The sequence below is a fragment of the Spirillospora sp. NPDC049024 genome, from assembly GCF_040649235.1.
Taxonomy (GTDB): domain Bacteria; phylum Actinomycetota; class Actinomycetes; order Streptosporangiales; family Streptosporangiaceae; genus Spirillospora.
The window spans coordinates 1-55,005 of sequence record NZ_JBEZFD010000033.1 but is presented as its reverse complement, the minus strand read 5'-3'; the positions used below and the strand labels follow the sequence as shown (position 1 = coordinate 55,005).

Here is a 55,005-nt window from a genome sequence, read left to right as displayed (position 1 = left end):
TAGCACATGGAAGTGCACCGACACCATCAACACCGCGGTGTGGAATATCAAGGCACAGCTCTGTGCGGTTAGGTCGGCGAGCAGGACCGGCGTCCAGACTGCAGTGATCGTGCGCAACAACGGCGGGGGCGCCGTCACCACAGCAGCGTACGCAGAACTCTGGGATTATCAGACGGTCGGCCCGTTGGGGAGGTGGAAGTGCAGCCCATCGGGAGTGGCCAGGAATTCATGGTCGGTGTGCTTCGGAAAAACAATCATTCACTCGAAGCCGGTGTTTGCGTCGAATGGATATGTCACCACCGCGGGCAGAACGATCTACTTCCCTAAGGTCACGCCAGATGTCTGAGCATGTGCTCTACACCTTTCTGCCGATGGTCGCGTGATGCGGGGCGGGCTCTGATCGATCTGGCGGTCGCGGTGGTGTATGCGCCGTTGCTGTCGGGTGCCGCTGCGGTGGCCGCCGGCGTCGGGGTGAACATGGCTACCGGCGCGGGCGCGAGCCGAGCCGCACGCGGCGTTGGCGGAACTGGATGGGCCTCAGCGGCCACGCCAACATCCGTTCCCTGGCGATCTACACCAACGTCACGGCCGAAGCGGTCGGCGCCGCCCTCGCCAAGCAAGACCCCGCCCGCCGGCACCGCTGACCGCACTCGCCACGTCAGTGCAGGTCAGGGATATCCGTTGGTTTCTCGGCGTGTACTGACGGACCCCTTCGGCGGTACGGCCCTCGCGGGCCGAATGACGCTAGTGATTCGACATCAGAAGCGCTAACGGGCGTCTTCGGAATCGGCGGCGGAGAGGGTCGCGGCCCACTCCGCGGACCACCGGACGAGCGGGCGCAGCGCGCGGCGGGCGCCGTGGCCCAGCTCGGTGAGGGCGTAGGTGGTGTCCGGAAGCTGCTCGACGAGGGAGGCGTCGAGCAGCTCGGTCAGCCGCTGCCGCAGCACGCTGGAGGACATGTTGTCGCAGCGCTCCTGCAACGCACGGAACCCGACCGGCCCGTGTTGCAGTTCCCATACGATCCGCAGGTTCCACCTGCGGCCGAACAGGTCGAGGGCGGCCATCAGCGGCCGGCCGGTGCTCGACCCTCGGACCGCGCGTCCCGGCCTGGGTGCCGCCATCCCTCGTACCGTCCCCTCTTGCTGCTTCGTTATCCGACACACTATCGTGTACCCGTCGATTCGATTTCCGAAGCACTGAGGAAGGCTTCGTCCGGGACGAGAACCGGCAGCCGCGGGTGGCAGAGCCGAACCAGGCCGTATCGGCACGTCCTGGCAAACGCCCCGTGCTCCGTCGCCGGGATCGAGCAATCTGAGCGTCAATTCGAAGTCGGACATGTCCGGCCGAACGCAGGAGGTCTCCATGGCCAAGGGCTACTGGGTCAGTGTCTACCGCGCCATTTCCGACCCCGAGAAGCTGGCTGCCTACGACAAGCTGGCCGGTCCGGCCGTCCGAGCCGGCGGCGGGCGGCTCCTGTCCCGTGGCAGCCGAGTCGTCGCCCACGAAGCCGGAAACACGCAACGCGTCATTCTGATCGAGTTCGACGGCTTCGAACAGGCCGTCGCGGCATACGAGAGCGAGGCCTACCAGAAGGCGCTGGTGGTCCTCTCCGACAGCGTCGAGCGCGACTTCCGCATCATCGAAGGCATCGACTGACCGACGGGACCAGCCATCGCTGAGCACCCGTCGGTGTCGATGTCGTGGATCACCGATGGGCTACGCCACCGGCGGTGCGGTCATCACCCACTCTCCGGCGCAGGACGGCACCGGCTTGGGCGGGCCGGTACGCTCCGGGACGCGTTCGGCCGACCGTCGCGGCCAAGCGGGGCCATCGGCGGGCGCCGCTTGCGGTTGCCGGTTCGTTGAGCATCAGTTGAGCGTCAGAGGTGGGCAGATGTCCTGGCCGGATGTCACGGTGGTCGATGCGTGCGTGCGGCGCGACGCCCGGGGCGGCAGCCCCACGGCCGTCACCGACGACGACCCGGCGGCGACGGACGCGGACCGGCGTGCGGTCGCTGCTGCGGCCGGCACCTCGCACGCGGCGTTCCTCGGCCCGGGGCGGACGCCGGACGGTGGCCGACCGGTCCGGTTCTTCACCGCCACCGCCGAACTGTCCGGCTGCGGCCACGGCACCGTTGCCGCGCAGGCCGTCCGGTTGAGCCGCACCGCGCTGGGCGAACTGAACGACCGCCAGCACACCGGCGGGCGCACGTTCGACACCGTCGCGATCCGCCGCCCCGCCGGCATCGAAGTGTGGTTCGACCAGGGCCTCGTCGCGCTGCGTCACCCGGCGCCGGACGAGCGCGCCGCGATCGTCGCCGCGCTCGGGCTCACCGCGGACGATCCGCATCCGACCGACGCGCCACGGATCGCCGCGCCCGGCGCCCCACGCATGCTGGTACCGGTCCGCGACCGGTCGGCGCTGCTCGGAGTCCGCCCACACCTCGGCAGGCTGGCAGCGGAGTGCCGCCGGTACGGGCTGCTCGGCTGCTTCGTGTACGTACCGCCGGTGGGCGACCGACCGGGCGCGGCGCGGATGTTCGCGCCGGCGATCGGTGTCGACGAGGACGTCGCCAACGCCAACAGCACCGGCTGCCTGGCCGCCCACCTGCTCGACACGACAGGGGCGCAGACGGTCGCGATCGAGGTGGAGCAGGGTGACACCCTCGGTCGACCGGCCAGCGTGCTCGCTTCGGCCCGACGCGGGCCGGCGGGCATCACGACCCGGGTCGGCGGGTTGGCGGTGGTCCGCGACGGACACTGAGGCGACGACTAGACGTTCCTCCTCTGCGGACCGCGCATGGGGCTGGGGCTGTCCGCTGCGGTCAGGCGTTGGCAGCCGGTGGCGGGCGTCACCGGGACGCGGTGCTGAGGGCGCGGGGTCTTCGTTTCGTGACGGAGCGGGAACCGAGGCCGGGCGCCGCCGCCTCAGCGCATCTCCTCCCACATGGTGCGGGTCATCTCGTACTCGACCTCGCCGAGGTGCGCGTCCGGTAGCGGCTCGTCGAACTGCGGGTGGTACGTGCGCACGTACCGCATGCCGATGGCCCGCATCACTCCTATGGATCCGGCGTTGGCGGCCATGGTCTGCGCGATCACACGGCTCTGCCCGATCGTGTCGAAGGCGTGCCGCAGAAGGGCGCGGGACGCTTCACCGGCCAGGCCCTGCCGCCAGTACCGGCGGACGAGCCGGTACCCCAGATCGCAGACGGTGGGATCGTCGGGCTGATCGGGACCATGCGCAGGCGGCAGCATCATGAGCCCGACGAACTCACCTTCCCGCCCTCCATCGGAGAGGTGGGCCGTCCAGAGGCCCAGCCCGTCCACCTTGCCTGCCATGGCCATCCGCCGCTGATGAGTTGCGACCACCTCGTCCCTGGTCGGCGTCCTCGCGTCGAGATAACGCAGCACCTCGAGGTCGGAGTCGAGGTGGACCTCCAGGTCGAGATGCCGATCGGCCAGCGGTACCAGCAGCAGGCGCTCGGTGCGCAAGATCGGTTGAGGCACGGGGCAACCGTTCCACGCCGGCTTCGGGGAAGCGATCGCTTTTCTCCCCGGTCCGTTAGCGCGGATTTTCGTTCCGACGCTCGTCAACCCCCGTCAGGGGGCGCGGGTGGGGTGAAGGAGCGGATGGCGCGGGTGGCTCGGGCGGCGATGGCGGCCAGGTGGTCGGCGAGTTCGGGCGGGTCCAGCAGGGTGTAGTCGAGGGGCAGCAGGGTCACGCGGTAGGCGAGGAAGCGCATCGAGTCCGAGCGGGTGTGCAGCAGGCAGGTGCGGTCGTCGGCGGGTTCCAGGACGCCCTGCCAGGCGGTGACGTGCTCGGCGGCCTGCTCGATGGGGGCGTGCAGGAGCAGCCGGGCGCGGATCGTCCCCGATCCGCCGGCCAGGGCGTCCATGGCCCAGGAGGCGGCGTCGGCGCCGCCGGGCAGGTCGCGTTCGGGGCCGCGCATGCCGGTGCGGTGCGGGTCGGTGATGCGGTCGGCGCGGAAGGTGCGCCAGGCGGCGCGGTCCTCGTCGTGGGCGACCAGGTACCAGCGGCGGCTCGCGGTGACCAGGCGGTGCGGCTGGGCCAGGCGGCGGGTGCTGCGGCCGTCGGCGGCGGTGTAGGTGAAGCGGGTCTTCTCGCGGGTGAGGCAGGCGGCGGCGAGCAGGGCCAGGACGGCGGGGTCGGCGGCGGGCGGGGCGCCGTCCTGCGGGGGGAGGGGCACGGCGGCCTCGGTGAGGGCGGCGACGCGGTGCCGCAGGCGGTGGGGCAGGACCTGCTCGAGCTTGGCCAGGGCGCGCAGCGAGGTGTCCTCGATGCCGGTGACGGCGCCCGCGGCGGCGGTCCGCAGGCCGATCGCGATGGCGGTCGCCTCGTCGTCGTCCAGCAGCAGCGGGGGCATCGCGGCGCCGGCGGTGAGCCGGTAGCCGCCGGTGCTGCCGTGGGTGGCGTGGACGGGGTAGCCGAGTTCGCGCAGGCGGTCGACGTCGCGGCGGATGGTGCGGGCGGTGACGCCGAGGCGCTCGGCCAGTTCGGTGCCCGACCATTCGCGGGGGGTCTGCAAGAGGGACAGCAGCTGGAGCAGCCGCCCGGAGGGATCGCGCATGTCCTCCATCCTGCCGCGCCTATAGGACGTTGGGTGACCTAATGGCCCTCTAGCGTCGGAGGCGTCGGGGCCGGACCGTCCGGTCCCCGGTGATCGGAGGCACGACATGCTGCGCGGATTCGCCACCATCAGCTACTGGGCGGACGACATGGAGGCGGCCAAGGACTGGTACGCCGAGCTGCTGGGGATCGCGCCGTACTTCCGGGTCGCGGGCCCGGACGGCGGCACCGCCTACTACGAGTTCCGGGTGGGCGACTACGAGCACGAGCTGGGGCTGGTCGACGCCCGGTTCCGTCCGGGAGGGCCGGCGGCGGGCCCGGGCGGGGCGGTCATGTACTGGCAGGTGGACGAGCTGGAGGCGGCGGTGGAGCGGCTGCTGGCGATGGGCGCGCGGGAGCACGAGAAGATCACCGAGCGGGGCGAGGGGACGGGGTTCGCGACCGCGTCGGTGGTCGACCCGTTCGGCAACGTCCTGGGCGTGATGTCCAACCCGCACTACCTGGAGGTGCTGGGCCGGGCGGCGCCGCGCTGACCCGCCCCGCCGGGCGGCCCGCCGGGGCGTCCGGCGGGCCGCGCGGGGTCAGGCGCCCTGGAGGTACTCGCGCAGGTGGCGGGCCGTGAGGGTGTCGGCGCCGGCGACCAGGTCGGCGGGCGTGCCGGTGAACACGACGCGTCCGCCGTCGTGGCCGGCGCCGGGGCCGAGGTCGATGATCCAGTCGGCGTGGGCCATGACGGCCTGGTGGTGCTCGATGACGATGACGGTGTTGCCGGCGTCGACGAGGCGGTCCAGCAGGGCCAGGAGCTGGTCGACGTCGGCGAGGTGCAGGCCGGTGGTGGGCTCGTCCAGGACGTAGGTGGCGGCCTTCTCGGCCATGTGGATGGCGAGCTTGAGGCGCTGGCGCTCCCCGCCGGACAGGGTGGTGAGGGGCTGCCCGAGCCCGAGGTAGCCGAGGCCGACGTCGGCGAGGCGGTCCAGGACGGCGCGGGCCTGCCCGGCGGTGAAGAACTCGCGGGCCTCGGCGACGCGCATGGCCAGGACCTGGCTGATGTCCTTGCCCCGCAGGGTGTAGGTGAGGACCTCGGCGGTGTAGCGGCGCCCCTCGCACTCCTCGCACACCGAGGCGACGCCGGCCATCATCGCCAGGTCGGTGTAGACCAGCCCGATGCCCTTGCAGGCGGGGCAGGCGCCTTCGGAGTTGGCGCTGAACAGGGCGGGCTTGACGCCGTTGGCCTTGGCGAACGCGGTGCGGACGTGGTCCAGCAGCCCGGTGTAGGTGGCGGGGTTGCTGCGGCGGGACCCGCGGATGGGGGACTGGTCGACCACGACGACGCCGTCGCGGCCGGGCAGGGACCCGTGGATGAGGGAGCTCTTGCCGGATCCGGCGACGCCGGTGACGACGGTGAGGACGCCGAGGGGGATCTCGGTGTCGACGTTCTTGAGGTTGTGCAGGTCCGCGCCCTTGACGGCCAGGTGCCCCGAGGGCTGGCGGACCTTGTCGCGCAGCCGGGCGCGGTGGTCCAGGTGGCGTCCGGTGAGGGTGTCGGAGGCGCGGAGCCCGGCCAGGTCGCCGGTGTAGCAGACGCGGCCGCCGTCGGCGCCGGCGCCGGGGCCGAGGTCGACGACGTGGTCGGCGATCGCGATGGTCTCGGGCTTGTGCTCGACGACCAGGACGGTGTTGCCCTTGTCGCGCAGGCGCAGCAGCAGGTCGTTCATGCGGGCGATGTCGTGGGGGTGCAGGCCCGCGGTGGGCTCGTCGAAGACGTAGGTGATGTCGCTGAGGCTGGAGCCGAGGTGGCGGACCATCTTGACGCGCTGGGCCTCGCCGCCGGACAGGGTGGTGGACTCGCGGTCCAGGCTGAGGTAGCCGAGGCCGATCTCGACCAGGGAGTCCAGGGTGCCCTGCAGGGTGGCCAGCACCGGCGCGACCGACGGCGCGCCGATCCCGCGGACGAAGTCGGCCAGGTCGCTGATCTGCATGGCGGCGCAGTCGGCGATGTTGAGCCCGTCGATGCGGCTGGCGAGGGCGGCGGGGTTGAGGCGGGTTCCGCCGCAGGCGGCGCACGCGCTGAAGGCGACGGCGCGCTCGACGAACGCGCGGATGTGGGGCTGCAGGGACTCGGTGTCCTTGTCCAGGTAGAGCCGCTTGACCTTGACCAGCAGGCCCTCGTAGGTGGTGTTGACGCCGCTGCTCTTGATCTTCGTGGGCGCCTTGTGGAGCAGGTCGTCCCACTGGGCTGGGGTGTAGTCGCGCAGCTTGGCGTCCGGGTCGAACAGCCCCGAGTCGGCGATCACCTTCCAGTACCAGGACCCGACGCCGAAGTTCGGGACGGTGATGGCGCCTTCGTTGAGGGACAGGTCGCGGTCGACGAGCCGGTCCAGGTCGACGCGGGAGGCGCGGCCGAGCCCCTCGCAGTCGGGGCACATGCCCTCGGCGTTGTTGAAGCTGAACGCCGAGGAGGTGCCGGCGTGCGGTTCGCCGAGCCGGCTGAAGACGATCCGCAGCATGGTGTGGGCGTCGGTGGCGGTCCCGACGGTGGAGCGGGAGTTGGCGCCCATCCGCTCCTGGTCGACGACGATCGCGGCGCTGAGGTTGCGCAGCGCGTCCACGTCGGGGCGGCCGACGCTCGGCATGAACCCCTGCACGAACGCGGTGTAGGTCTCGTTGATCAGCCGCCGCGACTCGGCGGCGATGGTGCCGAACACCAGGGACGACTTGCCCGACCCGGACACGCCGGTGAACACGGTCAGGCGGCGCTTGGGGATGTCGAGGCTGACGTCGGCGAGGTTGTTCTCCCGTGCGCCGCGGACCTCGATGACGTCGTGGGCGTCGGCGGCCCGGAGCGCGCCGGCGTGCGGCTCGGGCTGCGCGGTCGTCGGCTGGAGCGGCATGGGGGCTTCCTCACTCGCTTGATATCTTAGAGCGTAAAGAGATCCTGGATCCGGATCAGTTTATGGCATAAGGAGATGCACGTTGGTCGTCTTCGCCGGGCAGGGCGACCCGCGCCGCTCGATGGACCTGCTGTGGCGCGGCGCGGAGCCGTCCCGGAGGGGGCCGGGGCCGCGGCCGGGGCTGAGCGTGGAGGTGATCGTGGACGCCGCGATCGCCGTCGCCGACGCCGAGGGGATGGCGGCGCTGTCGATGCGCGCGGTCGGCGAGCGCCTGGGCCGCACGGCGATGGCCCTGTACACCTACGTGCCGGGCAAGGCCGAGCTGGTGGACCTGATGTACGACCGCGCGCTGGCCGGGCTGCCGGGCGGCTACGACGCCTCGGACGGCTGGCGGGCGGCGCTGGTGCGCTGGGCGGAGGACTCCTGGGAGTTCTACCTGCGGCACCCGTGGATGCTCCAGGTGTCGCAGGCGCGCCCGGTGCTCGGACCGAACGAGTACCGGGCGCTGGAGGCGCTGCTGGGCGTGCTGGCCCGCACCGGGCTGCCGGCGCGGCGGGTGCGGCGCGCGGTGTCGGCGCTGTCGAGCGTGGTGCGCGGCGCGGCGCAGACCCTCGCCGAGTCGCGGCAGGCGGTGCGCGACACGGGGGTGTCGGAGGAGCGGTGGTGGTACGGCCGCGCCGGGGCCCTGGAGGACCTGGCGCCCGGGTTCACCGAGCGCTTCCCGCTGGTGGCGTGGCTGGACGCCGAGGGCGGCCTCGCCGTGGACGAGGACGTCCCGTACCTGGAGCGGGCGGCGCGGGAGTCGTTCGAGGGCGGCCTGGCCCTGGTCCTGGACGGCATCGCCGCCGCCGTCGACGCCGAGGGGGGCGGCACTGCGGGGGGCGGCACTGCGGGGGGCGGCGCCGCGGGCGGGTGAGGCGGGTCAGCCGAAGATCGCGACGGGGTCGCCGGTGAGCCAGACGTTGTCGATGACGACGCGGCGCATCACCCAGCCGGGCCCGTCGCCGGCGCGGACCAGGTCGACGTCGTAGAGGTTCTTCAGCAGGGCGTGCACGGAGCGGTCGGCGACGAGCAGGTGCTGGGCCTCCACCAGCGCGGTCAGCCGGGCGGCGTCGCCGTCGAGCTCGACGCGGGGGTTGGTGACCTGGTGGGTGGTGGCGACGCGCCCCTCGAACATGCCGAGGATCGTGTCGACGATCGTGTCGCGCCCGGCCATCGGCGGCGGCTCGGCGCCCCACGCGGAGGCGGCCGGGCGGAAGTCCAGCACGGCGTCGGGGGCGAACGCGGAGGCGAACAGCGCGCGGTCCCTGAGGTCCTGGCCGAGCCCGAACCGGTACAGCGCGTCGGTGACCTCGAGGCGGTCGCGCAGGTCGGCGGCTCCGGCGTCGGCGGTCAGGGCGTGCGAACGGGTGACGTACACGGTTCCTCCCATGCGGGTCGGGTGGTGGTGGCGCGTCCAGCCTTCCGGCGGCCGCCGTGGCGATCAACGCCGCATCGTGCAACCATCGTGAAACCACACTTAACGATCGGGGGTGCGGCGGTGCTGGAGCGGCACGAGATCGAGGCGCTGCTGGTGCTGTCGGAGGAGCTGCACTTCGGCCGGACGGCCGAGCGGCTCGGGGTGTCCACGGCGCGGGTCAGCCAGACGATCCGGGGGCTGGAGCGCCGTGTCGGGACGCGGCTGTTCGACCGGACGTCCCGGCGGGTGGAGCCGACCCCGGCGGGCCGGCGGCTGGCCGGGGAGATCGGCCCGGCGTGGGAGCGGATCGGCGCCGCGGTGCGGCGGGCCGTCGAGGAGGGCCGCGGGGTCACCGGGACGCTGACGGCCGCGTTCACCGACGCCGCGGCGGGGCAGCTGCTGGCCGGCGCGGCCGAGCTGCTGCGCTCGCGCGAACCGGGCTGCCGGGTGGTGCTGCGGGAGGCGCGGCCGGGGCAGGCCGCGGCGTGGCTTCGCGACGGCGAGGCCGAGGTGTGCCTGGCGGAGTTCCCGCTGGAGGGCCCGGGCGTGGTGGCCGGGCCGGTGCTGCTGCGGGAGGCGCGGATGCTGGCCGTCCCGTCCGGGCACCCGTTCGCGCGGCGCGCCGCGGTGCCGCGGGCCGACCTGGCCCGGGCGGGCGTGCTGGACGCGCCGCCCGGCGCGACGACGGCGGAGCTGCTCACGCTCGTCGGCGCGGGCGAGGGGGTGCTGTGCGTGGGCGCCCACACCCGCCGCTACCACGCGCGGCCCGACGTCGCCTACGTGCCGCTCGACGGGGCGCCGCCGCTGGAGTGGGGGCTGGCGTGGCGCGCCGGCGCCGAGACGGCGCGGGTCCGCGCGTTCACCCGCGCGGCCCTGGACCTGCTCGACTCCGGCGGGGCATGACCCGGTGCGACGGACCCGGCGCGTCCGGTCTGGGCAGGGGCGACCGGACCGCGGGCCGGCGTCCGGCGCGGCGCGGGGTGTGAGGTGCGTCTCTCGTGAAGTCCGGAACGTCACATCGGGGCCCGCAGGGGGCCTCCTATAGGTATGGAGACCTTCGCGATTCAGCCGCGCGACACGACCTGCCACACCCTCCTGTACGCCTCCCACCACGCGTTCCGCCGGGATCTGGACCGGCTCGCGGCGGCCGCGGCGGCGGGCAAGGGACGGGCGGCCCACGTGCGCGCGGGCTGGGAGAACCTCAAGGAGCAGATCCGGCTGCACCAGGAGCTGCAGGACCGGTGGCTGTGGCCGCGGGTGGAGCGCGTGGTCGCCCGCCGGGCGGAGCGGGCGGTGCTGGAGGAGATGCGCGCCGACCACGCCCGCCTGGCCCCGCTGGTCGCCCGGGTCGACGCGGCGATGGGCGCGGCGGGGGAGGGCGGCGACCTGCGCGCCGCGGTGCGCGAGCTGCGCGAGGCGCTGGAGCGGCACCTGCGGCACGAGGAGACCAGCGCGCTGCCGCTGGCGGAGTCGGTGCTGGCCGAGGCGGAGTGGCAGGAGCTCGCCGCCGAGTCCCGGGGGCGCTGCGAGGCGGGCACGCCGATGTTCGTCCCGTGGGTGGTGGACGGGATCGGGCCGGTGGAGCGCAGCCGGTTCCTGACGTCGCTGCCCAAGCCGCTGCGGGAGCTGAACCGGGTGATGTGGGAGCCCCGCTACCGCAAGCGCCGCCTCTGGAGCATCTGACCCCGCCGCCGGGCCCCGGCCCAGGGGTTCGTGGGGCGGGTGTCAGAAGCGCGCGGTGAGCAGGGCCAGGACGGCGACGCCCGCGGTGAGCCAGGCGGCGTAGTCGCCGACGTCGCCCGAGTGCAGCGCGTGCAGGCGGCGCGTGGCGGCACCGGCGGCGCGTCCCGGGGCGGCGCGCGCGGCGGCCGGCGCGCGGGTCCGGGCGGTGCGGCGGACCCCGGCGGCGGCGACGGCCGCGGCGAGCAGCAGGGTGACGGCCGCCCCGGCGAGGCCGGGGGCGGTCCAGGGCTCGGCGGGCGGGCCGTGCGGGTGGGTGAGCCGGCCGTCCAGGACGAGCCCGGCGTAGGCGCCGCGGTCGGCGAACACCTCGGCGGCGCCGGCGACGGGACCGCCGGGCACCAGCCCGGTCAGCAGCCCGCCGGCCAGCAACGCGATGGCGGGGGCGAGCATGACCCAGGGGATGGAGCCGAGGGTGACGGGCGTCTCGGGCCCCTCGCGCTCGCTCTGGCCGGTGGGTTCGTCCTGTTCCGCGGAGCCGTCCCGGGCGTCGGGTTCGCCGGGGTCGCTGGGCAGCGGCCTGCCGCGCCACACCACGAGCCAGACCCGCAGGACGGCGCCGGCGGTGAGGGCGGAGGCGGCGATGGACAGGGGCGTGAACCACCACCAGCCGCGCTCCAGGGCGGCGTGCTCGGTGACCGAGTGCCCGGCGAACAGCCCGGACGGGGGCAGCCCGGCCAGGCACAGCGCGCCGACGAGGAAGGCGGCGCCGGTGACGCGCATGCCGCGTCCGCGGCCGCGCAGCTCGCGGGCGTCGACGCTCTGGTGCCGGTTCAGCAGCGCCCCGGCGGCCAGGAACAGCGCGCCCTTCACCCCGGCGTGCCCGGCCAGGTAGTAGGCGGTGCCCGCCAGCGCACCGGGGGTGCCGGCGGCGACGCCGACCAGCAGCAGCCCGGCGTGGCTGATGGTGGAGTAGGCCAGCAGCCGCTTGATGTGGTGCTGCAGGACGCACATGACGGCGCCCAGCAGCGCGGCCGCGGCGCCGAGGACGGCGACGGCGCGCAGCGGGACCAGGCCGGCGAACACCGCCCAGTAGGTCCGCGCGACCCCGTACACGCCGAGTTCGACCATGATTCCGGAGAACAGGACGCAGACGGGGGTGGGGGCGACGGCGTGGGCGTCGGCGAGCCAGAAGTGGAAGGGCACGGCGGCGGCCTTGACGAGGTAGCCGGTGCAGATGAGCACGAACGCGGCGGTGACCAGGGCGCCCGGGCGGCCGCGGTCGCCGCCGGCGGCGGCGAGGCTCTCTCCGATGGCGGCCAGGCCGAGCTGCCCGGTGCGGCCGTAGACCAGGGCGATGCCGGCGAGGGTGAGGTAGGCGCCGAGGGACTGGACGACGCCGAAGTTGAGGGCGCCGTGGACGGTGGAGGGCTCCTCCGAGCGGTAGCCGGTGAGCGCGAACGCCACGACGCTCATCAGCTCGAAGAACACGAACGCGTCGAACAGGTCGCCGGTGTAGACGAACGCGCACATGGAGGCCAGGAACAGCAGGATGAGCGCGTGGAAGATCGCCTGGATCTCGGTGAAGTACCGCCAGGAGAACGCCAGCGCGGCCAGGGTGAGGGCGGCGGCGGTGCAGGCGAGCGCGGCGGCGAGGGGGTCGGCGGCCAGGGGGATGCCGACGCCGGTGGTCGGGCCCCAGCCGCCGAGCCAGGTGACCTGCGGGTGGTGGGGGGCGCGGGCGAGGGTGAGCGCGGTCAGGGCGGTGACGGCGGCGGCGGTGGCCAGGGCGGCGGTGTCGACGGCCAGGCGCGGCAGCCACCGTCCGGTGGCGGCGAGCAGGGCCGCGACCAGGACGGGCAGCGCGACGGTGGCCTGGAGGATCACGTTTCGAGGGAGCGCAGGGCGCGGGGGTCCAGGGTGCCGCGCCGTTTGGCGACCTGGACGGCCAGGGCGAGCAGCAGGGCGGTGACGGTGGCGCCGACGACGATGTCGGTGAGGGTCATGGCCTGCACGACGGGGTCGGTGACGGGCCCGCCGGCGGGGGGCGGCGGGCGGTCGGAGAACACCGGGGCGGTGGCGCCGGACCGGTAGCCGACGGCCAGCAGCAGCACGTAGGTGCCGGACTGGGTGACCGACAGGCACACCACGGCGTGCACGAGGTCGCGGCTGGTGACGATGCCGTAGAGGCCGGCGAGGATGATCCACCCGGCGGTGAGGTAGGGCAGGGTGCTCACGAGGTCTCCCGCGGGTCGCCGGCCGCGCGGTGCTCGCGGACCAGGAGGGCCTGTTCGAAGAACTTGCCGAGCAGCAGGACCATGGCGCAGCCGACCTCGGTCCCGACGGCGGTGTTGAGGGCGGGGATCCGGTCGGCGGGCGGGGCTCCGGCGGCGGCCAGGGCCAGCAGGGCGAACGCGGCGGCGGCGACGGCCTCGGCGGACTCGAACACCGGGATGGGCCGCAGCCGCTGCAGGGCGGGGTAGTCGCCGGCCAGGTAGAGCAGGTGGACGGCGGTGCCGAGGATGACGCCGCCCTGGAACCCGCCGCCGGGGGACTGGGCGCCGTGCGCGACGATGTAGACGCCGATGAGCAGGGTGAAGGGCAGCAGGAGGGATCCGACGACGCGCAGCGCGTCGGAGACCTCGGCGGGCCCGTGCCGCACGGAGGCGCCGTCGCGCTCCTCCTCGGTGCGCACGACGCGCAGCAGCGCCACGGCGGCGACCGCGGCCGACAGCAGGATGAGCTCCTCGCCGAGGGTGTCGAAGGCGCGCTGGTCGAAGTTGACGGAGGAGACGGTGTTGGAGGTGCCCTGCCGCACGGCCTGGTGGACGGCGCGGTCGGCGTAGGGGTGCACGGGGCCGCCGAAGCCGGGCAGGCCGAGCGCGCCGGCGGTGAACAGGGCGGCGGTCCCGGCGGCTCCGGCGGCGAACAGGGGGACGCGGACGCGGGGCCTCACCGGCGCGCCTCCCGCCCGGCGCCGCCCGCGCCTTTTCCGCCGCTCTCGCCCTGTCCTTTGCCGCCCTGTCCTTTGCCGCCCTGTCCTTTGCCGCCCTGTCCTTTACCGTCCTTTCCGTCGCCGTCCTTTCCGGGTCCGGTGCCGCCGGTGGGCGGTTCGTCGCCGGTGTCGCGGTGGCGGCGGGTGGCGTGCAGGGCCAGCACCACCAGCAGCGGCACCAGGACGGTCCCGACGCCGATCTGGGACATCGCGACGTCGGGCGCCTGGAGGATGAGGAACAGCAGGCCGAGGACCATCCCGTAGCCCGACAGCACGATCGCCTGCCGGACGGTGTCGCGGGTCAGCACGACGGCGGTGGCCATGAGCGCGGCCAGGGCGAGGGCGGCGGCGATGAGGGCGTCGGCGAGCGGCCCGGACAGCGCGTCCAGCGCCACCGCGGCATGGGCCGCCACGGGCGGGGGCGGGGTCGCGGGTGTCACGGCGGGCTCACTCCGATCGGCCGGCGGCGCGCTCGACGGCCTGCCCGGCGGTGGCGACCGTGGCGGGGCCGGTCGCGGCGAGCAGGACGGCGATGACGGCGAGCTTGGCGACGTCGTGCCACGACGACCAGGGCCGCAGCGCCAGCCCCGCGATGAGCAGCGGCGCGGCCAGGACGGTCACGGGCGCGGCGGCGTGCAGGCGCGCGGCGGCCCCGCGGGTGAGGGGCAGCCGCAGCCCGGCGGCGACGGCGACGGCGGCTCCGGCCCAGGTCAGCACGTCGGCGAGCGGGTCGAGACTCATCGGGGGCCTCCTCTCACAGGGTCCGGCTCAGGAAGCGGGCGAACACCAGCGACCCGGCGAACGACAGCAGCGCCAGCACCAGGGCGACGTCGAGGTAGGCGGGCCGGCCGTAGGCGGCGGCCAGCAGCACCAGCGCGAGGGTCGTCAGCGGCCCGGTGGCGATCAGCCCGGCCAGGCGCCCGGCGGGCCGTCCGCGCAGCGTGGCCAGCAGCGCCGGCAGCAGCGCGCCGGCCATGACGGCCAGGGCGGGCACCGCGGTGCCGGCGACGTCGGCTTTCATGACGGTCCTCCCTCGCGCGGTCCCGCCTCGTCCGGCCCGTCGCCGCGCGGCGAGGCGGCCCCGGCGCCGCCGGGGTCGGGGTCGTCGACGAGCCCGGCGCGGCGCAGGCTCCGCTCGAACGGGGTCGGGCCGGCCAGGCGGTGCACCCGCAGCAGCCCGCGGTCGGGGTCGACGCCGCCGACGTAGCTGCCGGGGGAGGCCGACACCAGCAGGGTCGCGGCGCCGCGGGCGGCCGGGCCGGGCGCCACGGCCAGCGGCGTCCAGCGCCCGCCGGACGCGCCGCGCAGGGTGACGCGGGCGGTGTCGGAGACGACCTGGGCGGGCAGCCGCGCGAGGGGCGGCATTAGCAGGGCGGGCGTGACACGGCCGTCCGCAGGGCCGCGGGCGGCCCCGGACGGGCGGTCGGCGCCCGCGGAGAGCATGTCGCGGCGCGCGGCGACCGCGGCGGCGGCGCACGCGGCCGCCGCGAGCGCCCCGACGGCGATCTCGGTGGGGGGAAATGGTGGACACCAGCGCCAGGTACACCGCCAGCAGCGCCGTCCACCAGGCCAGCGGCTCGGCCGCGCGCCGGGCGGGGCCGGGGCGCGGCGGCGGGGCGGGCGCGCCCGCCGGCTCATCGGGTGGCATGGCCTACGCATACCCGGACCGGCGGTTCCAATCGCCGGAGCCCGGGGTCCGCGCCCCCGGGCGGCGCGTGCCCGCCGGGTGACCGGCATGTTTGCGGTGCCCCGGTGGGGTACGCCGCGTACAGGCCGAATGCCCGTTTCCGCGCCGGTGAGGTGCGGCGGGCGCCGCGCGCCGGCCGCACTCCGGCGCGCAAAGGAGATTCCCCCTGATGGAAGGACGGAAGATGGACACCCCCTCGGTTCCGGGCGACGGGTCCGGACCAGTGAGCAAGAACGCCAGCAGGGCGGCGGGCACGGCCGAGGCCGCCGCCACGGGAGCCAAGGGCACCGCCCAGGGCGCGAAGAACAGCGCGAAGAACGGCGCCAAGGGCACCGCGCAGGGCGCGAAGGACACCGCGCAGGGAGCGGCGAAGACCGCCGGGACGGGTGTCGCGCGGGCCGGCGGCCAGGTGGCGGCGCTGCCCGGCCGCGTGGCGGGGCTGGCCAAGCTCGTCACGCTCGGCCGGTTCCTGCGGGCGGTGCCGGTGGCCGGGGCCGCCGTCGCCGGGATCGTCGTGGGGCGCATCACCGCCCGCAAACGCTGACCGGCCGCCGGCCGGCCGGTAGGCCGCCCGAAGACGCGAAAGCCCCCGCGGAAGACCCTTCCGCGGGGGCTTTCGCGCGCCCCGGAGGGGACCCGGCCGTCGTTTCGGCGCCCTCCGCGGCCTTGACCAACCGATGACCGGAACCAAATTGTCCGTTTAGCGAGGCCGAGGCGGGTACACCGGGGTGCATGCTCAACCCCCTAACGGGTGACACCCGAGAAGGAGCGATCACATGACTGGGCCGGTCGCCCAGCAGACTTCGGGCAGCAATGTCGTGCAGCGCGGCGGCTCCGGCAGCGGCCTTGCCGACGTCGTCGACCTGATCCTGGAGAAGGGTCTGGTCATCGACTTGTATGCGCGGGTCTCGCTGGTCGGAATCGAGATCCTCACGATCGACGTCCGGATCGTCGTCGCCAGCGTCGACACCTATCTGCGGTTCGCCGAGGCGGTGAACCGCCTGGACATCGCCCACGACGGCACCTCGCAGGGCCTGCCGGAGTTCGTCGGCGGCATGCAGGAGTCGGGCGCCAAGAAGAAGACCCGCGGCGCGCTGGAAGGGGCGCAGGACCGGCTGAGGGAGACCTTCGGCGGCGACTCCGACGACTCCGAGGACAAGGAGCCCGCGCGGCGCCGTTCATCGCGCAAGAAGGAGGACGAGGAAGAATGAGCACGCCGCAAGCCCCTGGCGGCTCCGAGGCCGGGGACCGCATCCCGCAGTACGTGTACGGGGTGACCCGGTCGGGCGCGGCACTGCCGCCCGACCTGGCCGGGCTGGACGACCGGCCGGTGTCGCTGGTCGAGGACGGCGGCGTGTGCGCCGCGCTCGTCAGCGACCTGCCGGCCGACCGGCCGCTGGGCGAGCGCGCCGACCTGGTGGCGCACCAGCGGGTGCTGAACGCCCTGGTCGACGCCGGGACCGTGGTGCTGCCGTTCCGGTTCGGGGCGGCGCTGGCCGACCGCGGCGCGGTCGAGAAGGAGCTGCTGGCCGACAACTCCGAGCGCCTCGGGCAGGTCCTGGACCAGCTGGAGGGCCGCGTCGAGCTGCGCCTGAAGGCCACCTACGTCGAGGACGCCGTGCTCCGGGAGATCATGCAGAACGACCCGGAGGTCGCCGAGCTGTCGCAGCGCCTGCGGGAGGTGCCGGCCGACGCCGCCGACGCGGTCTACTACGACCGGGTCCGGCTCGGCGAGCTGATCGCGCAGGCGATGCAGCGGCTCCGCGAGAACGACGAGCAGGTCCTGCTGGACGGCGCCACCTCGGCGGCGGAGGCGTTCTCGCGCAAGACCCCGGCGCGGGAGGAGGACGTCCTGGACGCCTCGTTCCTGGTCCGCGCCGACCGCCGCGCCGCGTTCGAGGAGGCCGTGGAGAAGCTGGGGCAGACCCACGGCGACCGCATCCGGCTGCGGCTGATCGGGCCGCTGCCGCCCTACGACTTCGTTCCGGAGGCGTAAAGGACGATGGGATTCTTCACCGGTCTGGTCACGCTGCCGCTGGCGCCCGTGAAGGGCGTGATGTGGCTGGCCGAGACCCTGACCGAGCAGGCCGAGGCGCAGCTGTACGACCCGGGGCGGATCGCCGCGGAGATGCAGCAGGTCGCCGACGAGTCCGCGGCAGGCGAGATCACCGAGGAGGAGGCCGCCGCGCGCGAGGAAGAGCTGATCCGCCGCTTGAACGAGGGCCGCGCCCGCGGCTACCAGCCGGGCGGTTAGGGAGGCCGGTGATGTTGTCCGCGTCCAAGGCGGCCCGGATGGCGGTGGAGCACGTCACCGCGATGACCGGCCGCAGCGCCGAGAGCGTCGTGGGGATGGAGCGCACCGAGGAGGGCTGGCGCGTCACGGTGGAGGTCGTGGAGACGCACCGCATCCCCGACTCCGCCGACATCCTCGCGGTCTACGACACCGAGGTCGACGCGGAGGGTGAGCTGGTGAGCTACCGGCGCACCCGCCGCTATCCCCGCGGGCGCACGGAGAGGAACTGAGCGGCGGCCGGCCCGCGGCGGGGAGGGCCGCGCGAGGCGCGGCGGCCGCGGGCGGGAGCGGCCAGGACCCCGGTGGGGGCTCGTGCCGAGGGCCGAGCCCCCCACCGGCCCCGCGGGCGGTCCGCCCGGCCGGGACGGTCACTGCGGGTTGACGGCGGTGGCCTTGAAGAACGTGTAGTGGAACGTGCCGCCGGGGCCCGCGGCGCGGTGCAGGTCGGCCACCCCGCGGTCGAAGTCGGCCGGGGTGGCCAGCCCCGCCGCGACGGCCTCGTCGCGGACGGACTCGACCATCGCGGTGAAGGTGTCGCGGGTGAAGGCGCGCGCCAGGTCGGGCCGGGCCCCGTCGGCGTAGACGGTGCGGGGCACGACGCCGACCCGCGCGTACCCGGCCTCGGCCAGCAGCGGCCCCAGCCTGCGGCCGAGCAGGGCGTCGCCGCCCGCCGCGGCCTGCAGGACGACCTGGTGGGCGATCGCGGCGCGGGCATGGGCGCTGTCGGGATGGAAGAACGCCGACCCGTGGTCGCCCTCGATCGCGGTGAGGGTCCCGCCGGGCCGCAGCACCCGCCGCAGCCCGGACAGCGCCGCGCGCGGGTCGGGCAGGTGCTCCAGCACGAAGCACACGAACACGTGGTCGAACGCCGCGTCGGGGAACGGCAGGTCCCGCAGGTCGGCGCGCCGCCACTCCACCGCCGCCTCGGGGCAGGACGCGGCGACGCGGGCGCGGGCCTGGTCCAGGGAGGCGCCCGACAGGTCCACGGCGGTCAGGCGGACGCCGGGGGAGCGCGACACCAGGTGCACCGTCTGCGCGCCGACACCGCAGCCGGCCTCCAGCACCCGGCTGCCCGCCGGGTAGGAGGTCCCGTCGTGCAGCAGCGCCGCCAGGGCGTCGGCCTGGTCGCCGAGCCGCCGCGCCTCCCGCCCGGAGTACCCGTGCACATACCGGCCTGACCCGGTCGTCGTCGTGGTTTCCATGCGTCCACCGTGGCCGCACAATGGCCTGATGCACAGGTCCAAAGGCGGCGAACACGACCGGTCCATAACGCGGGGACCGGGGTCGGGGGGAGACGCGCGGGGATCGGACTCGGGGGGATCGGACTTCCTGCAGCTCGACACCGCCGACGCCCCGCCCGGCGGACTGGCGGACTGGCTCGCCGGGCGGCTGCGCGACGCCGTCGCCGACGGCCGCCTGCCCGTGGGGGCCCGCCTGCCCGCCACCCGCGTCCTGGCCGCCGAGCTGCGCGTCTCCCGCGGCGTGGTCACCGAGGCCTACCAGCGCCTCGCCGACGAGGGCCGTGTCGCCGGACGCGGCCGCGCCGGCACGGTCGTCGTCGCGGCCCCCCTCGCCGCCCGCCCCCCGACCGGGCCGGCGGGCACCCCCTCCGCCTCCGCGCCGCGGACGCCCGCGGGCACGCCCTTCCCGAGACGGCCGGGCCCCGACCTGTTCGACGTCCTGCGCGCCCTGCCCGCCCGCACCGACCTGTCACCCGGCCTGCCGGACCTGGCCGCGTTCCCCCGCGCCGCCTGGCACCGCGCCGAACGCACCGTCCTGCGCGACCTGCCCGCCGCCGCCCTCGGCTACGGCGACCCCCGCGGCGCCCCCGCGCTGCGCACCGCCGTCGCCGCCTGGCTCGCCCGCAACCGCGGCATCCGCGCCGACCCCGACGGCATCGTCATCGTGGCCGGCACCACCCAGGCCCTCGGCCTCGCCGCCCGCGTCCTGACCCGCGAGGGCATCGACCGCATCGCCGTCGAGGACCCCGGCTCCCTCGGCGTCCGCCAGCACCTGGCGCACTGGGGGACCGGCACCCCGCCCGTCCCCGTCGACACCGCCGGGATCCGCGTCGACCGCCTGCGCGCCACCGGCGCCCCCGCCGTCCTGCTCACCCCGGCCCACCAGTTCCCCACCGGCGCCGTCCTCGGCGCGGACCGCCGCCGCGACCTCATGCGCTGGGCCGCCGACGGCGGCCTGGTCATCGAGGACGACTACGACGCCGAGCACCGCTACGACCGGCCGCCCGTCCCCGCCCTGCGCTCCATGCTCACCGACCGCGTCTTCTACGTCGGCAGCGTCTCCAAACTCCTCGCGCCCGCGCTGCGGATCGGATGGCTCCTCCCGCCGCCCTCCCACCTGGACGCCGTCGTCGCCGAGAAACGCTTCGCCGACCTCGGCAACGCCGCGCTGCCGCAGCTCGTCCTCGCCGAACTCATGGACTCGGGGGAGATGGAGCGGACCCTGCGGCTGCTGCGGCGCCGCCACCGCCGCCGCCGCGACACCATGATCGAGGCCATCGCCGCGCACCTGCCCACCGCGGCCGTGCACGGCGCCGCCGCCGGACTGCACCTGACCATCACCTTCCCCGGCGAGCCCCCCGGCGCCCTCCACGACGCCGACCTCGCCGCGGCGGCACTGGAACTCGGCGTCAAGGCCCACCCGCTGTCATGGCACGCGCAACGGCCCCACCCGCCCGGCCTCGTCCTCGGATACGCGGCCGTCCCCGCCTCGGCCATCCCCGACGCCGTCGCCGCGCTCGCACGCGCCCTCCGCCGCACCAGAACCGACCCGGCCGAACCCCCGCCCCCGGCGCCCTGACCCCGCCGCCCTGACCCCGCCGCCCTGACCCCGCCGCCCTGACCCCGGCCGCCCGCGGGTCAGCACGCCACCGCGCGATCGGCGAGCAGCTCGGCCTCCCACAGGCCGCGGTAGGCACCCGGCACCGCCGCCAACTCCTCATGCCGGCCCCGCTGCACCACCCGGCCCCGGTCCAGCACCACCACCTCGTCGGCCGCGCCCAGCGCCGCCAGCCGATGCGTCACCAGCAGCAGCGTCCCGCCCCCGGGCGCCTCGAGCAGCTCCCGCACCACCGCGTCCGCCATCGCCGGGTCCAGCCCCTCGGCCGGCTCGTCCAGCACCAGCACCGGCGGGTCGGCCAGCAGCGCCCGCGCCAGCAGCAGCCGCTGCCGCTGCCCGCCCGACAGGCCCCGCCCACCCGCCCCCACCACGGTGTCCCAGCCGTCCGGCAGCGCCCGCACGACCTCGGCGAACCGCGCGCGCTCCGCCGCCGCCCACAACTCCGCCTCACCGGCGTCCGGCCGCGCCAGCAGCACGTTCGCCCGCACCGTCGCGCCGAACACGTGCGCGTCCTGAGCCAGCCCCCGCACCGCGCCCCGCACCTCGTCCGGCGCGTACCGGCCGAGCTCCCGCCCGCCCAGCACCACCGCACCCGACACCAGCGGCACCTCACCGGCCACCGCCGCCAGCAGGGTGCTCTTGCCCGCGCCGCTCGCCCCCACCACCGCGACCCGCCGCCCCCGCTCCACCCGCAGATCCACCCCGTCCAGCGCCACACCCTCCCCGTAGGCGACCCGCACGCCCAGCAGCTCCACCTCCAGCGGCCCCCGCGGCACCACCGCCGGACGCGCCGGGCACGGCGCCGGGGGAGCGGCCAGCACCGCCCCCACCCGCCGCACCGCCGGCAGCACCTCCCGCAACCGCTGCGCCGCACCCGCCAGCGGCAGCACCGACTCCACCGCCACCAGCGCCGTGAGCGCCAGCACCGCCGCGCCCACCTCGTCCACGCCCGCCCGCAGCCCCGCCCACGCCACCGCGGCGACCGCCACGCCCTGCACCGCGAAACCGGCCGCCGCCACCGCCGCCGACACCCGCACCGCCGACCGCTCCGCCCGCTCCAGCCGCCGCGCCGCATCCTCCGCCCGCTCCGCGAACCGGCCGGACGCACCGAACACCGCCAGATCCCGCGCACCCTCCAGCACGTCCAGCGCCCGCACCGCCAGCACCTCGCGCCCGGCCGCCATCCGCGCCGCCGCACGACCCCCCGCCACCGCCGCCGCCACCGGCACCAGCACGCCCGCCACCAGCAGACCCCCGGCCAGCACCACCGCCGCCGCCACATCCACCAGCGCGCACACCGCCACCCCCGCGGCCCCGCACACCACCGACGCCGCCGCCGGCAGCACGCACCGCAGCAGCAGGTCCTGGACGGCGTCCACATCCGACACCATCCGCGTCAGCGCCTCACCGTCCCGCACCCGCCGCGCCCCCGGCCGCGCCGCCGCCAACGCGTCGAACACCCGCCCCCGCAACTCCGCCAGCGCCCGCAGCGCCGCGTCATGCCCCGCGAGCCGCTCCACATACCGCAGCGACCCCTTCGCCAGCGCGAACCCCCGCACCGCCGCGATCGCCAACGACAATGCCGCCAGCTCCGGCCGCTGCGACGCCCGCGCGATCAGCCACGCCGCCGCCGCGATCAACCCCAGCCCGCACAGCTCCGCCGCCGCGCCCGCCGCACCCGCGGCCACCAGCCGCACCGCGTGCGGACGCACCGCGCCCCACACCCCCGACGCGCCCCTCACGCCGCCGCCTCCCCGGCACCCGCGCCCGACGCCCCGCAGACCCGGCCGCCCTCCAACCGCACCACCCGGTCCACCGCCCCCAGCAACGCCGGACGATGCGCCACCACCACCGCCGTCCGCCCCGCCAGCAACCGCACCGCCGCGTCCACCAGCACCCGCTCACTGTGCAGATCCAGCCGCGCCGTCGGCTCGTCCAGCAGCATCACCGGACCCCCCGACAAGTACGCCCGCGCGATCGCCAGCCGCTGCCGCTGCCCGGCCGACAACCCCGCACCGCCCTCACCCAGCACCGTCGCGAACCCCTCCGGCAGACCCCCCACGAAATCCACCGCCGCCGCCCGCGCCGCCTCCTCGACCCGCCCCATCCCGGCCCCCGGATCACCCAACCGGATGTTGTCGGCCACCGACGCCGCGAACAGATGCGGACGCTGCGGCACCCACCCCACACACGCCCGCCACGCCTCCACGTCCAACTCCGCCAGATCCACCCCGTCCACCAGCACCCGACCCGAGTCGGGGGACACCAGCCCGGCCAGCACCAGCAGCAGCGTCGACTTGCCCGCCCCCGACGGCCCCGTCACCGCCACCCGCTCACCCGGCCCCACCCGCAGCGACACCCGGTCCAGCGCCGCCCCGCCCGCCCCCGGATACCGGACGGTCACCTCCTCCAGCACGATCTCCGGCGCCCGCCCGCCCGGCACCGCCCCGCCACCGCGCCGCACACCCCCCGGCGCGTCCAGCACCGCGAACGCCTCCCGCGCCGCCGCGACCCCCTCCGCACTCGCGTGGAAACGCTGCCCCAGCGCCCGCAACGGCAGATACACCTCCGGCGTCAGCACCAGCACCAGCAGCCCCGTCGCCAGCGCCATCTCCCCGCCCAGCAGCCGCAACCCCACCGGCACCGCCACCAGCGCCACCGACAACGCGCACACCAGCTCCAGCACCAGCGACGACAGGAACGCCACCCGCAGCGCCCGCACGCTCGCCCGCCGATGCTCGCCCGCCAGCTCCCGCACCACCACCGACTGATGACCGGTCCGACCGAACGCCCGCAACGTCCCCAGCCCCGCCACCACGTCCCGGAAATGCCCGCCCAGCCGGTGCAGCAGCCCCCACTGCCGCCCCGTCAGCGCCGCCGTCCGCATCCCCACCAGCGCACCGAACACCGGCACCAGCGGAACCGTCACCGCCACCACCAGCGCCGACGCCCAGTCCGCCGCCGCCAGCCGCACCAGCACCACCACCGGCACCGCGCACGCCGCCACCAGCTGCGGCACATAACCGGTGAAGAACGGATCGACCGCGTCCAAGCCCCGGGTCAGCAACGTCACCCGCGCCCCCGCACCGTCCGCCGCCCGCCCCAGCAGCGCCGCCCGCAGACCGCGCTTCACCCGCCCCGCCGCCCCGCCCGCCACCAGCGCCGACGCCCACGCCAGCACCGCCCGCCCGGCCACCGCCCCCGCCAACCACGGCAGCGGCCCCGCGTCCAGACCCGCCACCGCCCGCACCAGCAACTCCGCCTGCACCACCAGCAGGACGCCCTGCCCCGCCGCCAGCACCCCCAGCAGCACCACCGCCCGCCGAGGAACCGACCGCAGCAGACGCCGCTCCACACCCTTCACCACGGCCGCCTCACAGGTACGAGGGCGACCGCACCCGCCCCCGGAACGTCCACCACACCAGCGCCTGCGACGCCACCAGCAGCGGCAGCACCACCGCCGTCACCACCGCCGTCATCGCCAGCCCCGCACCCTCGGCCACGACCTCCGACCACTCCACCTGCACCCCGGCCACCACCGGCGCCCCCGCCATCACCAGCGCCGACAACCCGTACCGCGACGGGACCCGCCCAGCCCGCTCCGCCAGCCCCGCCGGCAGCCGCCACCGCGCGAACCCCGCACCGTGCCAGGCGAACAGCACCGCAAGCGGCAACCCCAGCACGCTCCCCACACCCAGCCCGCCACCGGCCAGCACCGACCCCAGCACCGACCCCCACGCCAGCGCCAGCGCCCAACTCCCCGCCACGACCGCACCGTCCCACAGGCCGCGCCACGCCGCAGAATCCACCCGGCCCCGCAGCCACAACCCCATGTCCCGCACGACCCAGCCGACCAGCAGCACCGAGAACAGCGGATACAACTCCGCCACCAACCCGTGCTCCAGCCCCGGGAACGCACCCGCCACCAGACCCGCCGCCGCGACCAGCCACACCTCGTTGCCCAGGAACAACGGCGCGAACGACGCGATCACCAACCGCCGCTCCCGCTCGTCCCGCCCCAGCCACGGCAGCAGCATCCCCACCCCGACATCGGCACCCGCCAGCACCAGGTACCCGGCCGAGAACACCGCCAGCAACACCACCGCGAGAGAATCCATCACCAGGCTCCTGTCAGAACGTCGGGCTCATCGCCGGCGCGACCGGCTCGACCGGGGGAGAGGCACCCAGCCCCGCCCCCTCCGGCCCCCGCCGCGCGAACCGCGCCAGCAGCCACGCGTTCACCCCGAACAAACCCGCGAACAACACCGAGAACACCGCGAACGACACCGCGACCGACGCCGACCCCACGCCCGGCGACACCGCGTCCCGCGTCTTCAGCACCCCGTACACCATCCACGGCTGCCGCCCCACCTCGCGGAACACCCACCCCGCGATCATCGCCACATACGGCAGCGGCACCGCGGCGATCATCAGCACGTGGAACACCCGCCCCCGCACCAGCCACCGCCCGAACGGGAACTTCACCAACGCCACCACCGCGATCAGCAGCATCAGCATCCACATCGTCATCATCAGCGCCTCACCGACCCCCGACAGCACCGGCGGCCGGTAGTCGTCCGGACCGAACCGCGCCGTGAAGTCCGCCACCGCGGCCGCCGCCTTGCGACCGCCCAGCTTCGTCGGCTGCGCGTACCGGAACTGCGTCCCCCCGAACACCACCACCGGCATCACCGACACCAGCACCGTCAGCAGCCCGATCCGCATCGACCGGCGGAAGAACTCCACCTCCGCCGTCCGCCGCAGCAGATGGAACCCGCTCACCCCCGCCATGAAGAACCCCGCCGTCAGCAGCCCCCCGAACAGCACGTGGAAGAACGCCAGCACCGCCGTCGGGTTCGCCAGCAGCGCCCCCGCGTCGTCCAGGCGCGCCACACCGTCCACCATCACGTAGCCCACCGGACGCTGCAGCCACCCGTTCGCCACCAGCACGAAGTACGCCGACAGGTACGCCGTCAGCGTCACCACCCAGATCAGCGACAGGTGCACCCACCGGTTCAGCCGATCCCACCCGAAGATCCACAACCCCAGGAACGTCGACTCCACGAAGAACGCCACGATCGTCTCCAGCGCCAGCGGCGCCCCGAACACACTCCCCGTCACCCGCGACAGCCCCGACCAGTTCAACCCGAACTGGAACTCCATCACCAACCCGGTGACGATCCCCACCGCATAGTTGATGACGTACAGCTGCCCCCAGAAACGCACCATCCGCGCATGCACCGCACTGCCCGACACCGTCGCCCGCGTCTGCGTCAACGCCACCAGCGTCGCCAACCCCAGCGTCAGCGCCACGAACAGGAAATGCGTACCGGCCGTCAACGCGAACTGCAGCCGCGCCAGATCCAACGACCCCGCACCCATCAGCACCCCAAGAATCGATCCGCAACGACCCCACGATCCTCGGCCCGCACCCGCCCCCCGCGAATCCGGCGAGAGCGTTCAACCGCAATGCGCCTTTCGCGTACCGACCACCCGCCGCCTACGCCTCCGGATGTACACGGCCCCGCCGCGCCGCCAACCCCAGCACTACCGCCACCACCGCATACGGCACCGCGGCCGCACCCATCAGCACCCCCGCCCCGGCCCACCGCGACCCCAGCGCATACCCCGCGTACACCAGAACCGCCACCACCTCCGCCCCGAAACCCGCCACCGACGTCACCGTCGCCCGCGCCCCGTCACCCACCCGCTCCTGCAACCGCGCGTCCGCCGCCGCCATCGCCCACCGGAACACCCCGAACGCCGCCGCCACCAGCACCAGCCCACCCGGCCGGCCACCCCAGCACCCCACCGCCAGGCACACCGCACCCGCCCCCAGCACCGGCGCCAGCCACCGCACACCCCGCCCCGCCGACCAGCCGCCCACCGCGTCACCGACCGTCACCACCAGCACCAGCAACGGCACCGCCGACACCGCCACCCCCGTCGACGCCACCAGCAGCGGCACGTACTCATCCAGCGCCGTCACACCCTCCAGCACCACCACCAGCACCAGCGCCCGCCGCACCGCCGGCTCACCCCGCACCTGCGCCCACCCCTGACGCACCACCGACCCCAGCGACGGCTCCGCCCCCTCACCACCGCCCCCGGACTCCGGCAGGAACCACCCCGCCACCGCACACCCCACGCAAGCCGCCACACTCGCCGCACCCAGCGCCCGAAACCCCCACGCCGCCAGCACCGGCGACGCCACCGCCGACGCCGCGACCACGGCCAGCAGCGACACCGCCTCAGAACGCCCCATCAACCGCGCGTACGCGCCCGGCGCCCCCACCCGCTCCAGCTCCTCGTACACCAGCGCCTGCATCGTCCCCGAACGCAGAGCCGAACCGGCGCCCCACAACACGAACCCCGCCGCGAACACCGGATACGAAGGAAAGAACGCCCACAGACCGAAGCCCGCACCCGCGAGCAGGGGAGAGGCCACCAGCAGCAACCGCCGCGAGAACACGTCCGCCCACACACCGGACGGCAACTCCAGCGCGAACGTCGTGACCGACCAGATCACGAACAACGACGAAACGGCGGCGGGGGAGAGCCCGGCATCGGCGAACAGCACCGCGTACACCGGGTAAAGAAGAACGAAGTCCTCGAGGAACGCGTAGGCGTACAGCCTCCGCGCGAGCCCCGCCTCAGGTGAAGATCAATGTCGTCGGCGCATACCCGCACCCTAACCGCTCTCCTCATTCGGGAGGAGACCCTGATGACCACAATCTGAAGGCGCCCCGCCGTCCCGAGGCTCGGCCCCAACGCAGGGCGTCACGCCTGGGCCTTCTCCGCGGTGGAGCGCGTCGGCCGGGGCGCTGCGGACGCGCGAAGGCGTACGACCGCCAAGTGGTAGAGCAGCGCCAGGGTCGTGACACCGGCCGCCGGCAGTCCCAGCGCGGCGGGCGCCATGGCGAACCACTTCTGGACCAGCCCGCCCAAACCGCCGCCGAGGGCGATCCCGACATAGATGGCCGAGGAATTGAGGCCGAGCAGAACCGGTGCCGCGGCCGGACTGAGGGCGATGAGCCGGTGCTGCTGCGGCACCACGACGACGCCCAGCGCCGCGCCCCAGATCGCGGCCCATGCCAGAGTGGACACGAGCGTGGCGGTCGCCACCGAAGTGAGGCCAAGGGCGATGGCGGCGATGACGAGAGGCCCGGTCAGCACCCGCGCGGGATCGCACCGGTCGACCAGCCGCCCGGCGACGATGTTCCCGGCCAGGACGCCGACTCCCCAGGCCAGCAGGACGACGGAGAGCAGCGATTCGGAGCCGCCAGTGGCATCCTCCAGCGCCGGGCCGATGTAGGTGTAAAGGGTGTAGGCGCCGAGGAACACCAGCGTGGTGACCGCCAGCAGCGCGAGAACCCTGCCCTGCCTGAGCGGACGCAGCCGGTCGCCCAGCGTGGCGGCCGGAAGCCTCACCTCGGGCAGGCCGGCGGCGATTCCCAGAAGCGCGGCAAGGCCGATCCCGGCGACGGCCCACAGCGTGATGCGCCAGTCGGTACGGCCGATCAGCGTGCCGAGGGGGAGGCCCAACGCCGTCGCGAACGTGAGGCCTCCCAACACGAAGGCCAGGGCCCTGCCTCGGCGTTCCGGCGGCGCGACGGCCCCCGCGGTGCTGGAGGCGACGGAATTGATCATCCCGGCCCCGACCGCGGTGACGACGCGAGCGGCCATCACCGCCCCGTAGCCGGTCCCGAGGGCGGTGGCGGCGTTGCCGACCACGAACACGCCCAACGCGATCAGCAGCGCGGACCGCCTGGCCAGTCCACTGGTGAGCGCGCCCATGACGGGCGCCGACACGGCCATCACCAGGGCGAACACCGTCACCAGCTGCCCGGCGGCGGGAGTGGAGACCCGCAGGTCCGCGGCGATGGCCGGGAGCAGGCCGGCGATGACGTAGCTGTCGGTGCCGACGGCGAAGGTCGCCAGAGCCAGCGGGAGGAGTCGTTTCAACACCGGGCGACGCCGCCTTTCCAGAGGGATCCCAGGGAGTACCGAGCGAAACCCTAGGCAATACATGGATGGTTGTCCATGTATCAATGAGTTGGTAGCGTGCCGAGTACGCGGAACACAGGGGGCGGCGATGCGCGAGGTGTCACAGCCGGCGACCGAGGCCATCCGGCTGGTGGACGTTCTGCGAGCGCTGGCCGATCCGGTGCGGCTGGACCTCGTCCTGCGCCTCGACCGGATGGGCGAGGCCTTCTGCAACGCGATCGGCGCCGAGATCGACGTGCATCAGACGACGCTGTCGCACCACTACCGGGTGCTGCGCGAGGCCGGCGTGACATGGACGAAGGTGCAGGGCCGATCCCGGCTGGTAAGGCTGCGCCGAGAGGACCTCGACGCACTGTTCCCCGGCCTGCTCGACTCCGTGCTGAGCGCACACCGCCGAACACGCGAAACCGCACCCGCCGACACTGCCACGTCGCCGTAGCCGCCCCGGCACACCTCGACCACCAGACCGGCGCCCTCGCGCGCGCCGGTGTCGACACCGCGGCACGAACTCATCGTCGCCGATGCCTACGACGGCCTGGCCGCCACCCGCGCATCAGAAATCAACCGGGGGAGAGGCCCACCGGTTCGTCACTCTCCGTAACAGAGTTCGTTCGGCTCACGCGTCCGCGGGGGAGCGGCCGAAGAGCGCCAGCAGACGCGCCTGGTCGTCGGCGCCGTCCGGAACGGCGACCTCCGGCCCCAGCATGCCCGCCTCACGGCCACCCGGCGCCATCTGCTCCGCCGTCGCCAGCGCGGGACCGACCAGATCGGCATCGAAGACGACCGACTGCCCGGTGGCCTGGGCCAGATCCCAGGAGTGCACGAGCAGCTCCAGCGGATACCCCTCCAGCCAATCGCGCAGCGTCATCTCCAGCCCGAGAGCCAGCTGCACCGGCCGCGCCAGAGCCTCGGGGGAGAGCTCGGCCATCATCCGGGACCGCACCCGCCGCCAGGAGCCCAGCGGGTCCGCGCCGGCGACCTCGCGCCAGTCCGGATCGTCCTCGGGCAGCTCGCGCCCGGCGGCCCGCATCTCGACCACCAGCAACCCGGCCGTGACATGCCCGGCCACATCGACCGCGGCCCAGCCCTCGCACGGCGAGGGAGAAAGCCACCGATCCGCGGGCACTCCGGCCAGCACGCCCTCGAAGACGTCCAGCGCACGAACGAACCGGTCCGGCACCATGCACACCACTCCCGCCGATGACCCAGACAACCGACCGAGCCAAGCCTTCACGGCCCTCGCCCACAGATCAAGCCAGATCGATCACCCGCGACGCCCGAGCACCGAGAGAGGGCCCTCGCCGCGCTCTACTTAACATAATGTTCATTATCGACCATCCATCAGCGGGCCTGAGAGAGGGCGTACAGGACGGAATCCGCCGCCTTCATCCACGGTCGACGACGCGCCGCGCCTTGCGCAGACCATCGGCGCGCGGCAGCGAGCCGGGATCCAGCACCTGCACCGGGACGCGCTCGCGGATCGCGCCCCGCAGCGCCTCGGCGACCGCGTCGCCCAGCGCGGCGCGCGCCGGACCGTCGAGCCGTGCACGCGCCTCGACCTGCACCGTCAGCGTGTCCGCATCGCGCGACCGGACGAGACGGTACTCGTCACCGAGGTCGCGCATGCCGCGCACCACAGCCTCCACGGCCGAAGGAAAGATGTTGGCGCCGCGATACCAGATCATGTCGTCGGCCCGGCCCTGGATCGAGCCCACGATGCGCGTCCCCACCGATCCGCACGCGCACGCCGAACCGTCGGACAGCACCCCCAGATCACCGCTGCGGTACCGAAGAAGCGGCTGGGTGTCGCCGACCAGGTTGGTGTACGTCAACTCGCCCAGCTGACCGGGCGGGACCGGTTCGTCGCGATCCGGACGCAGGCATTCGACGAGCACGAAGTCATCCGACAAGTGCAGGTCGACGGAGTACGGGCAGTTGCCGCCCAACGGCATCAACTCGGTCATCCCGAGAGCGTCGACGAGGTTCCCCGCACCGAACCGCTCCAGCAACCGGCGGCTGGTCGCCTCGACCGCGCACCCCGGCTCCCCCCACGCGAAGACGGTCCGGACGCCGCACCGGCTCAGGTCGACCCCCGCGCCCTCGGCGACGTCGGCCAAATGCAGCAGGTAGGACGGGGACCCCGCGACGACCGCGGGCCGCAGTTCGGCGATCGCCTCCACCTTCTGCGGGTCCGGCCGCGTACCGGCCTGGAACACCAGGCCGCCGCGGCGCTGCACCGCGTCGGTGAGGACGGTCGCGCCCATCATGGCGTCCACCGGGGTCGTCAGCACGACGATCTCGCCCGGCCCGGTGAGCGGCGGCTGCCGGGCGACCCAGTCCAGGATCTGCCGCCAGTCCCTGCGGGAGAAGACCCGGCGCAGCGGCTTGCCGGCGGTTCCCGAGGTGGTGAACACCTTCAGCCACTGGGCGGGCGGCGTGCAGGTGTATCCGCCGAACGGCGGGTCGCGCTCCTGGTCGGCGAGCAGGTCGGCCTTGGTGCAGGTGGGCAGCCGGGCGACATCGCGCACGCCGGTGATGTCGTCCGGGCCGATGCCCGCCGCGTCCAGTCTGCGCCGCCAGAAGGGCGCGTTCCGGTGGACGTGGTGGAGCATGGCCCTCAGCCGCTCGCTCTGCAGATCCCGCAGTTCCGCGGGCGACAGCTTCAGCAGCGCGGGGTCGCTGACCGGATACTCGGGCAGTCCGGTCGCCTGGTCGGCGGTCATGGGCGTCTCACCCCCGGCGTCGTCCTCGCGTGGTCTAGGTCATATGGCCCCCTTGCCCGCCCCCGCCCGGGGCGAACCGGTCGGGGCGGGGTGCGGTCGTCCGTCAGAGGTCGATCCAGTAGCGGTCCTCGCCGCGGGCGCGGCCGTCGTGGACGCCGCCGTTGGCGAGGATGACCCGCCGGGACGGTTCGTTGTCGGCGGCGCATGTCAGCAGGACGCGTTCCAGGCCGAGCCGGCGGCTTTCGGCGAGGCCCGCCGCGAGCATCCGCGTGGCGTGGCCTTGGCGCCGCCACGGGAGGACGACGTGGTAGCCGATGTGTCCTCCGGCCTCGGCCAGTTCCGGCGTCAGCCGGTGCCGCAGGATGAGCGTGCCGATGTAGTGCTCGCCCGAGACGTACCAGAACGTCGTCGACGGGACGCCCCAGCGTTCCTGGACGCCGCGCCGGCGCGCCACGAAGGCCTCGAAGTCATGGTGGGCCTCGTCGAGCCAGTCCGCCGGGTCGCCGGTGGCGAGGTGGTCGGCCCTCTCCCCGGCCAGGAACGAGTCGCGCACCGCCGTGGTCGGCGGGGCGAGCCGCGGTGTCATGGTGAGGTCGTTCACCGGACCAGTGTGGTCGGTCGGCGCCTCCGGCGGTACGCCACTCCTCCGCGCGTGCTCTGACCCCTTTTATGACTAAATCAGACAGAATCCAGCTTCTGTCGGGTTTGAGATCTTTCGTCGGTCGGCTCCACGCGGTCATCGGCCCCTGAAGTCGGACGTCGTCATCGGCCACCGCGTCGGGCTCCGCTTCACTCTCCGAACGCGCGGCAGGCTGCGCGAGATCGTGTTCGTCAGGCAAGAGCGAGCGCGGCCGTAAGGAACGCCGATACCCGTTGCGCGATACGCGTGTCTCCGCCAGAACCGTATGACGGGCGTGGCGGGTCGCCCCTCCCCCGCGGATCTCGCCGTCGCCCGTCCGTGGTACCGCGACGACCGCGCGTGTAGGGCGGCCTATGCCGCCCTACACGCCCGCTTCGGCGGATGACTCGGTCCCCGCTGTGTGCGGCGTGTCCCCTGCCGGACGCCGGTGGGCTTCCGTGCTGCTCCGCCCGGTGGGGGCCGTTGGGAGGGACCCGGTCAGGGGATCTGGAAGTCGTTGGAGAGCGCGACGTCGAGTGACATGTCGAGCCGGCGATCCATGAAGCCGAAGGCGGTTTCGATCATCTCGACGGCGATGTCGCGCTGCTCGGGCGTGATCGGCCGGTCCATGAAGGACGGCGCCGCGACCCGCCGGCGTCCGGCCAGGTAGTCCAGGCGCAGCCCGGTGCTCCCCTCGGCCTTCTGCGCCAGGGGCGCGGTGCTGTCGAGCAGGATGTCGGAGGCCTCCGACATCGCGCTGACGAGCCACAGGTTCAGCATCGGGTCGCGGTGCCGGGTGGCGAACTCGGTCATCGCGACGCGGTTGTGGCGGTGCGCGTCCATCGTCCGGCTCAGGTAGTAGAACTCCAGGGTTTCGCTGGCGTTCCAGCCGAGCAACTCGTCGAGGTCGAGCTGCTTCCAGTCGTCGACGAAGAGCGCGTTGCGAGCGGTCAGCTCTTCGCCCCAGACGTTCACGGCGCGCTCCAGTTCGGAGGCCGGCTCGGGGTAGCCGACGGCGTAGCGGTGGAAATCGCGGTAACCCATGACGTCCATGGCCCACATCGGGACGAACCGCTGGAGGACCTGCGTCGCGGAGATCCGCGGGCCGTGGTGACCGAGCCATGTGTGGAACGGGTGCCTGACGCAGCGGGTCCGGCACTCCCGCAGGACCCGCAGCACCGGCGCCTGGGTGGGGTGGACCGGCGCGTCGGAGGCCGCGATGAGCCCTGCCGGTCCGGCCGCCCGGGCGGTGGCGGGGCGGGGCGGGGTGCCCGTCGCCGCGTGCTTCAGCGCGTATTCGTGGATCGCGTCGAGGATCTCCCGGAACACGTCGATCATGACGTCGACCAGTTCGTGGGCGCGCCGGCGGTGCTCCGGGTCCAGTGTGAGCGACTCGAAGACCTCTTCGGCGCCTTCTCCCTCGGCCTCGATGTGGTGCGCGCCGAAGTAGAGCATGGCGAGGCCTGTCCGGTCCGCCAGTCGCGCTGCGACTGCGGAGATGTGCTTGAAGAACAGTTCGCGCGCGCACAGCTCGCCGACCTCGGCGTGCGCGAATCGCAGCAGCGGGTCCCCGCGGTCGGCGGCGGCGATCGACTGGAAGTACATGCAGTGGCCGCGGATCACCTCGTTGGCATCTGCCTGGAAGAGCCACCACAGGGTGTCGGAGGCGTCCCATCCCAGCCTGCGGTCGAGCCCCAGCCGTTTCCAGTCTTCGAGGAACAGCCGTGAGTGGGTCTGGTCCTCGAAGGTGTGGACGTTGATGCCGCGTTCGAGGTCGTCGGCCGCATGGGGGTAGCGCAGGACCCATTTGTTGACGTCGCGGAAGCCCATCGCGACCGTTGCCACGCTCGGCAGGATCATCAGGCGTTCCTTCGGCGGCAACTCGTCGGAGGCCAGCCAGGTGAACAGCGGGTGGTCCTCCAGGGCCGCGACGCGCCGCTCGACGTACGCCAGGACGTCCTTCACGGTGTCACGCTCCTCGCGTTCGGGTGGACCGTGCCGTTCACGCGATGCCGAACTTGTTCGACAGAGCGACGTCGAGCGAGATCTCGAGCTGCTCGTCGGCGGCGTCGTAGACGGTCTCGATCATGTGGGCCGCCGCCTCGCGGGCGGCCGGTTCCAGAGGCCGGTCCTTGAAGTGGGCGGCGGGCGCCGCGGAGGGCGCCGGAGTCTGGTGGGCGATCTCGTGGCGGTCGCCGAGATAGTCCAGGCGGACGTCGGTGGTGGCCTCGGCCTCGTCCGCGAGCGCCTTGGTGCGGCGGAAGAAGGGCTCGCCGCTGGTCTCCAGCGCGTGCATGAGCCACAGTCGCAGCAGCGGGTCGTCGTTGCCGACGGCGAGCTCGGTGAACTTGACGATGTTGCGGCGGTGCACGTCGGTCTGTGGGTCCAGGTAGCAGAACTCGAGGGTGTCGCTGCCGTTCCATCCGAGGATCTCGTCGAGTCCGAGTTGTTTCCAGTCGTTGAGGAAGAGGGTGTTGTGGGTGGTGAGGTCGTCGACCCAGGAGTTGACCGCGCGGTGGAGGTCGCCCGACGGTTCGGCGTAGCGCATGGCGTACCTGTTGAGATCGCGGTACCCCATGATGTCCATGGTCCACATGGGGATGAAGCGCTGGAGGGCCTGGATTGCGGTGACCCGGTCGCCCCGGTTCTCCAGCCAGGAGTAGAAGGGGTGCGCCTCGCTTCGTTTCCGTCGTTCGGTCAGCAGTCTCTGGAGGGGTTCCTGGCTGTGGTGGACGGGGCCGTCGGCGGTGGGGCGCGGACCGGGTACGGCGCCGGCGCCGCTGTCGATCGGTGGTTGGGCGGGCGGGCGGGGCGGGTTGCCGGTGTCGATGTACTTCTGGGCGTAGATGAGCCACATGTCGAGTTGCTCGGAGAAGATGCGGTAGATCGTGTCGGCCAGTTCCAGGGCGCGTCGGCGTCGTGGTTCGTCGAGGTGCTGTTCCTGGAAGATCTCCTCGCAGTCCATGTGGCCTGTTTCGAGGGCCAGGTGGAAGGGCCCCATGTAGGGGAGCTCGGTTCCGGTCTGCTCGGTGAACCGGATCGCGATCTTGGAGGCGTGCTTGAAGAAGACCGCTCCGAGCGCCTCCATCATCTCCGACTGCGCGAAGCGCAGGAGCGGGTCCTTGTCGTCCGCGACGGCCATCGACAGGAAGTAGACGCCGTGGTCGCGGGCGATTTCGTTGACCTCGGCCTGGAACAGCCACCAGAGGGTGTCGCTGGCCTTCCAGCCCAGGCGCTCGTTCAGTCCGAGCCGTTTCCAGTCTTCGAGGAACAGCCGTGAGTGGGTCTGGTCCTCGAAGGTGTGGACGTTGATGCCGCGTTCGAGGTCGTCGGCCGCCTCCGGGTACCGGAACACCCACTTGTTCACGTCGCGGAAGCCCATGGAGAACGTCGCCATTGCCGGCATGATCAGCAGCGGATCCGGCACCCGGGTTTCATCGGAGTTCATCCAAGTGAACAGCGGGTGCCTGTCGAGGTCCTTCTGTCGTTTCGCCACCAACGCGAACACGTTCTCCACGAATACCCCTCTCTTTGTGCTGTGGAGGCCATCCCCCGGCCCCTGGCAATCGTTGACACAGCTCCGAAGAACGGCAACTTCGAGATTGCTCTCCTGCTGTGCACAGCACGATCGAAGATGCCGGTGATGTCGGCCGCGCCTAATATCCGGGGTCATACATGCGCGCCATGGGCATGCGTACCGGGGGAAAGAGAAGTACTCTTCCGGTCCGCTCCTTCGGATCCGGTTCGCGGTCTTATGCGGTGACCGTGTTTTTCGCGGCGCGGTGAGAGCACGGTGGCTGCTGAGGGCATTTCGCCTGGACGCCGAAGCGTCCGCCTGTTTCTCGCCGGGTTGTGCGGTCCGCTGCTGGGCCGCCCCGACCTGCGCATGAGTATATGTCGTGGAGGCTTCGGAGGGACGCTGCGCCGGGGCTTCTCGCGGTCGGCATCGGCCATGCGCCGGGCAGAGAGGGAATGGCATGTCGATTCATGAGTCCCCGGAATTTTGTGACCAGCCGGAACTGTTCGGCCCCGACTTCGTCCGCGATCCCTATCCGACGTATGCGTGGTTGCGTGAGCACAGCCCGGTCCACAGGTTCACGCTGCCGCAGGGCATGCCGGCCTGGTTGATCACCCGGTATGACGACGTCCGCGCGTGGTTGAACGATCCTCGGCTGGCCAAGGATCTGCGGCGGTTCCTCCCCCCGGAGGCGCTGCCGAGCCCGGCCATCCGGGACGTGCTCACCAACAACATGCTGCAGAGCGACCCGCCCGGGCACACCCGGCTGCGACGGCTCGCCGCGAAGGCGTTCACCGCCCACCGCGTCCAGGCCCTGCGGCCGCGCGTCGAGGAGATCACCGACGGGTTGCTGGACGAGATGGGCCCCGAGGGCGAGACGGATCTGATCGACACGCTGGGTCTGCTGCCGATCAGCATGATCTACGAGTTGCTGGGCGTGCCGAAGCGCGACTGGGAGTCGTTCCGGCGGTGGTCGGTTCTCGGTTCGGACGAGCAGTCGACCGGCAGCGTGGAGTTCGAGGCGGCCACCGAGGCGCTCAAGGGTTACACCCGGGAGTTGATCGCGGACAAGCGGGTGCGGCCGGGCGAGGACCTGCTCTCCGATCTCATCGTCGTCCGCGACGAGGGGGACGGGCTCTCCGACGACGAGTTGACCGCGATGGCGTTCCTGCTGCTCCTCGGCGGGCAGGAGACGACGATCAGCCTGATCGCCGCGGCCGTCTACCACCTGGTCCGGCATCCGGATCAGCTGGCTCTCCTGCGGGCCGAGCCGGAGCGGTTGCCGGCGGCGATCGAGGAGGTGCTGCGGTTCGACGGTCCCGCGATGAACGCGAGCATGCGGTTCGCCACGGAGGACATCGAGGTGCGTGGGGTGTCCATCCCCGCGGGCGGTGTGGTGTTCCTGGGGTTGGGGTCGGCCGGGCATGACCCGGACCGGGTGCCCGACGGCGAGCGTTTCGACATCCGCCGGACGGGCGTGAGGCATCTGGCGTTCGGGCACGGGATCCACACCTGTATCGGGTCGGCCCTGGCGAGGTTGGAGGGGGAGGTCGCGATCGGCCGTCTGCTCGACCGCTACGCCGAGTTGGAGCTCGCCGTCGACCCGGGCGAGCTGAGATGGCGGCCGGGCATGCACTTCCGCGGGCCGGCCGAGCTTCCCGTCCGCTACCGGTCCGAGCCCCGATGACGGCCGAGATCAGGGTGGCCTCCGGGCGTCCGCGTGACGGCCGCTTCGACGACGACATGGAGACCGTGCTCGGCTGGCTTCGCGACTACGTCGGCGCCCCGTCCGAGCACCTCGGCCGGCAGGGGCTGGTCTGCCCCTTCGTGCCCGCGGCTCTCAACGCCGAGGCGATCCGTTTCAGTTTCCACTACGGGGTCGACGCGTGCGACGTCGGCGGGCTTCGGCGTCTGGTCGTCGCCGAACTGCGCGATTTCGAGGCGGCGACCGAACGGCCGCGGCGGTCGGGCGTCTCGCTGCAGAGCCTGCTGGTGGTCCTCCCGGACGCCGCCGAGGAGGGCTGGCGGCGGATCGACGAGAGTTACGGCGCGCTCAAGGACTTGGCGGTCGACGCGGGTCTCATGATCGGCCAGTTCCATCCGGCCTGTGCCGAGCGGGCCGTGCACAATCCCGCCTTCCGGGTGTCCCGGTCGCCGATCGCGCTGTACGCCGTCCGGCATATGGCGCCGCACGACTCGCTGTTCCTGCGTGCCGAGCGGCGGTGGTTCGAGAAGTACCGGGCGCGGTTTCCTGCGCGGGCCCGCTCGGCGGCCGCGGACGGTCTGGTCCGGCCGCGGGCCCTGCCGGCGCGCTCGGACGGGTCGGTGGGGGGCAGGTGAGCGTGGCGGGTGAGACGCCGGGAGCGGTGCTGGTACGGCAGATGATCTTCGGGCAGTTGCTGTCCCGTGCCGTCTGCGCCGCGGCCGAACTCGGCCTGTCGGATCTGCTCGCAGGCGGTCCGCTGCCGGTGCGGGAGCTGGCCGACCGCGCCGGTGCCGACCCGCGCCGTTTGACGCAGCTCATGCGATGCCTGGCGGCGTTCGGGGTGTACTCGGCCGGCTCCGATGGTTCCTACGGGCTGACCGCGGTCGGTGCGGCGCTGCGCACCGGTGCCGCTGGTTCGGCGCTTCCGACGGCCCTGCTCGCCGCCGGTGAGGTCGGCACCGCATGGACGGGCATGCTCGGCACCGTTCGGACCGGCAGGACGGCGTTCGACGAGCTGTTCGGTGAGGGCTTCTTCGAGCGCCTTGGCCGCGACGGGCGGCTGCGCGGGCTTTTCGACCGCTCGCAGACCCACGATCAGGAACTGGAGATCGAGCAGCTGCTGTCGGCGGTCGACTTCTCCCGGTACCGCCGCATGGTGGACGTCGGGGGCGGCGACGGCGCGCTGCTGGCCCGGCTGCTGCAGGCCAACCCCCGCGCCGAGGGGGTCCTCCTGGACGGCGCGGGGACCGCGGCGAACGCTCGTGCGCGGATGCGGCGGGAGGGCCTGGCGGACCGGTGCACCGCGGTCACCGGCGACTTCTTCGAGGCCGTGCCCGCAGACGGCGACCTTTACGTGCTGCGCCAGATCCTGCACGACTGGGACGACGAGCGCTGTGTCGAGCTCCTGCGCGTCTGCCGGCGGGCGATGCCTCCGGGCGCCCGGCTCCTGATCGTCGAGCGCATCGTCGAGGAGGGGGCCACGGGGCAGGACGCGCGTTTCGCGGCGCTCATGGACCTCTACATGATGACCGTCGTGGGCGGTGTGGAGCGCACCGCCCGGGAGTTCGGCGACCTGCTGGCCAAGGCGGGTTTCGCCGTGGACGCCGTCCACCGCCTGCCCACGGCCGTCGCGGTGATCGATGCCCGTCCCGGTGCGGCGGCCGGCTGAGACCGGTCGGTCGCCCTGCGGGCGGTCGTCGCATGGAACTGCCGGGGCGGTGTCGCGGACGCCGTTCCGGCAGGGGCGCCGGCGGCGGGCGGCTCGGCACTCGGGGCAGGGGCCGGGTGCGGCCGGGCTCGACCGCGTGGGCGAGTTCGACGGCCGCCCGGCGGGCGGCGCCCTGCGCGACAGCACCAGGTGAATGGTCCACGGATCGTTCTCACGGGCTTCACCGGAGACGAACCGGTGCTGCGTTGAATGGAGAGAGCTTGAAGTCAAGCCTTGAAGAAAACCAGTTCGTCGGTTTGTATTGAGCGTGGAGACCGCCGAGGGACAATGGGAGGCGCGGTCAACTCCGCGTTTGCTCTGTCGCCTGGCACCATGTTTCGCAGCCATTTCGGCCGAGGTGGAGGAAAGATGGAGGGCAGCGCCGTTCCACGTTGTCCCCTTCCGGGAGCGCCGAAGCCGGGACTGGCGCCGCGGGCCGGGGGAAAGCGTCCAAGTCATCGCGATCCGGTCGCTGCTGCCGGCGGACTCCGCCCGGCTCGAAGGTGAGGACGGGGATTACGTTCTCCGGCTCGCCGAGGTGGAGACGCCGTTGCCGCCAATTCTGGCGCACCGCCAGGTAATCGCGAGGGCGTGTCCCTGCCGCAGGCTCCGGCGGTGCCCGAGGTCCCCGACCACCAGGCGTCTCTGCGGCCGCCCGACTCCCGCACCGCCAAAGTCTGGCGCACGGCGGCCGAATACGGCCTCGCGTGCGCCGACCGCCCGGAGGTCATGCGCCGGCTGATGAAGGATCCGTCCCTGAGCCACCCGGCGCACGGCCGTGAACTGCTGCGGATGCTGAACGCTCAGTTCGCGCGCGCGGGCGGGTGGACCGGGCTGGCCGACACCGTGCCGACCCGCTGCGCGGAGGCCCTCGCCGGCCTTGCCCGCGAGGCCGCGGCCGCCTGGGAGCGGTTCGCGGAGGCGCTCGACCACCGCTAAGCGGGCTTTTCCATTGCCGTTGCCGTTCCCTCGGGCATTTTCAGGTGAATCACGTCTAGTGTGCGCCAATAGCCTTGAAGAATAACGCAATGAATAACTTTCGCTACTCTTTGAAGTGGGTTTCGGTCACGGTTCTATTTTGGTGTGGCCATATCACGGACGTTATTGTCCAGGCCGTTAGCGTTGACCCCATCGGATCGTCCCTTTAGCGTTATCGCGACCGAGTCGAAGAGGCCGGCAGCGCTGGAACGAGTGATTCGCCGCGAGGGAATTCTGTTCGCCCAGGGTGAAGGGTTGCTCCGATGGAATTTGGTTCCGACCAGGCTGTAGAGCGCGTCGTCCGCGCCATGTACGAGAACTTCGGCGAGCAGCTCACCATGGACGACATGGCCCGAACCGCACTGTTCAGCAAGTTCCATTTCTCGCGGGTCTTCCGGCAGGTCACCGGCATCTCCCCGGGGCGCTTCCTGTCCGCGGTGCGGCTGCAGGAGGCCAAGCGCCTGCTGCTCTCGACCTCGCTGACCGTCGCGGAGATCAGCAACCGGGTCGGCTACACGAGCGTGGGCACCTTCAGCACGCGTTTCAAGAACAGCGTCGGGGTCCCGCCCACCCTCTACCGGCAGAGCGGCGGGTACCGGCCGCTCATCCCCGTCGACCCGCGCAGGGACGGCAGGGGCTCCCGCCCGGTGACGATCGAAGGGCGGGTCTCCCTGCCGAACGGGGACGACACCGGCCCGGTCTTCCTCGGCCTCTTCCCCGAAGCGATCCCGCAGGGAGCGCCGACCCGATGCTCGGTCCTGGAGGAGCCCGGCAGGTACGAACTCGCCAACGTTCCCCAGGGAACCTGGCACCTCCTGGTGTACTCGGCATCGCCGCACCACGACGTGGTGATCCCCTATCCCACGTTGACCGCTCCCGCCCCGTGGGTCGGGTCGCGGGGGCCGATCACCGTCGGCACGGACACGGACGTCGTCTCGGTCGACGTGGAGCTGCGACCGATGCGCGTCATCGACCCACCGCTGTTGATGGCCCTGTTCGACCCGCAAACGGCGAGGGTGGACGCGACCGGGAGCTGACGGCCCTCCCCCGGCGCGCAGCCCGCGCCGGGGCCCGGCGGTCCTGGAGTCAGGCACGGCGGCGATCAGCCGGGACAGCGCTTCGTCCGCCTCCGCGGACCAGCCGGCGCGACGGTCGGCCATCAGCCGGTCGACGACGCGGCGCAGCTCGGCACGGGCCCTGCGGAACCGGAGCTGCCGGGACAACGGCACCCACAGCGGATCGGCGACGACTCGTTCAAGGGGATGGGCACCGACTTTATGGTCTTCGGGGTCCTGGTCGCGTGGCGTGCCCCGGCTCGTGGGAGCCGGGGCACGCCGCCCTCGTGTCCGGCGCAGTGATCGTCAAGGGGGCACCGGGCGGCTCAGTCCCGCAATCGCGCATTCTCGAAGATGCTTCTCCGCTCCCGTGCTCGTACGTTCGGAGGGACCACTGGTCTGTCCACCGCTCCGACAGCGGCCACCTCAGCGACCTGAGAGGAATCAGCCATGGGAGGCAGTAGCGTGCAGACCGGCCGGCTCGCCACGCTCAACACCCGGGGCCACAAGGCCGCGGTCATGATCTTCATGGTGATCGTGGTGGCGCACTGGGGCGAGCATGTGGTGCAGGCGGTCCAGATATGGGTCCTGGGCTGGCCGGTGCCCAAAGCCCGAGGCATTCTGGGGATGCCGTTCCCGTGGTTGATCCAGTCAGAGTGGCTCCACTACGGGTACGCACTGGTGATGCTGGTCGGCCTCATCATCCTGCGTCCGGGATTCACCGGCCGCTCCCGGAACTGGTGGACGCTCGCGCTGGCGATCCAAGCCTGGCACCACGTCGAGCACCTGATCCTGCTGATCCAGGCCATCAGCGGCTCCAACCTGGGCGGTCGAGCGGCCCCGACCAGCATCATCCAGTTGCTCGTCCCCCGGGTCGAGCTCCACCTCTTCTACAACGCGGTCGTCACCGCCCCCATGATCGTGGCCCTGCTGCTTCACCGGCGTCCGCGTCCGGAAGAGCGCTCCGAAATGGTCTGCACCTGCGCGGCCGCACCCGAGCTGAGAGAGCGGCCGGTCGGCGTATGAGGCCGCGCCCGTCCGCTTTCGACGTCATGCTCTGCATCGCCGGCGTCTTACTCCTGGCCCTGGTGCTTCCCGGACTCCCCCAGGTGGTCCGGGCGGCGCAGGCCGACGTGGGCGTCCACGGGACGTTCGTCGCGCAGGACCGGAACTGCATCACCCATCCCGGACACACCGCCTGCACCTGGCGTGGCCGCTTCCGGTCCGACGACGGGACGATCGATCGGCACGACGTCTACCTCTACGGGAACGGTCCCGGGGTGCGCGCCGGTACCCCGGCGAGGGCCAGGGACATCGGCCGCGCGGGGCACGTCTACCTCATGGCGGGCAGCCGCGAATGGGTGTTCTCGGCACTCCTCGCCATCGGCGGGCTCGCCCTGCTCCGTAGGGGCGCCCGTCCGCTGTGGGCCGGCTTCCTGTCCCCCGCCGGCCGCCGCCGTCGACGAGCCGCCACCGGCCCCGGCGAACGCGTCCGTTCGCACGCCCGCGCGCCGGACGTCGGCGAGGGTTCGTCCGCTGACGCGCGTCCTGCCTCAGATGCCTGAAGAAAACGGTCCGCCAGGACGCGGTGCGGCCGCCACCGATGGCCCGGGTCGGGGAGTTGGTCAGGAGCGTTCCGCTGGGGCACCGCATCCGGCGGATCTGCCACCGGGCAGTCACGACCTGCCGGTGAGTTCGGCGAAGCGCAGGGCGTTGCGGACGGCGGCGCCGCCCGGGTCGTTGTTGAAGTAGACGTAGGCGTCCCCTTCCCCACCGAGCTCGTCCGCCCAGCGCTGGAGGGTCTCGTCGTCGTACTCCGGCCAGGGTTCGGCGGGGCCCTCGTGGAAGCGCATGTAGCGCCAGTCGGCCGTACGCCACAGCGGCGTCTGCGGCTCGCCGAGGCTGTCGGCCCAGCACAGGGCCGCGCTCTTGTCCTCCAGGACGTGGCGGGTCTCGTCGGTCCACCATGAGGGGTGGCGCGGTTCGACGGCGACGCGGACACCGTCCGGGAAGCGGCGCAGGCACTCGGCGAGGCGGTCGGTCTCGGCCTGCAGTGTGGGCGGGAGCTGGAGCAGGACGGGACCGAGCCTGTCCCCCAGTCCGCGGGCGGCGTTCATGAGGCGCGCGACGGGCTCCGCCGGGTCCTTGAGGCGTTTCATGTGGGTGAGGTAGCGGCTGGCCTTGACCGCCATGACGAAGCCGGGCGGCGTGTGGTCGCGCCACAGCTCGAACGTCTCGCGGGTGGGCAGGCGGTAGAAGGCGTTGTTGTTCTCGACGGTGGCGAAGGTGTCGGCGTAGTGCCGCAGCCAGTGCCGCTGCGCGAGGCCGGGCGGGTACAGGACGTCGCGCCAGTCGGTGTACTGCCATCCCGAAGTGCCGATGAGCACGGCCCCTCCCCCGTGTCCGGTGAACGCGTGTCCGGTGAACGCGTGTGCGGGGTCATACCCGCCGGCGGTGCGGTTCCAGGGCGCGGATGTAGTCGACGAGGCGGACGCCGATCTCGAAGGGGATGTCGGGGCCGGTGAGGTCGGCGTCGGGCCAGGTCTCGGAGATGCGGCGCCAGGTGTCGCGGCCGAGGAAGGCGCCGGTGCGGGGTTCGTCGCCGAGTTCGGCGCGCCATGCGGGTTCGGTGGTGAGGAGGCGGGTGAGGGCGTCCTGGTTGTCGGGTTCGTCGCGGTGTTCGGCGTGGAAGCCGATCTCGACGGCGTGGTCGCGGGCGCCGGGGGCGAGGGCGGCGGGGATGATCTGGGCCTCGTAGTGCTCGCGCTGGGGCGCGGGGTCGCCGAACCAGGCCTTGACGCCGTTGTGGCGTACCTGGACGTGGGGGTGGCCGAGGGCGGGCGGTGTGGAGCCTCGGACGATCTCGCCGACCTGGTCGAACAGTGCCCTCTCCCCCATGTTGTCGATCTTACGGGGTTGTGTCGGTGGCGGGCGGTAGCGTCCGGCGGGTGCGTCCTGCCGATGTTCAGCGTCTGTCCGTGGCCGAGTGTGTGGACCGCTATGCGGAGATGGTGCGTGCGAAGGCGTCGACGGGTGCGCTGGCGCCGTCGTCGGCCGAGGTGTACGTGCGGGACGTGGTGACGTTCGCGGTGCTGGCGGGTGAGGACCGGGTGCTGGACGATCTGACGGGCGAGGACGTCGATGAGGTTCTGCTCAGGTTCGCGCGCAAGCCTGATGAGCGGCGGCGCCGGGGGGCGCGGCCCGCTGGCGCCGGGGGTGCGCCGTCGCAGAGTGCGGCGTCGCAGGCGCGGTTCCGGCGTTCGGTGTCGGCGTTCTTCCGGCATGCGGTGGTGGCGGGGTGGGTGCAGCTGAATCCGATGCAGGCGGTGACGGTGCGGCCGAAGGAGCGGGGCGGGCTGCGGGCCGAGCGGCGTGCGTTGACGGTGGAGCAGGCTGAGGGGCTGCTGGGTGCGGCGCGGGGGTTGGCCGAGGCGCCGGGTGCGGGGTCGGGTGCGGGGTCGGGTGCGGGGTCGGGGGCGGTGCGGCGGCGTGCGGATCAGCGGACGGAGTTGCGCGACGGTCTGATCGTGCTGCTGCTGGCGGCGGTGGGGCCGCGGGTGTCGGAGTTGACGGCGGCGAATGTGGAGGACTTCTTCGTCAACGGGGGGACGCGGTATTGGCGGATCTTCGGGAAGGGCGGGCGGACGCGGGACGTGCCGCTCCCCCGTCCGGTGGCGGAGGTGCTGGACGCGTATCTGGCGGAGGGGCGGGTGGTGCTGGACCGGGGGCGGGAGCCGAAGGCGCTGCTGTTGTCGTGGCGGGGGCGGCGGTTGGCGCGGGGCGATGTGCAGGGAGTGATCGACCGGGTGCTGGAGCGGGTGGAGCCGGGGCGGCGGCGGAGTGTGACGCCGCATGGGCTGCGGCATACGACGGCGACGCATCTGCTGGCGGCGGCGACGGACATGGACGCGGTGCGGCGGGTGCTGGGGCATGCGGATCTGTCGACGCTGGGCCGGTACCGCGATGAGCTTCCGGGTGAGCTGGAGGCGGCGATGCGGGTGCATCCGCTGCTGGGTCCGGTGGAGGGCCGGCGGCGTGGTTGACGCGAGCGCGGGGCCGCGGTGAGGGGCGGCCGCGCAGGGGGCTGTGTTCCTGCGCGGCCGTGGGTCCGTGGGCCGGTCAGGTGGCGAGGTAGGCGGCGAGGTGTTCGCCGGTGAGGGTGGAGCGTTCGGCGGCGAGTCGCGCTGGGGTGCCTTCGAAGACGACGCGTCCGCCGTCGTGGCCGGCGCCGGGGCCGAGGTCGATGATCCAGTCGGCGTGGGCCATGACGGCCTGGTGGTGCTCGATGACGATGACGGACTTGCCGGCGTCGACGAGGCGGTCGAGGAGGGCGAGCAGGTGCTCGACGTCGGCGAGGTGGAGGCCGGCGGTGGGTTCGTCGAGGACGTAGACGCCGCCGTCCTCGGCCATGTGGGTGGCGAGTTTGAGGCGCTGGCGTTCGCCGCCGGACAGGGTGGTGAGGGGTTGGCCGAGGGTGAGGTAGCCGAGGCCGACGTCGGCGAGGCGGTGGAGGATGCGGTGGGCGGCGGGGGTGCGGGCGTCGCCTTCGGCGAAGAACTGCTCGGCGTGGTCGACGGGCATGGCGAGGACGTCGCTGATGTTCTTGCCGCCGAGGGTGTAGGTGAGGACGTCGGCCTGGAAGCGTTTGCCTTCGCATTCCTCGCAGGTGGTGGCGACGCCGGCCATCATGGCGAGGTCGGTGTAGATGACGCCCGCGCCGTTGCAGTTGGGGCATGCGCCTTCGGAGTTGGCGCTGAACAGTCCGGGTTTGACGCCGTTGGCCTTGGCGAAGGCCTTGCGGATGGGGTCGAGGAGTCCGGTGTAGGTGGCGGGGTTGCTGCGTCGTGAGCCGCGGATGGGGGTCTGGTCGATGGAGACGACGCCGGCGCCCTTGGGGATGGATTCGTGGATGAGGGAGCTCTTGCCGGAGCCGGCGACGCCGGTGACGGCGACGAGGATTCCGAGGGGGATGTCGACGTCGACGTCGCGGAGGTCGTGGGTGTCGGCGCCGCGGATCTCGAGTGTGCCGGTGGGGGTGCGGAGGGTGTCCTTGAGGGGGGTCTTGTCGTCGAAGTGGCGGCCGGTGATGGTGCCGCTGGTGCGCAGGCCGTCGACGGTGCCCTCGTAGCAGATGGTGCCGCCGGCGGTGCCGGCGCGGGGGCCGAGGTCGACGATGTGGTCGGCGATGGCGATGGTCTCGGGTTCGTGTTCGACGACGAGGACGGTGTTGCCCTTGTCGCGGAGGCGGAGCAGGAGGTCGTTCATGCGTTGGACGTCGTGGGGGTGCAGGCCCATGGTGGGTTCGTCGAAGACGTAGGTGACGTCGGTGAGCGAGGATCCGAGGTGGCGGATCATCTTGGTGCGCTGGGCCTCGCCGCCGGACAGGGTGCCGGAGGGGCGGTCGAGGGAGAGGTAGCCGAGGCCGATCTCGACGAAGGAGTCGAGGGTGTCGCCGAGGGCTTTGAGGAGGGGGGCGACGGAGGGGGCGTCGAGGTCGCGTACCCATGCGGCGAGGTCGCTGATCTGCATGGCGCAGGCGTCGGCGATGCTGATGCCGTCGATCTTCGATGAGCGGGCGGTGTCGCTGAGGCGGGTGCCGTCGCAGTGGGGGCAGGGGGTGGTGGTGACGGCGCGGTCCACGAAGGCGCGGATGTGGGGCTGCATGGAGGCGCGGTCCTTGCTGAGGAAGGACTTCTGGATCTTCGGGATGAGTCCTTCGTAGGTGACGTTGACGCCTTCGACCTTGATCCTGGTGGGCTCCTTGTAGAGGAGGGCGTTGAGTTCGGCGTCGGTGTACTTGCGGATGGGCTTGTCGGGGTCGAAGTAGCCGCAGCCGCGGAAGATGCGGCCGTACCAGCCGTCCATGGTGTAGCCGGGGATGGTGAGGGCGCCCTCGTTGAGGGAGAGGGTGTCGTCGTAGAGGGCGGTGAGGTCGAAGTCGTTGGCGGTGCCGGTGCCTTCGCAGTGGGGGCACATGCCGCCGGTGACGCTGAAGCTGCGTTGTTCCTTGACGGTCTTGCCGGCGCGTTCGGTGGTGACGGCGCCTGCTCCGCTGATGGAGGCGACGTTGAAGGAGAACGCCTGGGGTGAGCCGATGTGGGGCCGGCCGAGGCGGCTGAACAGGATGCGCAGCATGGCGTTGGCGTCGGTGGCGGTGCCGACGGTGGAGCGGGCGTCGCCGCCCATGCGCTGCTGGTCGACGATGATCGCGGTGGTGAGGCCTTCGAGGACGTCGACGTCGGGGCGGGCGAGGGTGGGCATGAAGCCCTGGACGAAGGCGCTGTAGGTCTCGTTGATCATGCGTTGGGACTCGGCGGCGATGGTGCCGAAGACCAGTGAGCTCTTGCCGGAGCCGGAGACGCCGGTGAACACGGTGAGGCGGCGTTTGGGGATCGCGACGTCGACGTCCTTGAGGTTGTTCACGCGTGCTCCGTGGACGCGGATCAGGTCGTGGACGTCGGCGGCGTGCGGCGCGGGCGGGGCGGTGTCCGTGCTCGTGGCCTTGCTCATCGTGTCTCCATGTGTCGGGCGCGGCAGTGGGCTCTGTCTACCCGATCGGCGGTGCGGGAGGGGGCGGGTGGACTGTGGTCACGCTAGGGGCGGCGGGGTGGTGGGCGCTTCTCGATTCCTGATCGGTCTGGTGACCTGCTTTTCCAGGCAGGAGGGGACGCCGGCGGCGGTGCCGGAGGAGGCGGGCGGAGGCGGGGTGTCGGCCGCTCGGCGGCGGTAGGCGCTGGGCGGCATGCCGACGAGTTCGGTAAAGCGGGTGCTGAAGGTGCCGAGTGAGGAGCAGCCGACGGCGAAGCAGACTTCGGTGACGGTGAGGTCGCCGCGGCGCAGGAGGGCCATGGCCCGTTCGATGCGGCGGGTCATGAGGTAGGAGTAGGGCGATTCGCCGTAGGCCTGGCGGAACTGGCGGCTGAGGTGGCCGGCGGACATGTTCACGCCGCGTGCGAGGGCCTCGACGTCGAGGGGGCGGGCGTACTCGCGGTCGATGCGGTCGCGGACGCGGCGCAGGCGTGCGAGGTCGCGCAGGTGGTGCGGTGCGGCGGGTGTGCTGGTCACATGTGTGATCGTGCCATGCCGGGGCGGGGTCGGCGAGTGGCGGCGTGTCGGCCGGGTTCGGGGAGTTGCGCCAGGTCGGGGGCGGTGCGGGGTCAGGTGGGGCCGAGGGTGCGGGCGAGGGTGTAGGCGGCGTGGAGGTCGGTGCCGCGGTAGTCGAGGGCGGCGATGTCGGCGAGGTGGTGGTCGGCGTTGACGGCGACGGTGTTGGCGAGGTGGCGGAACAGGGGCGCGTCGGACATGGAGTCGCCGTAGGCGGTGCACTGGTCGGTGGTGAGCCGGTGGCGGGCGAGGAGGCCGTCGGTGATGCGGACCTTGTCGTCGGGGGTGAGGATGCCGGCGGGGTCGAGGGTGCCGGTGAAGGGCATCGGGGGGAAGCGGGAGGCGACGACGTGGTCGAAGCCGTGGTCGAGGAGGTGGTGGGCGAAGAAGTCGGGCGACATGGTGATGACGGCGGAGTGCTCGCCGCGGGCGCGGATGTCGGCGCAGACGTCGGTGATGCCGGTGAGCCAGGTGGCGGCCTGGTAGGCGGTGGCGACGACGGCGGGGGTCAGGTGGCGCCACAGGCGGTGGATCTCGGTGGAGAAGCCGCGGGTGTCGAGGGTGCCGGCGGCGAAGCGGGCCTCGAGGTCGCGGAGCTCGGGCAGGGTGCCGAGGTGGCGGGCGATCTCGAGGTTGGCGGTGGTGCCGGCCAGCAGGGTGCCGTCCATGTCGAAGATGTGCAGGTGTCCCACAGGGTGTGAAGTGTGGTGGAGGCGGGGGCGGGAACGCGACCCGTTTTCCGCCGGGCCGGGCGGGGCCGGGTGGTGAGGCGTGGTCCTTCTGGGTGAGGCGGCGGTCGTGCCCGGATCTGAGGGCGCGGGCCCGGCCCCTGCCGAAAGTGGGGGGTGAACAGGGCCTTTCGCGGGATCCGCCGGGTGGTGGCGCTTCCTTAGCGTCGTGCCCATGGACGGATTGATGGGTGTGGTCGACACCGCGGTGACGTCGCCGTGGTTCTATCTGGCGCTGTTCGCGGTGGCGGCGCTCGACGGGTTCTTCCCCGTGGTGCCGAGCGAGAGCATGCTCATCACCGGAGGGGTGTACGCGGCGTCGGGGCGGCCGGAGCTGGCGCCGGTGGTGGCGGTGGCCGCGCTGGGTGCGTTCGCCGGCGACCACGTGTCGTACCTGGTGGGGCGCCGGGCGGGCGGGCGGCTGGTGCGGGGGGCGCGGCCGGGGACGCGGCGGCACGGGGCGTTCGGGTGGGCGCGGCGGACGATGGCCGAGCGGGGCGGGCTGATCCTGGTGGTGGCGCGGTACGTGCCGGGCGGGCGGACCGCGGTGACGGTGACGATGGGCGCGGTCGGGTTCCGGCTGCGGTCGTTCTCGCTGTTCGCGGCGGTGGCGGCGGTGTCATGGGGCCTGTACGGGGCACTGCTGGGGTATGCGGGCGGGGTGGCGTTCGAGGACGACCCGCTGAAGGGCGTGGCGGTCGGGCTCGGGCTGGCGCTGGGGGTGACGGCGGTGGTGGAGGGCGCGCGGTTCGCGCGGCGGCGCCGGCGCGGCGCCGCCCGACCCGCCGAAGCGGTCGAGGCCGCGGAGGCCGCCGAAGTCGCGACGGCCGAGGGGCCGGAGCGCGAACCGGCGCTACGAGTGGGGCCATTGCCCGGCGAGTGATCCCCCTAAGGTGAAAAGCTTGACCCTCCATGGCCGTGGAGTGAACATCAGCGGTCTTTTCGGTGTCTGACAGATGACGGGTCTGGCAGATGACGGGCACGGGCCGCTGCGAGCGTGAGGGAGAGCATGGGAGCGCCGGATTTCAGCGCGGATCTGTACCGGGAGATCACCGAGTTCGCGCAGGGCACGCCCTCGTGGGTGCATTCGGCGGCGGACGTGGGCACCGACGCTGGGCTGCTGCTGTTCGCGGTGCTGTTCGTCGCGGGCTGGGTGCGGGCCCGGGGCATGGACGCGCGGGCGATGGGGCTGGCGCTCGCGGCGCCGTTCGCGATGGTGTCGGCGTATCTGGTGAGCGAGGTGTCCAAGAGCTTCATCCAGGAGGAGCGGCCGTGCCGCGCGGTGGCGGGGGCGGTGCACATCGCGGCGTGCCCGGCGCAGGGCGACTGGTCGTTCCCGAGCAACCACGCGACGATCGCGGCGGCGTCGGCGGCGGCGATCGTGGTGGCGTGGCGGGCGACGGCGCCGCTGGTGCTGCCGCTGGCGGCGCTGATGGCGTTCTCGCGGGTGTTCGTGGGCGTGCACTACCCGCATGACGTCGCGGCGGGGTTCCTGGTGGGCGTCGTGGTGGCGCCGACGGCGGCGATGGTGCTGGTGCTGGCGCTGCGTCCGCTGGTGGAGGCGCTGCGGGACGTGGCGGTGGGCGCGGTGCTGCTGGGGGCCGGCCCGGCGGCGCCGCGGGGTCCGGGCCTCGGGGTGCCGCTCGGGACGCCGCGGCCCGCGGCCGCGGCGTCGCCGATGGTGGGCGCGGCCGCGCCGATGGACGACGCGTCGGTGACGATGCCGGACGTGATGGGCGGCGTGCCGCCCCGTCGGGGTCCCCTCCGCTAGCCGCTCGATCGGGGGCCGGGTTTTCACGGGCCGTCCCAGGTGGTGCTTCGGCGCCGTTCGGGGCGGCCCGTTCGCGTGCGCCGTCCGGGGTGCCGGGTTCCTGACGAAAGTCGGGGGCCGGCGGTGGCGTCCGCCCGGTGCGGGGCTCCTCCCCCGCTGCCTAGCGTCGCTCGGGACGGCTGGACGGGAGGACCTTGATGATCGTGTTGCGGGGCCTGACGAAGCGGTTCGGGGACAGGACGGCGGTGGACGGGCTGTCGCTGGAGGTGGCGGCGGGCAAGGTGACGGGGTTCCTGGGCCCCAACGGCGCCGGGAAGTCCACCACGATGCGGATGGTGGTGGGCCTGGACCGTCCGAGCGCGGGCGAGGCGCTGGTCGGGGGCCGCCGGTACGGGGAGATGCGGCATCCGCTGCGGGAGGTGGGCGCGCTGCTGGACGCGGGTGCGGTGCATCCGGGGCGGTCGGCGCGGGCGCATCTGCTGGCGATGGCGCGCAGCAACGGGATCGCGCGGGGCCGGGTGGAGGAGGTCCTGGCGATGGTGGGGCTGGAGGCGGTCGCGGGCCGGCGGGCGGGGACGTTCTCGCTGGGGATGCGGCAGCGGCTGGGGATCGCGGGCGCGCTGCTGGGCGATCCGGGGGTGCTGATGTTCGACGAGCCGGTCAACGGGCTCGATCCGGACGGGGTGCTGTGGGCGCGGCGGCTGATGCGGTCGCTGGCGGAGCAGGGCCGGACGGTGTTCGTGTCCTCGCATCTGATGAGCGAGATGCAGCTGACCGCGGACCGGCTGGCGGTGATCGGGAAGGGCCGGCTGCTGGCGGACGCGCCGATGGCCGAGGTGATCGCGGCGGGGTCGGGGAACGCGGTGCGGGTCCGCAGCCCCCGCGCGGGGGCGCTGGCGGAGCGGCTGGAGGCCGCGGGCGGGCGGGTGCGGCGCGTCGGCGAGGAGGAGCTGCGCGTGGCGGGGCTGGCCGTGGAGCGCGTCGGGCTGGTCGCGTTCGAGGCGGGGGCGCCGGTGCTGGAGCTGGGCGCGGTGCAGGCGTCCCTGGAGGAGGCGTACATGGAGTTGACGGGCGCGAGCGTGGAGTACGGCGCGGCGCCGGGGACGGGGGTCTGAGCGATGGCGGTCACGGGAGTGCGGGCGGGCGGCGGCGCCCGAGCGGCCGAGGGCGGCGGGTGGCGCGGCGCGGTCGCCGCGGAGTGGACGAAGCTGTGGTCGGTGCGGTCCACCTGGTGGGGGCTGGCGTCGGCGGTGGCGCTGATGGCGGTGATGGCGTTCACGCTGGCGACCTCGACGGTGTCCAACAACACCAACGCGCTGCCCGGCGACGACATGGGCGTGGTGTCGGTGAGCGGCGTGGCGGTCGGCGCGCTGGACATGGTCCAGTTCGTGGTGCTGGCCCTGGCGATCCTGGTGGTCACCGGTGAGTACGCGACGGGCAGCATCCGGGCGACGCTGCAGTGGGTGCCGCCGCGGGGCCGGATGCTGGGCGCCAAGGCGGCGGTGGTCGCGGCGGTGGCGTTCCCGCTCGGGGTCGTGCTGAACGCGGCCGGCACCGCGGTCGCCGATCCGGCCCTCGGGCGGTGGGGGCGGCTGCGGGCCGGGGAGTTCGCGGCCGACGCGCTGCAGTCCGGGGTGTACCTGGCGCTGGTGGCCGTGCTGGTGCTGGCGGTGGGGGCGATGCTGCGCAGCACGGCGGCGTCGCTGACGGCGGCGTTCCTGTTCCTGATGGTGGCGCCGATGCTGCTGGGCGCCGGGGACGAGGCGGGGTTCGCGCGGCGGGTGTCGGACTCGATGCCCAGCACCGCCGGCCGGTACTTCATGTCCGGGGACGGCCCGTATCCGCAGGCGGTGGGGCTGGCGATCCTGGCGGCGTGGACGGCGGCGGCGCTGTGCGGCGGGGTGGTGGTGCTGCGCCGCCGCGACGCCTGACCCGGCGCGGGGGGCGGGGTCAGGTGGGGTCGTCGGTGCCGTCGACGAGGCCGGCCTGGTGGGCGAGCACGGCGGCCTGCACGCGGTTGCGCAGGTCCAGGCGGGTGAGGATCGCGCTGACGTAGGCCTTGACGGTGCCTTCGACGACGTGGAGGCGCCCGGCGATCTCGGCGTTGGACAGGCCGGCGCCGAGCAGGGCCAGCACGTCGTGCTCGCGGGGGGTGAGCGCGGCGACGCGGCGGCGGGCGCGGGCGCGGGCGTCCAGGCGGCCGCCGCCGATCTGGGTGATGACGCGGTGGGCGACCTTCGGGGACAGGTAGGCGGCGCCGTCGGCGACGGCGCGGACCCCGGCGATCAGTTCGCGGGGGTCGCCGGACTTGAGCAGGAAGCCGCTGGCGCCGCCGGCCAGGGCGCGGGCGATGTACTCGTCCTCGCCGAAGGTGGTGAGGATGATGACGCCGGTGGCGGGGGCGAGGCGGCGCAGTTCGGCGGCGGCGGCCAGGCCGTCCAGGCGCGGCATGCGGATGTCCAGGAGGGTGACGGCGGGGCGGTGCCGCAGTGTGAGGTCGACGGCCTCGCGGCCGTCGGCGGCCTCGGCGACCACCTCGATGCCGGGGTCGGCGGTCAGGATCGCGCGCACGCCCGCGCGGATCATCGCCTCGTCGTCGGCGAGCAGGGCGCGGATCACTGGTCCTCCTGGCGGTCGCCGCGGCGGGCGCCGAGTTGCCGGGTGTCGTAGGTGTTCTTGGCGATGAGGCGGCCGCCGGCGAAGCAGAGCCGGTAGACGCGGCCGATGCCGAGCACGTTGGCGTCGGGCCGGTAGTAGCGGCAGCGGGCGCGGGCGGGTTCGGGGACGGCGGAGCGGACGGTGCCGGCGTCGGGGGTCTGCATGGGCGGCAGGGCCTGCTCGACGCGGTGCTGGGGGTCGCCGACGGCCAGCGCGCCGTAGTCGGCGGGCCGCAGGACGGAGTTGAGGGTGGCGAAGACGTGGTAGCCGGCCATGATCGCGCCGAGCAGCGCCATGAGGGCGGTGGGGGCGGCGATCGCGGTGATCAGGCCGCGGCGGACCTGGCGGCGCTCGCGGGCCAGGTGCCGGGCCGATTCCGAGGGCCACTCCCCCGCGGCCGCCTTCGGGGCGGGGCCTGGGGCGGGGGTGAGGCCGAGGGCGGTGCGCAGCGCGTCCCGCGCGGTCGGCGCCTTCCCGGCCGGGGCCGTCCGGGCGGCCGGTGCCGGGGCGGGCGGGGCGGCGGGCAGGTCGGCGGTGACGCGGAAGCCGCCGTCGGGGGTGGGCGCGGCGTGCAGGGTCCCGCCCAGCAGGCGGACGCGTTCGGTGAGGCCGGTCAGGCCGCGCCCGCCGGACGGCAGCAGCGGCGGCCCGCCGGGCGGGGGGTCGTTGGCGACCGTGACGGTGACTCCGCCGGGCTCGCCGCCGGGGTCGGCGAGGGCGACGGTGACGGCGGCGCCCGGGGCGTGCTTGGCGGCGTTGGTGATGGCCTCCTGCACGACGCGGTGCGCGGTGAGCGCGGCCATCGGCGCGAGCCCGGCGGGGGCGTCGCCGGTGAGGCGGACGGGGACGCCGGAGGCGCGGGCGCGGTCGACCAGGTCGGGGATGCTCTCGCGCGCGGGCCGCACCGGCGCGGCGTCCGGGCCCGCTCCCCCGGTGCCGGGCGCGGCGGGGGGTTCGGCGGTGTCGTCGCGGAGGAGGCCGATGATCTCACGGAGGTGGTCGGTGGCCTCGGCGGCGCCGGTGCGCAGTTCGGCGGCCGCGGCGCGGTGCCGGTCCCGCAGGCCGGGCGCAACCTCCAGCGCGCCGGCGCGCACGGCGATCAGGGCCAGTTCGTGGCCGAGGGAGTCGTGCATGTCCTGGGCGATGCGGGCGCGCTCGCGCAGGCGTTCGCGTTCGGCGACGATGCGCTGCTGGTGCTCCAGGCGCTCGGCGCGCTCCCACCCGGCGTGCAGAAGTTCCTGGTACTGGCGCCAGTAGCGGCCCACCAGCCAGGGCAGGACGCCGAGAAGGACGAGCCAGACGGTGAGGGGGAACCAGGCGGTGACGTCCATGCCGCGGAGCACCGACAGCAGCGCCCCGCCGACCAGGACGCCGGTGAAGGTCCACAGCAGCGGCTGCGCGCGGGCGCTGCGCAGGCCCGCCAGGTAGGACAGGACGGGCATGGCGAACACGAAGTTGCCGTGGACGAGGGTCAGCGCGATCACGGTGAGCACCGCCGGGGCGGGCCGGACCCGGGCGGCGGCGATCGCGGCGGCGAGCACGGCGAGCCCGGCCGCCTGCAGCCACCACGACGTCCGTGCGGGCTGCGGCGGGGAGGCCATGCCGGCCGCGACCGGCAGCGCCAGGACCGCGTACAGCAGGACGTCCTTGACCAGCGCCGCGCGGGACGGCCGCCGCACCAGCGCGCGCAGCCGGGCCGGCGCGGACGGCCCGGACGGCCCGGACGGCGCTGACGGGGCGGGCGCGGGGAGACCGGGGGCCGCGGAGTCGTTCACGGGACTCACGCTACTGGCCGGTGATCTGGGCCGTTACTGACGAAAGTCAGGGGCCGGGCCGCTCCCGCCCGGGCAGGGACGATCTTCGTTGGGGCGCGGGACGGGCCCGGGCTGAACTACGGTTGGCGCGTGACAGCGACCCCCCGGCGCCGCCGGCGCCCGCCGGACGCGCCGGTCCGGGGCGCGGCCGAGACCGCGCCACGGG

General features: G+C 73.5%; 58 protein-coding genes (1 of these 58 only partly in view). 27 read left to right on the top strand and 31 right to left on the bottom strand.

Annotated elements, in window-relative coordinates; all coding sequences use genetic code 11:
• Positions 1-346, top strand: the 3' portion of a protein-coding gene (locus AB0C21_RS39715; protein ID WP_500211350.1) for a hypothetical protein. 140 nt of this gene lie to the left of the window's left edge; 346 of the gene's 486 nt are visible here — the last part of the coding sequence; its start codon lies beyond the left edge, outside the window; it ends in the stop codon at positions 344-346.
• A 421-nt stretch (positions 347-767) separates the two neighbouring features.
• Here the strand turns inward: AB0C21_RS39715 and AB0C21_RS39710 are convergent, their stop codons facing one another.
• The gene (locus AB0C21_RS39710) at positions 768-1,121 is read right to left on the bottom strand and encodes a winged helix-turn-helix transcriptional regulator (protein ID WP_500211348.1); all 354 of its coding nucleotides are present in this window, start codon (positions 1,119-1,121) and stop codon (positions 768-770) included.
• A 241-nt stretch (positions 1,122-1,362) separates the two neighbouring features.
• On the opposite strand from AB0C21_RS39710, the gene AB0C21_RS39705 reads away from it, so the two are divergent.
• Both AB0C21_RS39705 and AB0C21_RS39700 read left to right on the top strand, forming a co-directional pair.
• Positions 1,363-1,656, top strand: a complete 294-nt coding sequence (locus AB0C21_RS39705; RefSeq protein ID WP_500211346.1) for a DUF1330 domain-containing protein — start codon at positions 1,363-1,365, stop codon at positions 1,654-1,656.
• Between the two features lie 55 nt (positions 1,657-1,711).
• On the top strand, positions 1,712-2,764 hold the full coding sequence (locus AB0C21_RS39700; protein WP_500211345.1) for a PhzF family phenazine biosynthesis protein: 1,053 nt from the start codon (positions 1,712-1,714) through the stop codon (positions 2,762-2,764).
• A 164-nt stretch (positions 2,765-2,928) separates the two neighbouring features.
• On the opposite strand, the gene AB0C21_RS39695 is transcribed toward AB0C21_RS39700, so the two are convergent.
• A complete protein-coding gene (locus AB0C21_RS39695) occupies positions 2,929-3,507 on the bottom strand; it encodes a GNAT family N-acetyltransferase (RefSeq protein ID WP_500211344.1) in 579 nt (192 codons plus the stop codon).
• 83 nt (positions 3,508-3,590) lie between these two features.
• Positions 3,591-4,589, bottom strand: coding sequence for a helix-turn-helix transcriptional regulator (locus AB0C21_RS39690; RefSeq protein ID WP_500211343.1), 999 nt, complete (start codon positions 4,587-4,589; stop codon positions 3,591-3,593).
• Between the two features lie 106 nt (positions 4,590-4,695).
• Here AB0C21_RS39690 and AB0C21_RS39685 point away from each other — a divergent pair, with 106 nt between their 5' ends.
• Positions 4,696-5,121, top strand: coding sequence for a VOC family protein (locus tag AB0C21_RS39685; protein ID WP_500211342.1), 426 nt, complete (start codon positions 4,696-4,698; stop codon positions 5,119-5,121).
• A 48-nt stretch (positions 5,122-5,169) separates the two neighbouring features.
• Here the strand turns inward: AB0C21_RS39685 and AB0C21_RS39680 are convergent, their stop codons facing one another.
• The gene (locus AB0C21_RS39680) at positions 5,170-7,479 is read right to left on the bottom strand and encodes an ATP-binding cassette domain-containing protein (RefSeq protein ID WP_500211341.1); all 2,310 of its coding nucleotides are present in this window, start codon (positions 7,477-7,479) and stop codon (positions 5,170-5,172) included.
• An 82-nt stretch (positions 7,480-7,561) separates the two neighbouring features.
• On the opposite strand from AB0C21_RS39680, the gene AB0C21_RS39675 reads away from it, so the two are divergent.
• On the top strand, positions 7,562-8,395 hold the full coding sequence (locus AB0C21_RS39675) for a TetR/AcrR family transcriptional regulator C-terminal domain-containing protein (RefSeq protein ID WP_500211340.1): 834 nt from the start codon (positions 7,562-7,564) through the stop codon (positions 8,393-8,395).
• 6 nt (positions 8,396-8,401) lie between these two features.
• Here AB0C21_RS39675 and AB0C21_RS39670 read toward each other — a convergent pair whose 3' ends face one another.
• Positions 8,402-8,899: a nuclear transport factor 2 family protein gene (locus AB0C21_RS39670; RefSeq protein WP_500211339.1), complete on the bottom strand. Its 498-nt coding sequence runs from the start codon at positions 8,897-8,899 to the stop codon at positions 8,402-8,404.
• 87 nt (positions 8,900-8,986) lie between these two features.
• On the opposite strand from AB0C21_RS39670, the gene AB0C21_RS39665 reads away from it, so the two are divergent.
• Both AB0C21_RS39665 and AB0C21_RS39660 read left to right on the top strand, forming a co-directional pair.
• The gene (locus tag AB0C21_RS39665; RefSeq protein ID WP_500211338.1) at positions 8,987-9,841 is read left to right on the top strand and encodes a LysR family transcriptional regulator; all 855 of its coding nucleotides are present in this window, start codon (positions 8,987-8,989) and stop codon (positions 9,839-9,841) included.
• Between the two features lie 144 nt (positions 9,842-9,985).
• Positions 9,986-10,621 carry a hemerythrin domain-containing protein gene (locus AB0C21_RS39660; RefSeq protein WP_500211337.1) on the top strand — a complete coding sequence of 212 codons (636 nt, stop codon included), beginning with the start codon at positions 9,986-9,988 and terminating at the stop codon, positions 10,619-10,621.
• Positions 10,622-10,663: 42 nt separating this feature from the next.
• On the opposite strand, the gene AB0C21_RS39655 is transcribed toward AB0C21_RS39660, so the two are convergent.
• Genes AB0C21_RS39655 through AB0C21_RS39625 form a run of 7 tightly spaced genes read right to left on the bottom strand, consistent with a single transcriptional unit; the run spans position 10,664 to position 15,251 of the window.
• Complete coding sequence (locus AB0C21_RS39655) at positions 10,664-12,505, bottom strand: complex I subunit 5 family protein (RefSeq protein ID WP_500211335.1); 1,842 nt, start codon at positions 12,503-12,505, stop codon at positions 10,664-10,666.
• Positions 12,502-12,855: a sodium:proton antiporter gene (locus AB0C21_RS39650; RefSeq protein WP_149258426.1), complete on the bottom strand. Its 354-nt coding sequence runs from the start codon at positions 12,853-12,855 to the stop codon at positions 12,502-12,504. The genes AB0C21_RS39655 and AB0C21_RS39650 overlap by 4 nt, the downstream gene beginning before the upstream one ends.
• Positions 12,852-13,574, bottom strand: a complete 723-nt coding sequence (locus AB0C21_RS39645; protein WP_500211334.1) for an MnhB domain-containing protein — start codon at positions 13,572-13,574, stop codon at positions 12,852-12,854. The genes AB0C21_RS39650 and AB0C21_RS39645 overlap by 4 nt, the downstream gene beginning before the upstream one ends.
• On the bottom strand, positions 13,571-14,053 hold the full coding sequence (locus AB0C21_RS39640) for a DUF4040 domain-containing protein (protein ID WP_500211332.1): 483 nt from the start codon (positions 14,051-14,053) through the stop codon (positions 13,571-13,573). The genes AB0C21_RS39645 and AB0C21_RS39640 overlap by 4 nt, the downstream gene beginning before the upstream one ends.
• A 7-nt stretch (positions 14,054-14,060) precedes the next feature.
• Positions 14,061-14,354 carry a monovalent cation/H(+) antiporter subunit G gene (locus tag AB0C21_RS39635; RefSeq protein WP_500211331.1) on the bottom strand — a complete coding sequence of 98 codons (294 nt, stop codon included), beginning with the start codon at positions 14,352-14,354 and terminating at the stop codon, positions 14,061-14,063.
• Positions 14,355-14,367: 13 nt separating this feature from the next.
• The gene (locus tag AB0C21_RS39630; RefSeq protein ID WP_200841761.1) at positions 14,368-14,634 is read right to left on the bottom strand and encodes a monovalent cation/H+ antiporter complex subunit F; all 267 of its coding nucleotides are present in this window, start codon (positions 14,632-14,634) and stop codon (positions 14,368-14,370) included.
• A complete protein-coding gene (locus tag AB0C21_RS39625; protein ID WP_500211330.1) occupies positions 14,631-15,251 on the bottom strand; it encodes a hypothetical protein in 621 nt (206 codons plus the stop codon). The genes AB0C21_RS39630 and AB0C21_RS39625 overlap by 4 nt, the downstream gene beginning before the upstream one ends.
• Positions 15,252-15,469: 218 nt before the next feature.
• Here AB0C21_RS39625 and AB0C21_RS39620 point away from each other — a divergent pair, with 218 nt between their 5' ends.
• From AB0C21_RS39620 to gvpO, 5 genes are all read left to right on the top strand, one after another.
• Positions 15,470-15,844 carry a hypothetical protein gene (locus tag AB0C21_RS39620; protein ID WP_500211328.1) on the top strand — a complete coding sequence of 125 codons (375 nt, stop codon included), beginning with the start codon at positions 15,470-15,472 and terminating at the stop codon, positions 15,842-15,844.
• Positions 15,845-16,076: 232 nt separating this feature from the next.
• Complete coding sequence (gvpJ, locus tag AB0C21_RS39615) at positions 16,077-16,511, top strand: gas vesicle protein GvpJ (RefSeq protein ID WP_500211327.1); 435 nt, start codon at positions 16,077-16,079, stop codon at positions 16,509-16,511.
• Positions 16,508-17,296, top strand: a complete 789-nt coding sequence (locus AB0C21_RS39610; protein WP_500211326.1) for a GvpL/GvpF family gas vesicle protein — start codon at positions 16,508-16,510, stop codon at positions 17,294-17,296. The genes gvpJ and AB0C21_RS39610 overlap by 4 nt, the downstream gene beginning before the upstream one ends.
• A gap of 6 nt (positions 17,297-17,302) precedes the next feature.
• Entirely contained in the window at positions 17,303-17,554 is a 252-nt protein-coding gene (locus AB0C21_RS39605) for a gas vesicle protein GvpG (RefSeq protein ID WP_500211325.1), read from the top strand.
• A gap of 11 nt (positions 17,555-17,565) precedes the next feature.
• On the top strand, positions 17,566-17,823 hold the full coding sequence (gene gvpO, locus AB0C21_RS39600; RefSeq protein WP_500211324.1) for a gas vesicle protein GvpO: 258 nt from the start codon (positions 17,566-17,568) through the stop codon (positions 17,821-17,823).
• 138 nt (positions 17,824-17,961) lie between these two features.
• On the opposite strand, the gene AB0C21_RS39595 is transcribed toward gvpO, so the two are convergent.
• The gene (locus AB0C21_RS39595; protein WP_500211323.1) at positions 17,962-18,795 is read right to left on the bottom strand and encodes a class I SAM-dependent methyltransferase; all 834 of its coding nucleotides are present in this window, start codon (positions 18,793-18,795) and stop codon (positions 17,962-17,964) included.
• A gap of 28 nt (positions 18,796-18,823) precedes the next feature.
• Here AB0C21_RS39595 and pdxR point away from each other — a divergent pair, with 28 nt between their 5' ends.
• Entirely contained in the window at positions 18,824-20,413 is a 1,590-nt protein-coding gene (pdxR, locus tag AB0C21_RS39590; protein ID WP_500211321.1) for a MocR-like pyridoxine biosynthesis transcription factor PdxR, read from the top strand.
• Positions 20,414-20,472: 59 nt separating this feature from the next.
• Here the strand turns inward: pdxR and cydC are convergent, their stop codons facing one another.
• From cydC to AB0C21_RS39560, 6 genes are all read right to left on the bottom strand, one after another.
• On the bottom strand, positions 20,473-22,194 hold the full coding sequence (gene cydC, locus AB0C21_RS39585) for a thiol reductant ABC exporter subunit CydC (protein WP_500211320.1): 1,722 nt from the start codon (positions 22,192-22,194) through the stop codon (positions 20,473-20,475).
• A complete protein-coding gene (cydD, locus tag AB0C21_RS39580; RefSeq protein ID WP_500211319.1) occupies positions 22,191-23,807 on the bottom strand; it encodes a thiol reductant ABC exporter subunit CydD in 1,617 nt (538 codons plus the stop codon). The genes cydC and cydD overlap by 4 nt, the downstream gene beginning before the upstream one ends.
• A gap of 19 nt (positions 23,808-23,826) precedes the next feature.
• Positions 23,827-24,570, bottom strand: coding sequence for a cytochrome d ubiquinol oxidase subunit II (locus AB0C21_RS39575; protein WP_500211318.1), 744 nt, complete (start codon positions 24,568-24,570; stop codon positions 23,827-23,829).
• A 13-nt stretch (positions 24,571-24,583) separates the two neighbouring features.
• Positions 24,584-25,834, bottom strand: a complete 1,251-nt coding sequence (locus tag AB0C21_RS39570; protein WP_500211379.1) for a cytochrome ubiquinol oxidase subunit I — start codon at positions 25,832-25,834, stop codon at positions 24,584-24,586.
• A 118-nt stretch (positions 25,835-25,952) separates the two neighbouring features.
• Entirely contained in the window at positions 25,953-27,041 is a 1,089-nt protein-coding gene (locus tag AB0C21_RS39565) for an MFS transporter (protein WP_500211317.1), read from the bottom strand.
• Between the two features lie 191 nt (positions 27,042-27,232).
• A complete protein-coding gene (locus AB0C21_RS39560; RefSeq protein WP_500211315.1) occupies positions 27,233-28,420 on the bottom strand; it encodes an MFS transporter in 1,188 nt (395 codons plus the stop codon).
• Between the two features lie 127 nt (positions 28,421-28,547).
• Here AB0C21_RS39560 and AB0C21_RS39555 point away from each other — a divergent pair, with 127 nt between their 5' ends.
• Positions 28,548-28,898 (top strand): ArsR/SmtB family transcription factor, encoded by a 351-nt coding sequence (locus tag AB0C21_RS39555; RefSeq protein ID WP_500211314.1) that lies wholly within the window; start codon positions 28,548-28,550, stop codon positions 28,896-28,898.
• A gap of 177 nt (positions 28,899-29,075) precedes the next feature.
• Here AB0C21_RS39555 and AB0C21_RS39550 read toward each other — a convergent pair whose 3' ends face one another.
• The 5 genes from AB0C21_RS39550 to AB0C21_RS39530 all read right to left on the bottom strand — a co-directional run bounded on the left by AB0C21_RS39550 (position 29,076) and on the right by AB0C21_RS39530 (position 35,318).
• Complete coding sequence (locus AB0C21_RS39550) at positions 29,076-29,642, bottom strand: TIGR03086 family metal-binding protein (protein WP_500211313.1); 567 nt, start codon at positions 29,640-29,642, stop codon at positions 29,076-29,078.
• Between the two features lie 202 nt (positions 29,643-29,844).
• On the bottom strand, positions 29,845-31,182 hold the full coding sequence (locus tag AB0C21_RS39545) for a phenylacetate--CoA ligase family protein (protein ID WP_500211311.1): 1,338 nt from the start codon (positions 31,180-31,182) through the stop codon (positions 29,845-29,847).
• A gap of 103 nt (positions 31,183-31,285) precedes the next feature.
• Positions 31,286-31,783, bottom strand: coding sequence for a GNAT family N-acetyltransferase (locus AB0C21_RS39540; protein ID WP_500211309.1), 498 nt, complete (start codon positions 31,781-31,783; stop codon positions 31,286-31,288).
• A 516-nt stretch (positions 31,784-32,299) separates the two neighbouring features.
• The gene (locus AB0C21_RS39535) at positions 32,300-33,766 is read right to left on the bottom strand and encodes a hypothetical protein (protein WP_500211308.1); all 1,467 of its coding nucleotides are present in this window, start codon (positions 33,764-33,766) and stop codon (positions 32,300-32,302) included.
• 37 nt (positions 33,767-33,803) lie between these two features.
• Positions 33,804-35,318, bottom strand: coding sequence for a hypothetical protein (locus AB0C21_RS39530; RefSeq protein ID WP_500211306.1), 1,515 nt, complete (start codon positions 35,316-35,318; stop codon positions 33,804-33,806).
• Positions 35,319-35,778: 460 nt separating this feature from the next.
• Between AB0C21_RS39530 and AB0C21_RS39525 the strand changes: the two genes are divergently transcribed.
• The 8 genes from AB0C21_RS39525 (at position 35,779) to AB0C21_RS39490 (ending at position 42,329) form a co-directional block, all read left to right on the top strand.
• Positions 35,779-37,005, top strand: coding sequence for a cytochrome P450 family protein (locus tag AB0C21_RS39525; RefSeq protein WP_500211304.1), 1,227 nt, complete (start codon positions 35,779-35,781; stop codon positions 37,003-37,005).
• Positions 37,002-37,658: a DUF6875 domain-containing protein gene (locus tag AB0C21_RS39520; protein ID WP_500211303.1), complete on the top strand. Its 657-nt coding sequence runs from the start codon at positions 37,002-37,004 to the stop codon at positions 37,656-37,658. The genes AB0C21_RS39525 and AB0C21_RS39520 overlap by 4 nt, the downstream gene beginning before the upstream one ends.
• On the top strand, positions 37,655-38,692 hold the full coding sequence (locus AB0C21_RS39515; RefSeq protein ID WP_500211302.1) for a methyltransferase: 1,038 nt from the start codon (positions 37,655-37,657) through the stop codon (positions 38,690-38,692). The genes AB0C21_RS39520 and AB0C21_RS39515 overlap by 4 nt, the downstream gene beginning before the upstream one ends.
• Before the next feature lie 49 nt (positions 38,693-38,741).
• Positions 38,742-38,885 (top strand): hypothetical protein, encoded by a 144-nt coding sequence (locus AB0C21_RS39510; protein ID WP_500211301.1) that lies wholly within the window; start codon positions 38,742-38,744, stop codon positions 38,883-38,885.
• 437 nt (positions 38,886-39,322) lie between these two features.
• A complete protein-coding gene (locus AB0C21_RS39505; protein WP_500211299.1) occupies positions 39,323-39,670 on the top strand; it encodes a hypothetical protein in 348 nt (115 codons plus the stop codon).
• 302 nt (positions 39,671-39,972) lie between these two features.
• The gene (locus AB0C21_RS39500; protein WP_500211297.1) at positions 39,973-40,746 is read left to right on the top strand and encodes a helix-turn-helix domain-containing protein; all 774 of its coding nucleotides are present in this window, start codon (positions 39,973-39,975) and stop codon (positions 40,744-40,746) included.
• Between the two features lie 483 nt (positions 40,747-41,229).
• Positions 41,230-41,790 (top strand): hypothetical protein, encoded by a 561-nt coding sequence (locus AB0C21_RS39495; RefSeq protein ID WP_500211296.1) that lies wholly within the window; start codon positions 41,230-41,232, stop codon positions 41,788-41,790.
• A gap of 26 nt (positions 41,791-41,816) precedes the next feature.
• Positions 41,817-42,329: a hypothetical protein gene (locus AB0C21_RS39490; protein ID WP_500211294.1), complete on the top strand. Its 513-nt coding sequence runs from the start codon at positions 41,817-41,819 to the stop codon at positions 42,327-42,329.
• A 111-nt stretch (positions 42,330-42,440) separates the two neighbouring features.
• Here the strand turns inward: AB0C21_RS39490 and AB0C21_RS39485 are convergent, their stop codons facing one another.
• Together AB0C21_RS39485 and AB0C21_RS39480 are read right to left on the bottom strand one after the other, a co-directional pair.
• Positions 42,441-43,151: a DUF72 domain-containing protein gene (locus AB0C21_RS39485; RefSeq protein WP_500211292.1), complete on the bottom strand. Its 711-nt coding sequence runs from the start codon at positions 43,149-43,151 to the stop codon at positions 42,441-42,443.
• A 52-nt stretch (positions 43,152-43,203) separates the two neighbouring features.
• Positions 43,204-43,662: a hypothetical protein gene (locus AB0C21_RS39480; RefSeq protein ID WP_149258407.1), complete on the bottom strand. Its 459-nt coding sequence runs from the start codon at positions 43,660-43,662 to the stop codon at positions 43,204-43,206.
• A 50-nt stretch (positions 43,663-43,712) separates the two neighbouring features.
• Between AB0C21_RS39480 and AB0C21_RS39475 the strand changes: the two genes are divergently transcribed.
• Positions 43,713-44,807: a tyrosine-type recombinase/integrase gene (locus tag AB0C21_RS39475; RefSeq protein ID WP_500211291.1), complete on the top strand. Its 1,095-nt coding sequence runs from the start codon at positions 43,713-43,715 to the stop codon at positions 44,805-44,807.
• A 76-nt stretch (positions 44,808-44,883) separates the two neighbouring features.
• Here AB0C21_RS39475 and AB0C21_RS39470 read toward each other — a convergent pair whose 3' ends face one another.
• The 3 genes from AB0C21_RS39470 to AB0C21_RS39460 all read right to left on the bottom strand — a co-directional run bounded on the left by AB0C21_RS39470 (position 44,884) and on the right by AB0C21_RS39460 (position 48,560).
• Positions 44,884-47,274 carry an ATP-binding cassette domain-containing protein gene (locus tag AB0C21_RS39470; protein WP_500211289.1) on the bottom strand — a complete coding sequence of 797 codons (2,391 nt, stop codon included), beginning with the start codon at positions 47,272-47,274 and terminating at the stop codon, positions 44,884-44,886.
• 78 nt (positions 47,275-47,352) lie between these two features.
• Positions 47,353-47,829: a helix-turn-helix transcriptional regulator gene (locus AB0C21_RS39465; RefSeq protein ID WP_500211287.1), complete on the bottom strand. Its 477-nt coding sequence runs from the start codon at positions 47,827-47,829 to the stop codon at positions 47,353-47,355.
• Positions 47,830-47,921: 92 nt separating this feature from the next.
• Positions 47,922-48,560 (bottom strand): HAD family hydrolase, encoded by a 639-nt coding sequence (locus tag AB0C21_RS39460; RefSeq protein ID WP_500211286.1) that lies wholly within the window; start codon positions 48,558-48,560, stop codon positions 47,922-47,924.
• Positions 48,561-48,771: 211 nt separating this feature from the next.
• On the opposite strand from AB0C21_RS39460, the gene AB0C21_RS39455 reads away from it, so the two are divergent.
• From AB0C21_RS39455 to AB0C21_RS39440, 4 genes are all read left to right on the top strand, one after another.
• On the top strand, positions 48,772-49,479 hold the full coding sequence (locus AB0C21_RS39455) for a DedA family protein (RefSeq protein WP_500211284.1): 708 nt from the start codon (positions 48,772-48,774) through the stop codon (positions 49,477-49,479).
• 126 nt (positions 49,480-49,605) lie between these two features.
• Positions 49,606-50,367 (top strand): phosphatase PAP2 family protein, encoded by a 762-nt coding sequence (locus AB0C21_RS39450; RefSeq protein WP_500211282.1) that lies wholly within the window; start codon positions 49,606-49,608, stop codon positions 50,365-50,367.
• A gap of 197 nt (positions 50,368-50,564) precedes the next feature.
• Positions 50,565-51,482, top strand: coding sequence for an ATP-binding cassette domain-containing protein (locus tag AB0C21_RS39445; protein ID WP_500211280.1), 918 nt, complete (start codon positions 50,565-50,567; stop codon positions 51,480-51,482).
• 3 nt (positions 51,483-51,485) lie between these two features.
• Positions 51,486-52,298, top strand: a complete 813-nt coding sequence (locus AB0C21_RS39440) for an ABC transporter permease (RefSeq protein ID WP_500211279.1) — start codon at positions 51,486-51,488, stop codon at positions 52,296-52,298.
• 19 nt (positions 52,299-52,317) lie between these two features.
• Here the strand turns inward: AB0C21_RS39440 and AB0C21_RS39435 are convergent, their stop codons facing one another.
• Together AB0C21_RS39435 and AB0C21_RS39430 are read right to left on the bottom strand one after the other, a co-directional pair.
• On the bottom strand, positions 52,318-52,986 hold the full coding sequence (locus AB0C21_RS39435) for a response regulator (RefSeq protein WP_149258398.1): 669 nt from the start codon (positions 52,984-52,986) through the stop codon (positions 52,318-52,320).
• Positions 52,983-54,800: a sensor histidine kinase gene (locus tag AB0C21_RS39430; RefSeq protein WP_500211277.1), complete on the bottom strand. Its 1,818-nt coding sequence runs from the start codon at positions 54,798-54,800 to the stop codon at positions 52,983-52,985. The genes AB0C21_RS39435 and AB0C21_RS39430 overlap by 4 nt, the downstream gene beginning before the upstream one ends.
• Between the last annotated feature and the right edge of the window lie 205 nt (positions 54,801-55,005).

What these genes read in the sequence shown, in the direction of transcription:
- AB0C21_RS39710 (WP_500211348.1), bottom strand. Translation starts at nt 1,121, where the DNA reads ATGGCGGCACCCAGGCCGGGACGCGCGGTCCGAGGGTCGAGCACCGGC.
- AB0C21_RS39705 (WP_500211346.1), top strand. Translation starts at nt 1,363, where the DNA reads ATGGCCAAGGGCTACTGGGTCAGTGTCTACCGCGCCATTTCCGACCCC.
- AB0C21_RS39700 (WP_500211345.1), top strand. Translation starts at nt 1,712, where the DNA reads ATGGGCTACGCCACCGGCGGTGCGGTCATCACCCACTCTCCGGCGCAG.
- AB0C21_RS39690 (WP_500211343.1), bottom strand. Translation starts at nt 4,589, where the DNA reads ATGCGCGATCCCTCCGGGCGGCTGCTCCAGCTGCTGTCCCTCTTGCAG.
- AB0C21_RS39685 (WP_500211342.1), top strand. Translation starts at nt 4,696, where the DNA reads ATGCTGCGCGGATTCGCCACCATCAGCTACTGGGCGGACGACATGGAG.
- AB0C21_RS39680 (WP_500211341.1), bottom strand. Translation starts at nt 7,479, where the DNA reads ATGCCGCTCCAGCCGACGACCGCGCAGCCCGAGCCGCACGCCGGCGCG.
- AB0C21_RS39660 (WP_500211337.1), top strand. Translation starts at nt 9,986, where the DNA reads ATGGAGACCTTCGCGATTCAGCCGCGCGACACGACCTGCCACACCCTC.
- AB0C21_RS39635 (WP_500211331.1), bottom strand. Translation starts at nt 14,354, where the DNA reads ATGAGTCTCGACCCGCTCGCCGACGTGCTGACCTGGGCCGGAGCCGCC.
- AB0C21_RS39630 (WP_200841761.1), bottom strand. Translation starts at nt 14,634, where the DNA reads ATGAAAGCCGACGTCGCCGGCACCGCGGTGCCCGCCCTGGCCGTCATG.
- AB0C21_RS39625 (WP_500211330.1), bottom strand. Translation starts at nt 15,251, where the DNA reads ATGAGCCGGCGGGCGCGCCCGCCCCGCCGCCGCGCCCCGGCCCCGCCC.
- AB0C21_RS39620 (WP_500211328.1), top strand. Translation starts at nt 15,470, where the DNA reads ATGGAAGGACGGAAGATGGACACCCCCTCGGTTCCGGGCGACGGGTCC.
- gvpJ (WP_500211327.1), top strand. Translation starts at nt 16,077, where the DNA reads ATGACTGGGCCGGTCGCCCAGCAGACTTCGGGCAGCAATGTCGTGCAG.
- AB0C21_RS39610 (WP_500211326.1), top strand. Translation starts at nt 16,508, where the DNA reads ATGAGCACGCCGCAAGCCCCTGGCGGCTCCGAGGCCGGGGACCGCATC.
- AB0C21_RS39605 (WP_500211325.1), top strand. Translation starts at nt 17,303, where the DNA reads ATGGGATTCTTCACCGGTCTGGTCACGCTGCCGCTGGCGCCCGTGAAG.
- gvpO (WP_500211324.1), top strand. Translation starts at nt 17,566, where the DNA reads ATGTTGTCCGCGTCCAAGGCGGCCCGGATGGCGGTGGAGCACGTCACC.
- AB0C21_RS39595 (WP_500211323.1), bottom strand. Translation starts at nt 18,795, where the DNA reads ATGGAAACCACGACGACGACCGGGTCAGGCCGGTATGTGCACGGGTAC.
- pdxR (WP_500211321.1), top strand. Translation starts at nt 18,824, where the DNA reads ATGCACAGGTCCAAAGGCGGCGAACACGACCGGTCCATAACGCGGGGA.
- AB0C21_RS39575 (WP_500211318.1), bottom strand. Translation starts at nt 24,570, where the DNA reads ATGGATTCTCTCGCGGTGGTGTTGCTGGCGGTGTTCTCGGCCGGGTAC.
- AB0C21_RS39570 (WP_500211379.1), bottom strand. Translation starts at nt 25,834, where the DNA reads ATGGGTGCGGGGTCGTTGGATCTGGCGCGGCTGCAGTTCGCGTTGACG.
- AB0C21_RS39555 (WP_500211314.1), top strand. Translation starts at nt 28,548, where the DNA reads ATGCGCGAGGTGTCACAGCCGGCGACCGAGGCCATCCGGCTGGTGGAC.
- AB0C21_RS39550 (WP_500211313.1), bottom strand. Translation starts at nt 29,642, where the DNA reads ATGGTGCCGGACCGGTTCGTTCGTGCGCTGGACGTCTTCGAGGGCGTG.
- AB0C21_RS39545 (WP_500211311.1), bottom strand. Translation starts at nt 31,182, where the DNA reads ATGACCGCCGACCAGGCGACCGGACTGCCCGAGTATCCGGTCAGCGAC.
- AB0C21_RS39525 (WP_500211304.1), top strand. Translation starts at nt 35,779, where the DNA reads ATGTCGATTCATGAGTCCCCGGAATTTTGTGACCAGCCGGAACTGTTC.
- AB0C21_RS39520 (WP_500211303.1), top strand. Translation starts at nt 37,002, where the DNA reads ATGACGGCCGAGATCAGGGTGGCCTCCGGGCGTCCGCGTGACGGCCGC.
- AB0C21_RS39500 (WP_500211297.1), top strand. Translation starts at nt 39,973, where the DNA reads ATGGAATTTGGTTCCGACCAGGCTGTAGAGCGCGTCGTCCGCGCCATG.
- AB0C21_RS39490 (WP_500211294.1), top strand. Translation starts at nt 41,817, where the DNA reads ATGCTCTGCATCGCCGGCGTCTTACTCCTGGCCCTGGTGCTTCCCGGA.
- AB0C21_RS39480 (WP_149258407.1), bottom strand. Translation starts at nt 43,662, where the DNA reads ATGGGGGAGAGGGCACTGTTCGACCAGGTCGGCGAGATCGTCCGAGGC.
- AB0C21_RS39470 (WP_500211289.1), bottom strand. Translation starts at nt 47,274, where the DNA reads ATGAGCAAGGCCACGAGCACGGACACCGCCCCGCCCGCGCCGCACGCC.
- AB0C21_RS39455 (WP_500211284.1), top strand. Translation starts at nt 48,772, where the DNA reads ATGGACGGATTGATGGGTGTGGTCGACACCGCGGTGACGTCGCCGTGG.
- AB0C21_RS39450 (WP_500211282.1), top strand. Translation starts at nt 49,606, where the DNA reads ATGGGAGCGCCGGATTTCAGCGCGGATCTGTACCGGGAGATCACCGAG.
- AB0C21_RS39445 (WP_500211280.1), top strand. Translation starts at nt 50,565, where the DNA reads ATGATCGTGTTGCGGGGCCTGACGAAGCGGTTCGGGGACAGGACGGCG.
- AB0C21_RS39440 (WP_500211279.1), top strand. Translation starts at nt 51,486, where the DNA reads ATGGCGGTCACGGGAGTGCGGGCGGGCGGCGGCGCCCGAGCGGCCGAG.